The organism is Methylobacterium sp. 1A, from assembly GCF_058072805.1.
Genome location: NZ_JBYQVE010000002.1, coordinates 2,044,828 through 2,100,567, shown reverse-complemented (window position 1 = coordinate 2,100,567; position 55,740 = coordinate 2,044,828). Strand labels below are relative to the sequence as shown.

General features: G+C 72.1%; 53 protein-coding genes (2 of these 53 cut by a window edge). 29 read left to right on the top strand and 24 right to left on the bottom strand.

Translation table 11 applies throughout. The features are described 5' to 3' along the window. A protein-coding gene (locus ACX9MN_RS29945; protein WP_489726197.1) for a hypothetical protein crosses the window boundary here: on the bottom strand, positions 1-209 show its 5' portion. It extends 187 nt beyond the left edge of the window; the window shows 209 of its 396 coding nt (coding positions 1-209); its start codon is at positions 207-209; the stop codon falls past the left edge of the window. 188 nt (positions 210-397) lie between these two features. Between ACX9MN_RS29945 and ACX9MN_RS29940 the strand changes: the two genes are divergently transcribed. The 4 genes from ACX9MN_RS29940 to ACX9MN_RS29925 are packed head-to-tail and all read left to right on the top strand — an operon-like array spanning position 398 to position 3,171. Continuing rightward, positions 398-844 (top strand): DUF2948 family protein, encoded by a 447-nt coding sequence (locus ACX9MN_RS29940; protein ID WP_020092505.1) that lies wholly within the window; start codon positions 398-400, stop codon positions 842-844. A gap of 21 nt (positions 845-865) precedes the next feature. Further along, on the top strand, positions 866-2,161 hold the full coding sequence (hisD, locus tag ACX9MN_RS29935) for a histidinol dehydrogenase (protein WP_091981844.1): 1,296 nt from the start codon (positions 866-868) through the stop codon (positions 2,159-2,161). 10 nt (positions 2,162-2,171) lie between these two features. Then, the gene (locus ACX9MN_RS29930; protein ID WP_020092507.1) at positions 2,172-2,654 is read left to right on the top strand and encodes a UPF0262 family protein; all 483 of its coding nucleotides are present in this window, start codon (positions 2,172-2,174) and stop codon (positions 2,652-2,654) included. Positions 2,655-2,676: 22 nt separating this feature from the next. Continuing rightward, positions 2,677-3,171 carry an arsenate-mycothiol transferase ArsC gene (locus ACX9MN_RS29925; protein WP_056526915.1) on the top strand — a complete coding sequence of 165 codons (495 nt, stop codon included), beginning with the start codon at positions 2,677-2,679 and terminating at the stop codon, positions 3,169-3,171. Between the two features lie 92 nt (positions 3,172-3,263). Here ACX9MN_RS29925 and ACX9MN_RS29920 read toward each other — a convergent pair whose 3' ends face one another. Further along, positions 3,264-3,590 carry a hypothetical protein gene (locus tag ACX9MN_RS29920; RefSeq protein ID WP_020092509.1) on the bottom strand — a complete coding sequence of 109 codons (327 nt, stop codon included), beginning with the start codon at positions 3,588-3,590 and terminating at the stop codon, positions 3,264-3,266. Between the two features lie 103 nt (positions 3,591-3,693). Then, positions 3,694-4,368 carry a transglutaminase-like cysteine peptidase gene (locus ACX9MN_RS29915; protein ID WP_170862927.1) on the bottom strand — a complete coding sequence of 225 codons (675 nt, stop codon included), beginning with the start codon at positions 4,366-4,368 and terminating at the stop codon, positions 3,694-3,696. Between the two features lie 250 nt (positions 4,369-4,618). Here ACX9MN_RS29915 and ACX9MN_RS29910 point away from each other — a divergent pair, with 250 nt between their 5' ends. The 5 genes from ACX9MN_RS29910 (at position 4,619) to ACX9MN_RS29890 (ending at position 10,408) form a co-directional block, all read left to right on the top strand. Continuing rightward, on the top strand, positions 4,619-5,188 hold the full coding sequence (locus ACX9MN_RS29910; RefSeq protein WP_091679369.1) for a c-type cytochrome, methanol metabolism-related: 570 nt from the start codon (positions 4,619-4,621) through the stop codon (positions 5,186-5,188). Positions 5,189-5,347: 159 nt separating this feature from the next. Next, positions 5,348-6,550 carry an FIST signal transduction protein gene (locus tag ACX9MN_RS29905; protein WP_489726196.1) on the top strand — a complete coding sequence of 401 codons (1,203 nt, stop codon included), beginning with the start codon at positions 5,348-5,350 and terminating at the stop codon, positions 6,548-6,550. Further along, complete coding sequence (locus ACX9MN_RS29900; protein WP_056526969.1) at positions 6,547-7,893, top strand: ATP-binding response regulator; 1,347 nt, start codon at positions 6,547-6,549, stop codon at positions 7,891-7,893. Before ACX9MN_RS29905 ends, ACX9MN_RS29900 begins: the two co-directional genes overlap by 4 nt. 221 nt (positions 7,894-8,114) lie before the next feature. Then, positions 8,115-9,542, top strand: coding sequence for an MFS transporter (locus tag ACX9MN_RS29895; protein ID WP_489726195.1), 1,428 nt, complete (start codon positions 8,115-8,117; stop codon positions 9,540-9,542). A 68-nt stretch (positions 9,543-9,610) separates the two neighbouring features. Continuing rightward, the gene (locus tag ACX9MN_RS29890; RefSeq protein ID WP_489726194.1) at positions 9,611-10,408 is read left to right on the top strand and encodes an SDR family NAD(P)-dependent oxidoreductase; all 798 of its coding nucleotides are present in this window, start codon (positions 9,611-9,613) and stop codon (positions 10,406-10,408) included. A gap of 355 nt (positions 10,409-10,763) precedes the next feature. On the opposite strand, the gene ACX9MN_RS29885 is transcribed toward ACX9MN_RS29890, so the two are convergent. Next, positions 10,764-11,123: an SWIB/MDM2 domain-containing protein gene (locus ACX9MN_RS29885; RefSeq protein ID WP_012320460.1), complete on the bottom strand. Its 360-nt coding sequence runs from the start codon at positions 11,121-11,123 to the stop codon at positions 10,764-10,766. 243 nt (positions 11,124-11,366) lie between these two features. Here ACX9MN_RS29885 and ACX9MN_RS29880 point away from each other — a divergent pair, with 243 nt between their 5' ends. The 3 genes from ACX9MN_RS29880 to ACX9MN_RS29870 all read left to right on the top strand — a co-directional run bounded on the left by ACX9MN_RS29880 (position 11,367) and on the right by ACX9MN_RS29870 (position 12,508). Next, positions 11,367-11,489 (top strand): hypothetical protein, encoded by a 123-nt coding sequence (locus tag ACX9MN_RS29880; protein ID WP_020092516.1) that lies wholly within the window; start codon positions 11,367-11,369, stop codon positions 11,487-11,489. Between the two features lie 49 nt (positions 11,490-11,538). After that, complete coding sequence (locus ACX9MN_RS29875) at positions 11,539-12,024, top strand: DUF2721 domain-containing protein (protein WP_042669689.1); 486 nt, start codon at positions 11,539-11,541, stop codon at positions 12,022-12,024. A 118-nt stretch (positions 12,025-12,142) separates the two neighbouring features. Further along, positions 12,143-12,508 (top strand): PRC-barrel domain-containing protein, encoded by a 366-nt coding sequence (locus ACX9MN_RS29870; protein ID WP_042669685.1) that lies wholly within the window; start codon positions 12,143-12,145, stop codon positions 12,506-12,508. A 99-nt stretch (positions 12,509-12,607) separates the two neighbouring features. Here ACX9MN_RS29870 and ACX9MN_RS29865 read toward each other — a convergent pair whose 3' ends face one another. Then, entirely contained in the window at positions 12,608-13,015 is a 408-nt protein-coding gene (locus tag ACX9MN_RS29865) for a hypothetical protein (RefSeq protein WP_026604823.1), read from the bottom strand. A gap of 339 nt (positions 13,016-13,354) precedes the next feature. Here ACX9MN_RS29865 and ACX9MN_RS29860 point away from each other — a divergent pair, with 339 nt between their 5' ends. The 7 genes from ACX9MN_RS29860 (at position 13,355) to ACX9MN_RS29830 (ending at position 21,916) form a co-directional block, all read left to right on the top strand. Next, a complete protein-coding gene (locus ACX9MN_RS29860; RefSeq protein ID WP_489726372.1) occupies positions 13,355-14,134 on the top strand; it encodes a PRC-barrel domain-containing protein in 780 nt (259 codons plus the stop codon). Beyond that, the gene (locus tag ACX9MN_RS29855; RefSeq protein WP_489726193.1) at positions 14,131-15,501 is read left to right on the top strand and encodes an MFS transporter; all 1,371 of its coding nucleotides are present in this window, start codon (positions 14,131-14,133) and stop codon (positions 15,499-15,501) included. The genes ACX9MN_RS29860 and ACX9MN_RS29855 overlap by 4 nt, the downstream gene beginning before the upstream one ends. A 204-nt stretch (positions 15,502-15,705) precedes the next feature. Then, positions 15,706-17,475 carry an ABC transporter ATP-binding protein gene (locus ACX9MN_RS29850; RefSeq protein WP_026604824.1) on the top strand — a complete coding sequence of 590 codons (1,770 nt, stop codon included), beginning with the start codon at positions 15,706-15,708 and terminating at the stop codon, positions 17,473-17,475. Between the two features lie 308 nt (positions 17,476-17,783). After that, a complete protein-coding gene (locus ACX9MN_RS29845; protein ID WP_056526903.1) occupies positions 17,784-18,713 on the top strand; it encodes a glutaminase in 930 nt (309 codons plus the stop codon). Positions 18,714-18,812: 99 nt separating this feature from the next. Beyond that, a complete protein-coding gene (locus ACX9MN_RS29840) occupies positions 18,813-20,222 on the top strand; it encodes an MFS transporter (protein ID WP_489726192.1) in 1,410 nt (469 codons plus the stop codon). A gap of 76 nt (positions 20,223-20,298) precedes the next feature. Beyond that, positions 20,299-20,850 (top strand): Uma2 family endonuclease, encoded by a 552-nt coding sequence (locus ACX9MN_RS29835; protein ID WP_244491937.1) that lies wholly within the window; start codon positions 20,299-20,301, stop codon positions 20,848-20,850. A 52-nt stretch (positions 20,851-20,902) separates the two neighbouring features. Further along, a complete protein-coding gene (locus ACX9MN_RS29830; protein ID WP_489726191.1) occupies positions 20,903-21,916 on the top strand; it encodes an adenosine kinase in 1,014 nt (337 codons plus the stop codon). 54 nt (positions 21,917-21,970) lie between these two features. Here ACX9MN_RS29830 and ACX9MN_RS29825 read toward each other — a convergent pair whose 3' ends face one another. The 9 genes from ACX9MN_RS29825 to ACX9MN_RS29785 form a co-directional block, all read right to left on the bottom strand. Next, positions 21,971-23,653, bottom strand: coding sequence for a methyl-accepting chemotaxis protein (locus ACX9MN_RS29825; protein ID WP_489726190.1), 1,683 nt, complete (start codon positions 23,651-23,653; stop codon positions 21,971-21,973). A gap of 189 nt (positions 23,654-23,842) precedes the next feature. Further along, entirely contained in the window at positions 23,843-24,814 is a 972-nt protein-coding gene (locus ACX9MN_RS29820; protein ID WP_489726189.1) for an NADPH:quinone oxidoreductase family protein, read from the bottom strand. A 55-nt stretch (positions 24,815-24,869) separates the two neighbouring features. Further along, positions 24,870-26,957, bottom strand: coding sequence for a hybrid sensor histidine kinase/response regulator (locus ACX9MN_RS29815; RefSeq protein WP_489726188.1), 2,088 nt, complete (start codon positions 26,955-26,957; stop codon positions 24,870-24,872). 220 nt (positions 26,958-27,177) lie between these two features. Then, on the bottom strand, positions 27,178-30,336 hold the full coding sequence (gene polA, locus ACX9MN_RS29810; RefSeq protein ID WP_489726187.1) for a DNA polymerase I: 3,159 nt from the start codon (positions 30,334-30,336) through the stop codon (positions 27,178-27,180). A gap of 22 nt (positions 30,337-30,358) precedes the next feature. Beyond that, positions 30,359-30,718, bottom strand: coding sequence for a HepT-like ribonuclease domain-containing protein (locus tag ACX9MN_RS29805; RefSeq protein WP_091976873.1), 360 nt, complete (start codon positions 30,716-30,718; stop codon positions 30,359-30,361). Then, the gene (locus ACX9MN_RS29800; RefSeq protein ID WP_020092532.1) at positions 30,699-30,995 is read right to left on the bottom strand and encodes a nucleotidyltransferase family protein; all 297 of its coding nucleotides are present in this window, start codon (positions 30,993-30,995) and stop codon (positions 30,699-30,701) included. The genes ACX9MN_RS29805 and ACX9MN_RS29800 overlap by 20 nt, the downstream gene beginning before the upstream one ends. 60 nt (positions 30,996-31,055) lie before the next feature. Continuing rightward, the gene (locus ACX9MN_RS29795) at positions 31,056-32,537 is read right to left on the bottom strand and encodes a UdgX family uracil-DNA binding protein (protein WP_489726186.1); all 1,482 of its coding nucleotides are present in this window, start codon (positions 32,535-32,537) and stop codon (positions 31,056-31,058) included. Next, positions 32,537-33,748, bottom strand: coding sequence for a putative DNA modification/repair radical SAM protein (locus tag ACX9MN_RS29790; RefSeq protein WP_489726185.1), 1,212 nt, complete (start codon positions 33,746-33,748; stop codon positions 32,537-32,539). The genes ACX9MN_RS29795 and ACX9MN_RS29790 overlap by 1 nt, the downstream gene beginning before the upstream one ends. A gap of 76 nt (positions 33,749-33,824) precedes the next feature. Beyond that, entirely contained in the window at positions 33,825-34,370 is a 546-nt protein-coding gene (locus ACX9MN_RS29785; RefSeq protein WP_489726184.1) for a regulatory protein RecX, read from the bottom strand. Positions 34,371-34,594: 224 nt separating this feature from the next. On the opposite strand from ACX9MN_RS29785, the gene ACX9MN_RS29780 reads away from it, so the two are divergent. From ACX9MN_RS29780 to grpE, 3 genes are all read left to right on the top strand, one after another. Continuing rightward, positions 34,595-36,013, top strand: a complete 1,419-nt coding sequence (locus tag ACX9MN_RS29780) for a TAXI family TRAP transporter solute-binding subunit (RefSeq protein ID WP_091679401.1) — start codon at positions 34,595-34,597, stop codon at positions 36,011-36,013. A gap of 51 nt (positions 36,014-36,064) precedes the next feature. After that, on the top strand, positions 36,065-38,857 hold the full coding sequence (locus ACX9MN_RS29775) for a [protein-PII] uridylyltransferase (RefSeq protein WP_489726371.1): 2,793 nt from the start codon (positions 36,065-36,067) through the stop codon (positions 38,855-38,857). A 103-nt stretch (positions 38,858-38,960) separates the two neighbouring features. Beyond that, positions 38,961-39,575, top strand: coding sequence for a nucleotide exchange factor GrpE (gene grpE / locus ACX9MN_RS29770; RefSeq protein ID WP_026604829.1), 615 nt, complete (start codon positions 38,961-38,963; stop codon positions 39,573-39,575). Positions 39,576-39,593: 18 nt separating this feature from the next. On the opposite strand, the gene ACX9MN_RS29765 is transcribed toward grpE, so the two are convergent. The 3 genes from ACX9MN_RS29765 to ACX9MN_RS29755 all read right to left on the bottom strand — a co-directional run bounded on the left by ACX9MN_RS29765 (position 39,594) and on the right by ACX9MN_RS29755 (position 41,052). After that, on the bottom strand, positions 39,594-39,965 hold the full coding sequence (locus ACX9MN_RS29765; protein ID WP_056526870.1) for a phospholipase A2 family protein: 372 nt from the start codon (positions 39,963-39,965) through the stop codon (positions 39,594-39,596). A gap of 185 nt (positions 39,966-40,150) precedes the next feature. Next, positions 40,151-40,888 (bottom strand): outer membrane protein, encoded by a 738-nt coding sequence (locus ACX9MN_RS29760; RefSeq protein ID WP_489726183.1) that lies wholly within the window; start codon positions 40,886-40,888, stop codon positions 40,151-40,153. 35 nt (positions 40,889-40,923) lie between these two features. Beyond that, positions 40,924-41,052, bottom strand: coding sequence for a hypothetical protein (locus ACX9MN_RS29755; RefSeq protein ID WP_020092541.1), 129 nt, complete (start codon positions 41,050-41,052; stop codon positions 40,924-40,926). A 474-nt stretch (positions 41,053-41,526) separates the two neighbouring features. On the opposite strand from ACX9MN_RS29755, the gene ACX9MN_RS29750 reads away from it, so the two are divergent. After that, positions 41,527-42,372: a DUF6502 family protein gene (locus ACX9MN_RS29750; RefSeq protein ID WP_489726182.1), complete on the top strand. Its 846-nt coding sequence runs from the start codon at positions 41,527-41,529 to the stop codon at positions 42,370-42,372. Positions 42,373-42,383: 11 nt separating this feature from the next. Beyond that, positions 42,384-43,694, top strand: coding sequence for a DUF5666 domain-containing protein (locus ACX9MN_RS29745; protein WP_489726181.1), 1,311 nt, complete (start codon positions 42,384-42,386; stop codon positions 43,692-43,694). 192 nt (positions 43,695-43,886) lie between these two features. Here ACX9MN_RS29745 and ada read toward each other — a convergent pair whose 3' ends face one another. Beyond that, positions 43,887-44,951 carry a bifunctional DNA-binding transcriptional regulator/O6-methylguanine-DNA methyltransferase Ada gene (gene ada / locus ACX9MN_RS29740; RefSeq protein WP_489726370.1) on the bottom strand — a complete coding sequence of 355 codons (1,065 nt, stop codon included), beginning with the start codon at positions 44,949-44,951 and terminating at the stop codon, positions 43,887-43,889. A 177-nt stretch (positions 44,952-45,128) separates the two neighbouring features. Here ada and ACX9MN_RS29735 point away from each other — a divergent pair, with 177 nt between their 5' ends. Further along, on the top strand, positions 45,129-46,115 hold the full coding sequence (locus ACX9MN_RS29735; RefSeq protein ID WP_489726180.1) for an alginate O-acetyltransferase AlgX-related protein: 987 nt from the start codon (positions 45,129-45,131) through the stop codon (positions 46,113-46,115). A gap of 145 nt (positions 46,116-46,260) precedes the next feature. Here ACX9MN_RS29735 and ACX9MN_RS29730 read toward each other — a convergent pair whose 3' ends face one another. Beyond that, the gene (locus ACX9MN_RS29730) at positions 46,261-47,007 is read right to left on the bottom strand and encodes a YebC/PmpR family DNA-binding transcriptional regulator (RefSeq protein WP_056526849.1); all 747 of its coding nucleotides are present in this window, start codon (positions 47,005-47,007) and stop codon (positions 46,261-46,263) included. A gap of 229 nt (positions 47,008-47,236) precedes the next feature. Here ACX9MN_RS29730 and ACX9MN_RS29725 point away from each other — a divergent pair, with 229 nt between their 5' ends. Further along, positions 47,237-48,277, top strand: coding sequence for an SDR family oxidoreductase (locus tag ACX9MN_RS29725; protein WP_091679417.1), 1,041 nt, complete (start codon positions 47,237-47,239; stop codon positions 48,275-48,277). 34 nt (positions 48,278-48,311) lie between these two features. Then, positions 48,312-49,286 (top strand): MBL fold metallo-hydrolase, encoded by a 975-nt coding sequence (locus tag ACX9MN_RS29720; RefSeq protein WP_489726179.1) that lies wholly within the window; start codon positions 48,312-48,314, stop codon positions 49,284-49,286. On the opposite strand, the gene ACX9MN_RS29715 is transcribed toward ACX9MN_RS29720, so the two are convergent. The 4 genes from ACX9MN_RS29715 to ACX9MN_RS29700 are packed head-to-tail and all read right to left on the bottom strand — an operon-like array spanning position 49,247 to position 52,675. Then, positions 49,247-50,035, bottom strand: coding sequence for an HAD-IA family hydrolase (locus ACX9MN_RS29715; protein ID WP_489726178.1), 789 nt, complete (start codon positions 50,033-50,035; stop codon positions 49,247-49,249). The two genes, ACX9MN_RS29720 and ACX9MN_RS29715, sit on opposite strands and share 40 nt — an antisense overlap. Beyond that, a complete protein-coding gene (gene rpe, locus ACX9MN_RS29710) occupies positions 50,029-50,715 on the bottom strand; it encodes a ribulose-phosphate 3-epimerase (protein WP_020092550.1) in 687 nt (228 codons plus the stop codon). The genes ACX9MN_RS29715 and rpe overlap by 7 nt, the downstream gene beginning before the upstream one ends. Positions 50,716-50,735: 20 nt before the next feature. Next, a complete protein-coding gene (locus tag ACX9MN_RS29705) occupies positions 50,736-51,596 on the bottom strand; it encodes a phosphoribulokinase (protein ID WP_091926233.1) in 861 nt (286 codons plus the stop codon). A 23-nt stretch (positions 51,597-51,619) separates the two neighbouring features. Then, positions 51,620-52,675: a class 1 fructose-bisphosphatase gene (locus ACX9MN_RS29700; protein WP_091679427.1), complete on the bottom strand. Its 1,056-nt coding sequence runs from the start codon at positions 52,673-52,675 to the stop codon at positions 51,620-51,622. Between the two features lie 182 nt (positions 52,676-52,857). On the opposite strand from ACX9MN_RS29700, the gene ACX9MN_RS29695 reads away from it, so the two are divergent. Beyond that, entirely contained in the window at positions 52,858-53,805 is a 948-nt protein-coding gene (locus ACX9MN_RS29695) for a LysR family transcriptional regulator (protein WP_026604832.1), read from the top strand. Continuing rightward, positions 53,802-55,046 (top strand): NAD(P)/FAD-dependent oxidoreductase, encoded by a 1,245-nt coding sequence (locus ACX9MN_RS29690; RefSeq protein ID WP_489726177.1) that lies wholly within the window; start codon positions 53,802-53,804, stop codon positions 55,044-55,046. Before ACX9MN_RS29695 ends, ACX9MN_RS29690 begins: the two co-directional genes overlap by 4 nt. Before the next feature lie 336 nt (positions 55,047-55,382). On the opposite strand, the gene ACX9MN_RS29685 is transcribed toward ACX9MN_RS29690, so the two are convergent. Further along, on the bottom strand, positions 55,383-55,740 hold the final stretch of the coding sequence (locus ACX9MN_RS29685; protein WP_175556284.1) for an MFS transporter. 884 nt of this gene lie beyond the right edge of the window; the window shows 358 of its 1,242 coding nt (coding positions 885-1,242); its start codon lies beyond the right edge, outside the window; its stop codon occupies positions 55,383-55,385.

The following is a 55,740-nucleotide window of genomic DNA, read 5'->3' as shown; positions in this document are numbered from 1 at the left end:
GGGGGCGGATGCCAGCCATACCCGTCATCCGCGGGCGGAGGCGGCGGACGCCCGCCGGGCGGCGGCGGTGCGTAGAGATCCCGATCCGGCGCCGGACGACCGTAGATGTAGGGCCGCGCGTCCGGACCGACCTGCGCGACGGCGGGTCCGGCCGCCTGCAGCCCGACGGTCAGCACCGCCACAACCGCGCGCTCGGTGAGTGCCGCCATATGAGACCCTGCCCCGGCTCGACCGCCGGCGCGTCTAAACGGCGACGCTGGCCCGAGCCTGTGCCCGGCCGGGATCGCGATCCCCAGACCAGCCGTTGCCCGAACGGGGCCGCGCCGCTACCTACGCCGTGCCGCGGACCGGCCCTCGCCGCCCGACCCGCGCCCCGTATTCCCCGAGGACCCTCTGCATGGAGCTGCTCAGGCTCGCCGCCCTCGACACCGAGGACCTGACCGTGATCTCGGCCCATCTGCAGGACGCGATCCTGCGACCGCAGGACCTGACCTTCCTCGCCGGCGAGCACCGCTTCCTCATGGCGGTGCGCCGCTTCGACTGGACGCCGAGCGCCCCGCCGCGCCGGCGCCTCGCCGGCCTGCACATCGAGCGCGTGCTGGGCGTGAAGAGCCGCGGCCTGAAGCCGGACGACGCGACGCCGATGAGCCTGCTCGCCCTCACCTTCGAGCCGACGGACGCGCCCTCCGGGCACATCGACCTCGTCTTCTCCGGCGGCGCGGCCCTGCGGCTGGAGGTCGAGTGCATCGAGGTCCGGATGAAGGATCTCGGCCCGGTCTGGGAATCGGCGAACCGTCCCGGGCACGACATCGACACCGATACGGCCGCCGGCTCGGCGGCCTGACGCGAGACAGAAGGCTTCCCGATGGTCCGGCTCGACAGCAGCGATCCGAATTTTGCCGCCGCCTTCGCGCGCCTCCTCACGGTGAAGCGCGAGATCGCCGAGGATGTGGACGAGGCGGTGCGCGGCATCATCGCCGACGTCGTCGCCCGCGGGGACGAGGCGCTGGTCGATTTCACCCGGCGGTTCGACCGGCTCGGCGCCGATTTCTCCGCCGCGCAGCTGCGGGTCACGGACGCGGAGATCGAAGCGGCCGTCGCGGCCTGCCCGTCGGACTCGCTGGAGGCCCTGCGCCTCGCCGCCGAGCGGATCGAGAGCTTCCACCGGGCGCAGCGGCCCGCGGATCACCGGGCCACCGACGCCCTCGGCGTCACGGCCGGCTGGCGCTGGACCGCGCTGGAATCGGTCGGCCTCTACGTCCCGGGCGGCACCGCGAGCTATCCCTCCTCGGTGCTGATGAACGCGCTGCCGGCGCGCGTCGCCGGGGTGCCGCGCCTCGTGATGGTGGTGCCCACCCCGGACGGCCAGATGAACCCGCTGGTCCTGGCCGCCGCGCAGCTCTCCGGCGTCCACGAGGTCTACCGGGTGGGCGGCGCCCAGGCGGTCGCGGCCCTCGCCTACGGGACCGCCACGATCGCCCCCGTGGCCAAGGTCGTCGGGCCCGGCAACGCCTGGGTGGCGGCGGCCAAGCGCCGGGTCTTCGGCCAGGTCGGGATCGACATGATCGCCGGCCCCTCCGAGGTGCTGATCCTGGCGGACGGCCACGCCAACCCCGACTGGATCGCCGCCGACCTCCTGGCCCAGGCCGAGCACGACGTGGCCGCCCAGGCGATCCTGATCACCGACAGCGCCGAACTCGCCGGCGCCGTCGAGGCGGCGGTCGAGCGCGCCCTCACCACCCTGCCCCGTCAGGAGATCGCCCGGGCGAGCTGGCGCGATTACGGCGCCGTCATCCGGGTCCGCACCTTCGACGAGGCCGTGCCCCTGGTCGACCGCCTCGCCCCCGAACACCTGGAGATCGAGACGCAGGACGCGGAGGCGCTCGCCGCCAAGGTCCGCAATGCCGGCGCGATCTTCCTGGGCTCGCACACGCCGGAGGCGATCGGCGACTATGTCGGCGGCCCCAACCACGTGCTGCCGACCGCGCGCTCCGCCCGATTCTCGTCCGGGCTGGGCGTGCTCGACTTCATGAAGCGGACGACGATCCTCGCCTGCACGCCGGAGAGCTTGCGGGCGCTCGGCCCGGCGGCGATAAACCTCGGCCGGTCCGAGGGCCTGGAGGGGCATGCCCGCTCCGTCGCGATCCGGTTGAACCTGTGAGGTTTTGGGGATGGCGGAGAAGCAGCGCGGGCCGAACCGCCTCGCGAAGGTGAGCCTGGACGAAGGGTCCATCGCCCGCGGCAATCCGGATCAGGAGCACGAGCGGGCGATCGCCCTGTTCGACATCCTGGAGGACAATTCCTTCACCATCCCCGGGCGGGAGGGCCCCTACGCGCTCACGCTCGGACTCGTCGAGAACAAGCTGTCCTTCGCCATCACCACGGTGGACGGTGAGCCGGTGATGACGCACCTCCTGTCGCTCACGCCGTTCCGGCGGGTGATCCGCGACTACGAGATGATCTGCGAGAGCTACTACAACGCGATCCGCACCGCCTCACCGTCGCAGATCGAGGCGATCGACATGGGTCGGCGGGGCCTGCACAACGAGGCGTCCGAGACGCTCAAGCAGCGGCTCGAGGGGAAGGTCGACCTCGACCACGACACGGCGCGCCGCCTGTTCACCCTGATCTTCGCGCTGCACTGGAAGGGTTAGGCGCCCTCCGCGCCGACCGGCGATGGCTGAGCCCGCTCCCGAGCCTCCTCCCGAGCCTTTTCCCGACGCGCCCCCGAAGAAGCGGCGGGTGCAGTCCGTCCTGTTCATGTGCAACTACAACGCCGTGCGCTCCGTGGCGGCGGAAGCGATCGCGCGCGCCTATTTCGGCAAGTCCACCTACGTGCAGTCGGCCGGGGTGCGCTCCGGCGAGCCCACCGACCCGTTCATGGTCGCGGCCCTCGACGAGGTCGGCATCGACGCGAGCCGGCACCGCCCGCGCACCGTGGAGGAGCTGGAGGACTGGGAGGGCCTGAACTTCGACCTGATCATCACCCTCGCGCCGGAGGCGCACCACCGGGCACTAGACCTGACGCACACCCTCGCGGCCGATGTCGAGTACTGGCCGACCCCCGACCCGACGCTGCTGCAGGACGCCTCGCGCGAGCAGCGCCTCGACGCCTACCGCGACGTCCGCGACGGGCTGACCCGGCGGATCAAGGCGCGCCTGAAGGCATAGGCGGCAGGCCTCCGCGACGCTGCCTTGCTGGCCGACCTCACGCGCTTGGCGGAAACGTCCTTTCCGATGGCCGCTGCCAGGAATCGCCGACGTCAACCGCGGTTGCCGACCAGCCAAGCGCGCATCCGGCCAGCGAGGAGCGGCCGGGCGCGCCCGACATCCTCGTCGTCGAGCAGCGGCGAGGCCGCGAGGGTCGCGAGATAGGCGTCCTCGGCGGTCCGGCAGGCCCGGAAGGCGGCGTCGGCGGCGAGATCCCGGTCCGTCAGTGCGGCCTGGATCCGGAAGTTGCGGCTAACGCAGTCGCGCCACGCGGCGTGGCGGGCTTCGGTCTCGCTCGCGGCCCGGGCGGTGCCGCAGGCGGCGGCGACGAGGACGACAGCCAGAAGCGGGACCGGCGTCACGTGGCGGGCTCGCGGCATCGTTAAGGCACTCCGTCACCCGACAGAGTGGCGCCGCAGGGTTAGCGATCCGTTAAGGAACGGCGCGTGCGGCCGAGGTTCCACTGCTCGCCGCGTGGCTTGTTCACCGGTTTGCGGTGGTGACCGGGGAGGTGACGCCGCCGAGGGAGACCCAGGCGACGGCGTCCTGGCTCTCGCGCTTGATGAACACGTAGCCGGTCTTGTGCCAGGGCAGGATCGCGCTGGTCTTGTTGTCGAGCACCAGGTCGCCGCGGTCGGTGATCAGGGTCAGCACGGCGTGGCCCTCGCCCTTCTCGTCGATCACCACGGTCATGCGCATCGCCCGCCGCGGCAGGCCGGCCTCGGCCAGCATGTGGCGCTTGAGCAGCTGGAAGTCCTCGCAGTCGCCGATGCCGTCCTCGGCCAGGTCCCAGCGGTCGGCCACGTGCAGGTGGTCCTGGTCGGTCATCGGCTCGATCGCCTTGTTGACCCGCCGGTTCACCGACACGATCGTCGCCCAGGTGGCGGGCGTCAGGCTGATCCGGGCCGGCTCGCCCCGGTCCAGCGCGCACTCCGCCGCGTAATTCTGACAGAACGTCACCCACGCCGCGATCGGCTTGGCATCGCCCTGCACCCGGGCGCCGGCCTCGGTGGGCAGGCTCGCCAGCGTCTGCGCCTGGGCCGGGGCGGCGAGCCCCGCGACGGCGAGGGCAGCCAGGGCCGCCCGGCGGCTCCGGGAGAGCCGACGCGAGGCGGGTCCCTTGACCAGGCCCTGCATCATGGAAACCGCGAACCGCATCGCCGGGACCCAACCGTTAAGCTCTCGTTAACGAAAGCTCTCACGCCGGCGGGCCGGCGGCAATCCGCCGATTAACAAAAGGTTAATGCTGTGCGCAACGCGGATAAGCGCACTCTCGGCCGGTCATCGTGACGCTCACCGGCCGTGCGCGAAAACGTGAAGGCGCCTCAAGGTGTTCTCGGACGAGATCCGCCGTTATCCCGGCACCGCGCCACCAAGAAGAAGCCTGTGGGCGGCAGGAGGAAGACGTATGCGGTGCGTTGCAGACAGAGTGGCCGGCCTCGTCCTGGCCGGGCTCGCAGCGGGAACCCTGGGGATGCTGCCGGCCTCCGCCGCGGCTCCGACCGCCGCCCCGCCCGCGACCGACCTGAAGAGCGAGGGGCCGACGCAGCCGGCCAAGGTCCAAGACGGTCAGTACACCGACAAGAACGGTAACCCGACCTACCACGTCACGGACGGCGGCAAGATGGTCGACTGGTACACCATGTCCGGCTACGTCCGGTACAGCGCGAACTGCATGGCCTGCCACGGCCCCGACGGGCTGGGATCGACCTACGCGCCGTCGCTGGTCGACGCCCTCAAGGGCATGGACTACGCGCAGTTCGCCGGCATCGTCGTGGGCGGCAAGAGGGACGTGAACGCCTCGCAGGAGCTGGTGATGCCCGCCTTCGGCGAGAACAAGAACGTCACCTGCTACCTGCCGGACATTTACACCTATCTCCGCGCCCGCTCCGACGGGGCGCTCGGCCGCAATCGGCCGTCCGAGCACGAACCCAAGCCCGCGGCCTTCGAGAAGGCCGAGGATGCCTGCATGAAGTGAGGCCGCCCCGGTCCGGCTTCCCGCGCGAACCGGACCGGGTCGACACGCCCCGTTGCACCGCTCGATTGCGCACGACATACTCCGCCCAAGACGCTGAAGAGCGGGCGCCAAGCCTGCCGAGGGGGTCGCAGGGGGTGGAACGTGGCTCAAGGATCGGGAGTGCGCCGCCATCTGTGCGGCATCTGGACGGCCTGGACGGACGCGGCCGGGGCCGCCGACGCGGCCGCGGAGGTCGCGCGCGCGGTCGGTGACACCGCCCTGTCGCAGGTCGTCGCGTTCTTCTCCGCCGATTACGATGCCGAGATCCTGGCCCGTGCCCTGGAGACCCGGTTCCCCGGCGTGCCGGTGGCCGGCTGCTCGATGTCGGGCGGCATCGCCCCGGCCGGCGGCCTCGACCGCGGGCTCGTCGTCATCGCGTTCCCGGCCGAGCGGTTCCGGATCGTCTCGACCGTCCTCGACGCCATCGACCACCTCGACGTGGAGCGGACCGCCTCGGCGGTCCGGGCGCTGCGCCGGACCCTGGACCCGCTGGACCGGTGCCGCGATGTCGACGCGGCCGGCACGGGCCACCGCTTCGCCCTGTCGCTGATCGACGGGCTCGCCAACGCCGAGGAGACCGTGGTCTCGGCGATCGCCTGGGCGCTCGACGGCATCCCGATCGTCGGCGGCTCGGCCGGCGACGACCTGCGCTTCCGGGACGCCGTCATGCTCCACGGCGGGAAGATCCACCGCAAGGCGGCGGTCCTGGTGCTCGTCGAGACCGACTTCTCGGTGGAGATCTTCAAGAGCGACAATTTCGAGCCGACGCGGACCAAGTTCGTGGTCACCGCCTCGGACGGCGAGCGCCGCACCGTGCACGAGCTCAACGCCGAGCCGGCGGCCCGGGAATACGCGATGGCGATCGGCCTCGACCCCGAGGGCCTGTCGCCGATGAGCTTCGCCGCCTACCCGCTCGCCGTGAAGGTCGGCGGCGAGTATTTCTGCCGCTCGATCCGGCGGATGAACGAGGACGGCTCGCTCAGCTTCTTCTGCGCGGTGGATGAGGGCGTGGTGCTGACCCTCGCCGAGCCGCGCGACATCGTCGCCTCGACCCGGGCGGAGCTGGCGCGCCTCGACGCCGTGCTCGGCGGCGTCGACCTGATCATCGGCTTCGAGTGCGTGCTCCGCCGCCTCGACGCCGAGAGCCGGCAGGTCCGGCACGGGATCGCCGACCTCTACCGCCGCTACAACGTCGTCGGCTTCGAGACCTTCGGCGAGCAGTACCGGGCGATGCACCTGAACCAGACCTTCACGGGCATCGCCATCGGCAAGACCCTCGCCCCGGGCGCGCCGGCCGCGGCCCCCGCCCCGGCCGCGTCGTGACCCTGCACCCGAACGGCCTCGAGACCGACGCGTCCCTGCACCGGCGGATCGAGAAGCTCGAGCGGATCAACGCCGCGCTGATGTCCCATGTCGAGCGCTCCATGGACCAGCGGGGCAGCGCCTACTCGCTGTTCCAGACGGCGATCATGCTCGAGGGCCGGGTCCGCACCCGCACCGAGGAGCTGACCGGGCTGATGCACCGGCTGGAGCGCTCCAACGAGGCGCTGGCCGCGGCCAAGGAGGAGGCCGAGACCGCCAACCGCTCGAAGACGCGGTTCCTGGCGGCGGCGAGCCACGACCTGCTGCAGCCGGTCAACGCCGCCCGCCTCTCGATCTCGGCGCTCGCCGACCTCGACGTGCCGCCGGAGGCGCGCACCATCGCCGGACAGGTGGAGCGGGGCCTGCAGACCATCGAGGACCTGATCAAGACGCTGCTCGACATCTCGAAGCTCGATGCCGGGATCGTCCGGCCGCAGGTCCAGCCCGTCTTCCTGCCCGACCTGCTGGCGGGGATCGCGGAGAGCTTCGAACCCTTCGCACAGCGCAAGGGCCTGCGCCTGTCGGTCCACTGCCCGGACCTGACCGTCACCAGCGACGTGGTGCTCCTGCAGCGGATCCTCCAGAACCTCGTCTCCAACGCCGTCCGCTACACCCGCACCGGCGGGATCGTCCTGGCGGCCCGGCGCCGGTCCGGCGGCGTCCGGATCGAAGTGACCGACACGGGCTGCGGCATCGCCGCCGAGGAATGCGAGCTCGTCTTCGACGAGTTCTTCCGGGGCGGCGACCGGCCGAGCAGCGGCGAGGAGCCTGGCCTCGGCCTCGGCCTGTCGATCGTCCGCCGCATGGCCCTCGCCCTCGATCATCCCCTGCGGCTGCGCTCCCGGGTCGGCCACGGCACCCGGGTGTCGCTGACGCTGCCCCTGAGCGCGGTCCCGGCCGCCGCCGCGCCGCCCGCCCCGGTGGCGACCCGGCTCTCGGGAGCCCACGTCCTCGTCGTGGAGAACGACGCCTCCACGGCCGACGCCCTCGCGCGCCTCCTCCAGAACTGGGATGCAAGGGTCTCGACCTTCCGCGACCTCGCGGGGGTGAAGGCCGCCGTCGCGGCGGGCGCCGGGGCGCCGGACATCCTGGTGCTCGACTACCATCTCGACGACGGCGCCTGCGGCCTCGACGTGGCCGCCTATCTCCGGGCGCTGCATACCGGGCCGCTCCCGGTCATCGTCACCACCGCCGACCATACCGGCGCGGTCGAGGAGCGCGTCACCGCCGCCGGCGCGGAGCTCGTGCACAAGCCGATCAAGCCGGCCCAGCTCCGCTCCCTGCTCACCTACATGCTGGCCTGAACCCGATCGGGCGCCGCGACGCGCCGGCTCGCGCCGGATCCGAGCCGCGGGCGTCCGCGGCGAACACTCCCGTCCGCGCCGTGACATAGGACACACGGCACCCCTCGACGGGCCTCCCCGCCTGCGCGACAGGGAGTAGCATCCGCGGCGCGTCCCGTGCCCGGATGTCCCCCCGCCATCGACGTCACGGACCCGCCGGGACGCCGCAGGAGCGCGCACCCATGGCGCAGGTCCCGCACGGTCCGACAGGCAGCCCGCCGGGTCATCCTCAGGGCACCGCGCAGGGGTCCGTCCAGGACGGCCTGCCGCCGCGCGAGCGCGTCCTCGCCATGGCGGCGATCGGGCTCGCCATGACCATGGCGGTCCTCGACGGGGCCATCGTCAACGTGGCGCTGCCCGTCATGGCCAAGGACCTCGCGGTCCGGCCGGCCGACGCGATCTTCGTGGTCAACGCCTACCAGGTCGCCGTCACGGCGAGCCTCCTGCCGTTCGCGGCCCTCGGCGACATCTTCGGCTTCCGGAAAGTCTACCTGCCGGGGCTCGCGCTGTTCGTCGCCGCGTCGCTCGCCTGCGCGGTCGCGCCGAACCTGCCGATGCTGATCGCGGCGCGCATCGTCCAGGGCCTCGGTGGCGCGGCGATCATGAGCGTGAATATCGGCTTCGTGCGCTTCATCTACCCGCACCGGATGATCGGCCAGGGGGTCGCCAACGTCGCGCTGGTGGTGGCGGTGGCCTCGGCCGCCGGCCCGACCGTGGCGGCGGCGATCCTGTCGGTGGCGACCTGGCCCTGGCTGTTCCTCGTGAACATCCCCGTGGGCCTGCTGGCCCTGGCGGTGGCGTCCCGGACCCTGCCGGTCACACCGGCGAGCGGCCGCCCCTTCGACCTCGCGAGCGCGGTGCTCAATGCGCTGACCTTCGGCCTGCTGATCATCGGGATCGACGGTCTCGGCGATCCGGAGGCGCGCAGCGTCGCGATCGTCGAGCTCGCCGCCGCCCTGGTCATCGGCGCGGTGTTCGTCCGGCGCCAGATCCGGCTGCCCGCCCCGCTCCTGCCGGTCGACCTGCTGCGGATCCCCGCCTTCGCCCTGTCGATGGCGACGTCCGTCGCCTCGTTCTGCGCCCAGATGGTCTCCTACGTGGCGCTGCCCTTCTACTTCCAGGACGTGCTGCACCTCTCCAGCACCCAGACCGGCTTCCTGCTCACCCCCTGGCCGATCGCGGTCGCCGCGATGGCGCCGATCTCCGGCCGCCTCGCGGACCGCTACCCGCCCGGCATCCTCGGCGGCGTCGGGCTGGCCATGATGGCCGCCGGGCTCGTCAGCGTGACGCTCCTGCCCGCGGCCCCCGCCACCCTCGACATCGTCTGGAGGCTCACCCTGTGCGGCCTCGGCTTCGGCCTGTTCCAGTCGCCCAACAACAAGGTCATCGTCACCTCGGCGCCGCGCGAGCGGGCCGGCGGGGCGAGCGGGATGCAGTCGACGGCGCGGCTCACCGGGCAGTCGCTCGGCGCGGCCCTGGTGGCGGTGATCTTCGGCCTGACGCACGGGCTCGGGGCCGAGCGGGCCGTCACCATCTCGCTCTCCTGCGCTGTGGCGCTCTCGGTGATCGGCGGCTGCGCCAGCGTCCTGCGGCGGAGTCGGAGCGGCTAGACCGACCCCGTATGCCACCGCGGGCGCGGGACCGCGTTGACGCGACGAGTCACGTGCAGGAGCGTCCCATGGATCTCGATCTCACCGGCCGGAAGGCCCTGGTCACCGGCTCGACCGGCGGCATCGGCTACGCCATCGCCAAGGAACTCCTCGATCTTGGCGCCGAGGTCGGCATCAACGGCCGCACGCCCGAGCGCGTCGAGGCCGCGCTGGCGAGGCTGCGGGGCGAGGCGCGGGCCGGCCGCGCCTTCGCGGCGCCGGGGGATGTCGCGACCGCGGACGGCGTGTCCGCGCTCGTCCAGGGGCTGCCGGTCGTGGATATCCTGGTCAACAACACCGGGATCTTCGAGCCGAAGCCGTTCTTCGAGATCCCGGATGCCGACTGGCAGCGCTTCTTCGACGTCAACGTGATGAGCGGCGTGCGCCTGTCCCGGGCCTACACGCCCGGCATGGCGGAGCGCGGCTGGGGCCGGGTGATCTTCATCTCCAGCGAGTCCGGGATCAACACGCCGACCGAGATGGTCCATTACGGGATGACCAAGACCGCGCAGCTCGCGATTTCCCGCGGGCTCGCCCAGACGGTGGCCGGCAGCGGCGTGACGGTCAACAGCGTCCTGCCTGGCCCGACCCTGTCGGAGGGCGTCGCTGAGTTCATGACGCAGATGGCCGGCGGCGCGGCCGACGCCGACCTCGAGGCCATGGGCCGCCAGTTCGTCGCGGAGCACCGGCCCTCCTCGCTGATCCAGCGCCTCGCGCGGGTGGAGGAGGTGGCGAGCCTCGTCGCCTATCTCTGCAGCCCGGCCGCGAGCGCCACCACCGGCGCAGCTCTGCGGGTCGACGGCGGTGTCCTGCAGGGCCTCGCCTAGGATCAGGCAGGGCCCGAACCCGGGATCAGGACCGGTCCGAGCATCACCCGCCGGTCTCGGAAGCGGTGGCCCGGTCAACCAACCCGCGGGCGCGGAACCGCGATGCCCGGCGAGAGCGCGCGAGGAAGCCCGCGATCCAGACCCGTGGATCCGGACCTGTGGATCCGGACCTGTGGACGCGCCCCGCTCCGCGGATCGCCCGAGCCCGCCGGAGCGACCGGCGGCTCTGGATACCGGGCTTTCGCCCGCGGCGCGCCGCGCCATGTCGGCCGGTCGGCCGGCCCGACTGGAGCGTCGCGGAGGCACCTAGAGCCGTCGGCCCAGACGAGACGCCGGACTTGGCTCTAGGTCGTGATCAGGCCTTCAGGTGGGCGGCGAGATGCTTGTTCATCTCGAACATGGAGCACTTGTCCTTGCCGAAGACCTTCTTGAGCTTGTCGTCGGCAACGATCTCGCGCTTGTTCTGCGGGTTCTGAAGATTGTTCTTCTTGATGTAGTCCCAAACCTTGCTGACCACCTCGCCGCGGGGCAGCGGGCTGGTGCCGACGATGGCGCCGAGCTCGGCCGACGGCTTCAGCGGCTGCTGCAGAGCGTTGGGCTTGGTGCCGGCCGACTTGGCGGCAGCCGGCTTCGCAGCCTTCGCCGGGGCGGCCTTCTCCGCAGTCTTGGTGGTCTTGGCCGCCTTCGGCGCAGCCTTCTCGGTCTTTGTGGCCATAAACTTCCTCCGGTTCTCGGGCCGCAGGCCGGGGCATGATCGCCCCACGGCCGAGCCAGCATAGCAGCAACTAAGCGGTGCCGCCGCCGTTCCAAGGGGAAATTGCCTTTGCAGCCCCCTCATCCACAAGGCACGCACGAGAATCCCCTGTGGGATCGCCCGATCGACGCCGTGGTGAAGATTATTCGGTCCGATGCCGGGCGCGAAACCTGCTCTTAACAATCCTGCGCGCGAAGTACAGACATGTTCGCCCCGGCCCTCACGCTCGCGCTCCTGCTCGCCACCGGACTGGTCACCGGTCTCGGGTTGGTGATCCGCGCGGAGACGACGGCCTCCGGCACCGCGCCGGGGCGCGGACTGATCTGAGCGACCCGGGATTGCCGCGCCGGTCCGCCGGGTGCATCAGCCCGACCGCATGACCGACCCGATCACCCTCGCGAGCCTGGAAGGGACTGCCCACGTCGTCCAGGTGGCGCTCAGCCCCGTCTTCCTGCTGTCGGGCATCGCGACGCTCCTCAACGTCTTCGGGGCCCGCCTCGCGCGCGTGGCGGACCAGGCCGACCACGTCTCCGGATTGCTGGCGGGGGCCGGCGACGCCGAGCGCGTCCGCCTCGGGCAGCGCCTGGACCGCCTTCACCGGCGCTCCCTCGCGCTCGACGCCGCGGTGTTCCTGGCCGCGCTCGGCGGCGTGGCGACCTGCGGCTCGGTGCTGACGCTGTTCGTGGGCGCGCTGCGCGACAGCACGGTCGCGACCCTGCTGTTCGGCCTGTTCGGCGCGGCGATCCTGTGCACGCTGTGCGCCCTCGTGGCCTTCGGCTTCGAGATGCTGCTGGCGAACCGCTCGGTCCGCGACCGGATCAACCAGCGGCGGGCGAGCGCCGGCATGCCGCCCGACCGCTGAGCGCTCGGTGCGGGTCCGGACCCCGCGCCCCGCCGGCGGAACCGGTCCCGACCGGCGCGCTTAGTGAGCCGAGGGACCGCCGCGCGGGCACGACCCCGCGCGCGAACCGGGAGAGATCATGCCGACGGACCTGCCCAACGAGCGCACCCTGAGAAAGCCCGGCACGCTGGAGCTCGACCCCGCCGCCGGCGAAGGCGTCGCCATCGACGAGACGCCGCGTCTGATCGCGTCCAACAGGGTCGAGGGCACCGCCGTCTACGACCGCAGCGGCCGCCACCTCGGCGCCATCCACAATTTCATGGTGGACAAGATCTCCGGACAGGTCGCCTACGCGGTTCTGGCCTTCGGGGGCTTCCTCGGGCTCGGCGAGACCCACCACCCGCTGCCCTGGAAGGCGCTGAGCTACAGCACCGAACTCGGCGGCTACGTGGTCGATCTCGAGCCCGGCGTGCTCGCGGAGGCGCCGAGCCAGGCGGCCGGTTAGGCCCGGCTCGTCGACCCGGGCTGTCGGGCGCGGATCATCCCGCGTCGCGGCGCGCGGATGCCCCGCTGCGGAGCGGTGCGGGCCCCGGGACGTGCCGGCTCAGAACTTCCCGCCGAGGCCGACGCTGCCGCCCGGCGACAGCATCGGGCCCATCGAGCCGCTGCCGCCGCTGCCGCCGACGGCCGCGTTGCCGCCGTCGAGATCCTCGCGCCGGATGCGGCGCTCGCCGCTGTCGGCCGTCCGCGTGGCGCCGCCGGCGGTCTTGGGAATCGCGAGCTGCCTCGTCGGCGCCGTCTGGAGAGGCTGACCGTCGGCATCGACCGCGGCGTTGCGCGGCTCGCGGTTCGGCAGCGAACCGCGCAGCGACGGCGGCAGCCCGACCTCCGTCGCCGGCATCACGCCTCCGCCTCCGCCGAGCGCCTGACAGCCGGCCACGAGACCGGACAGGGCGGCACCGAGCGCGAGGCCGCGCGCTGCCGCGCATCGCGACGTGGTGAGGGTCGACATCGTGTAGTCCTCGACAGTGGCCGCGGTGCCATCCGCGGCTCGCGTGGGTTTATGCGCGGTTGTCTACGCTGGGGATGCGGCGAAAACCAGACAGCGCCGCGGGACGCCGGGGGATGACGCCGCCCCCTCGGACCGTGCGGGCGCCCCGCGCGGCCCGAGCCTTGCTGCGAGGCCGCCGCGGTCCATAACTTCGCCCAGGTCCTGCGGCACGACGCCATCCGCGGGCGGGATCCTGCCGGCGGCGGACCCGGAACCGGCCGAATGCGGTCGTGGACGCGCCGGCACGCCGGCGCGGCCCGGCCTTTCCTCAGAGGACGAAGCGTGTTCAGAACCAACCGGATGATCGCGGCCGTGACGCTCGCCCTCTGGGCGTCGGGGGCCGCGGCGCAGGCCCAGGTGAGCGGCAGCGAGGGTCCTGCCGGTCAGGCCGCGCCGCAGAGTCCGGCCGCGCCGCCATCCGCACCGCCGGCCCAGACGCCGGCCCCGGTACCGGCCCCGACGCCACCGCCCGCGGCGACCCCGGCCGCCCCGCCCGCCAGCCCGCCGGCTGCCGCGGGCGCGCCGCCCTCCGCGGCCCAGGCCCAGCAGCAGGGGACACCCGCCACCGTCCTCGACACGCAGGATTACGAGAGCCTGCTCGGCCGCAGCGTGCGCAGCGCCGGCGGCGACGAGCTCGGGCGCGTCATCGACATCATCATCGACAAGGAGGGCCATCCCCGCGCCGCCATCATCGATTTCGGCGGCTTCCTCGGTGTGGGAACCCGCAAGATCGCCGTGGACTGGCGCGCCCTGCGCTTCACGCCGGACGGCGGGAAGGAGCGCAAGCTGTCGGTCGCGCTGACCCGCAATCAGGTCCGCGTCTCCCCGGAATACAAGGCCGGCGAGCCGATCGTGGTCCTGGGCCCCGCCAGCCCGGCCGCGCCCGCGGCCGAGGGCGAGCAGGCGGCCGCGCCGACGGCGGGCTCCGCGACGCCGCCGCAGTCGGCCCCAGCCGCGCCGGCGCCCGGCAACGCGGCCTCGGGCGCCGCGGCGCCGGCCGCCGCGACCCCGCCGACCCCTGCCGCGCCTGTGCCCGCGCCCGCCCCCGCCCCGCCCCCGGAGAAGGCACCGGATAAGTGACGGTGGCCCGGTTGAAGGTCAGAACCGCCGCCGCCCCCCGCGAGCGCGACGTGCCCCGGCAGGACATCCGTTCCCGTCCGACCCGCCTGAAGGATCAGGCGGCCGAGGCCGCGCGCGCACCGGCAGGCTCGGCGGTCCACGGCGAACGCGCGATCTCGTCGGCGAGCCGCTACGGCCTCGACGCCTTCGCGTTCTTCGTCGCGAACCTGCAGACCGGGTTCGGCCCGTTCCTGGCGGTCTACTTCTCCCAGGCCAAGTGGACCCAGTCCGACATCGGCTTCGCCCTGACGGTGGGCAGCCTCGTGGCGCTCCTCGGCCAGGTGCCGGGGGGCGCCTTCGTCGACGTCGTGCGCTCGAAGCGCTTCGCCGCCGCCGTGGCGGTCATCGGGATCGCCGGCAGCGCCTTCGCGCTGGCGGTCTGGCCGAGCTTCCTGATCGTGCTCCTGGCGATGGCTCTCCACTCGGCCGCGAGCTGCGTGCTGACGCCGGCCATCGCGGCGATCAGCATCGGCCTGGTCGGGCGCGCCCGGGCCGGCGAGCGCCTCGGCCGGAACGCGAGCTTCGCCGCCCTCGGCAACGCCCTCGGCGCGGCCGGCATGGGCGCCATCGGCTACTACCTGTCGAACGGCGCCGTCTTCTACCTCACCGCCGCCCTCGGGATCCCGACGGTGATCGCGCTGGCGCGCATCCGCGCCCAGGACATCGATCCGGGCGTGTTCAAGGAGCCGGCCCAGGCGGCGGCGGCCTCGACGGCGCCCGCGTCCGGCCAGGACGGCATCCGCGCGCTCCTGACCAACCGCGGCCTCCTGTGCTTCGCGGCCTGCATGGTGCTGTTCTTCCTCGCCAACGCCGCGATGCTGCCCCTCGTCGGCAGCGTCCTGACCCTGCGGGCGAGCGAGACCGCGACCGCGCTGGTGGCGGCCTGCATCATGGTCCCGCAGGCCGTCCTCGCGGTCAGCGCCCCGGCGGTCGGCCGGGCCGCCGAGCGTTTCGGCCGCTACCCGGTGCTGCTGTTCGGCTTCGGCGCCCTCCCGGTCCGCGGCCTGCTGCTCGCCTACACGACCAACCCCTACGGCCTCGTCGCCATCCAGGTGCTCGACGGGATCTCGGCCTCGGTGCTGGGCGTGATGGTGCCGCTGATCGTGTCGGACCTCACCCGCGGCACCGGCCGCTTCAACCTCGCCCTCGGTGCGGTCGGGACCGCCATGGGCATCGGCGCGGCCCTCTCGACCTCGCTCGCCGGCATCATGGCCGACCATCTCGGCAGCCACAGCGCCTTCCTGGGGCTCGCGGTCGTCGGCTTCGCGGCCTTCATGCTGGTGGCGCTGATCATGCCGGAGACGCGCCAGCCGGAGCGCGCGGCCTGACCCGGCGCGGCATCGGATTCGCTTGGGTGTTTCCGAGCCGCTCAAGCGGCGTTCAGGTTCTGCGGATAAAAGCGCGGCGAAGGTGCGAGCCGGTGAAACATATGGCAACGCTCTCGCGTTGCCGCTGCGGGTCAGACTGCGCCCGCGCTGCACTCCGCCTCAGCCCGTAAGCCAAAGCCGCGTGAATACGGAATGGTCACCGCGATGGAAGAGCTGCACCGATACGCCGACAGGCCCTTCGCCTTCGTCGGACGGTATCTCCGGCGCCGCTGGCTGCCGCACCTGGTCATCCTGATCTCGGTGCTCGGCGCCGTCGGCTTCTCGGTCTCCACCGACTACGCCCTGAAGGGCGTGGTCGACGCGCTGACGAAGGGTCCCGGCCCCGACAACACCGTGATCTGGGGCGCCCTGGCGGTCCTGATCGCCTTCATCGCCGCCGACAACATGCTCTGGCGCGTGGCCGCGCTGACCGGCGCCTTCACCTTCGTGGGCATCACGGGCGACATCCGGCGCGACCTGTTCCGGCACCTGACCGGCCACTCCCCGACCTTCTTCTCCGACCGCCAGCCGGGCACCCTGGCGTCGCGGATCACGGCGACCTCGAACGCGATCTTCACGGTCGAGAACATGTTCGTGTTCAACGTGATGCCGCCGACGGTCGCGGCCTTCGGGTCGATCGCCTACATCGCCACCGTCAACCTCACCATGGCGGGCATCCTGGCGGGCGTGTTCGCCGCCGTCGTCGTGCTGATGTTCAAGATGGCCGCGGCCGGCAAGCCGCTGCACCACGACTTCGCCGCCAAGGCCGCCTCCGTCGACGGCGAGATGGTCGACCTCGTCGGCAACATGTCGCTCGTGCGCGCTTTCTCGGCGTTCAAGCGCGAGGGCCAGCGCTTCGAGGGCACCGTCGCCACCGAGATGCGCGCCCGCCGCTCGTCCCTGCTCTATCTTGAGAAGCTGCGGATCGTGCACGCGGTGCTCACCGTGCTCGCCGTGTTCGGCCTGCTCTACTGGGCGATCCAGATGTGGGAGGCCGGCCAGGCGACGAACGGTCAGGTGGTCCTCGTCTGCACGCTCGGCATCCGCATCCTCGCCGCGACCCGCGACCTCGCGGTGGCGCTGGTCGACGCGACCCAGCACACCGCCCGCCTCTCCGAGGCGCTGCACACCCTGCTCCAGCCCCACGACCTCGTGGACCATCCGGAGGCGCAGCCGCTCAGCGGCCAGGGCGCCAAGATCGAGTTCGAGCACGTCGCGTTCAGCTATCCGGACGGGCGCCCCGTCTTCACCGACTTCGACCTCGTCATCGAGCCCGGCCAGCGCGTCGGCCTCGTGGGCAGGTCGGGCGGCGGCAAGTCGACCCTGTTCTCGCTGATCCAGCGCTTCTACGACGTGCAGAGCGGCGCGATCCGCATCAACGGGCAGAACATCGAGCGCGTCACGCAGGAATCCCTGCGCGAGGCCATCACGGTCGTGCCGCAGGACGTCTCGATGTTCCACCGCTCCCTGCGTGAGAACATCCGCTACGGCCGGCCCGAGGCGACCGACGAGGAGGTCTGGCAGGCGGCCGAGGCGGCGCACTGCACCGACTTCATCAAGGCCCTGCCGGAAGGCTTCGACACGATCGTGGGCGATCGCGGCGTGAAGCTCTCGGGCGGCCAGCGCCAGCGCATCGCCATCGCCCGGGCGATCCTGAAGAACTCGCCGATCCTGCTGCTCGACGAGGCGACCTCGGCGCTCGACGCCGAATCCGAGCAGGCGATCCGTCACGCCCTCGCCAACCTGATGAAGGGCCGGACCGTCATCGCGATCGCGCACCGTCTCTCGACGCTGCAGGATTTCGACCGGATCGTCGTGCTCGACGGCGGCCGCATCGCGCAGGACGGCTCGCCCGACAAGCTGACCCATCTCGACGGCTTCTTCCGGGAGCTGATGAAGAAGGAATCCATGGCGATGGCGCTCGCCGCCGCGTGATGAACCTTCTCGCCGAGCGGACGCACCGCAGCCGTCTTTGCGAGCGCAGCGAAGCAATCCAGTGAGGCACGCGATGCCCGAGCGTGGCGCATCCCTGGGTCGCTGCGCTGCGCTCGCGATGACGGTGCGGATCGAGTGACGGCCCGGCGGCCGGCGCTCGCCGGCCGATCGTCGCGCGGGCACGGCCGCTCCGGTTCCCACGCCCGCCCGGCACTGCTAGATCACCGCGCGGCCGGACCGGACCTTGCATCGCCTGAGACGTCGCGAACCGGCCCGGTTCCGAAGCAACGCGACGCCCGAGCCCGACCGTGCCCGACCTTGCCCACGTCATCCGGGAGATCTCCGAGGAGATGGCCCAGCGCCCCGACCGGGGCGCGGTCGCGGACTACATCCCGGAGCTGGCCCGGGTCGATCCCGGCCATTTCGGCCTGGCGGTGATCGACGCCGAGGGGCAGGTCTTTACCGGCGGCGACAGCGAGACGCCGTTCTCGATCCAGAGCGTGTCGAAGGTGTTCACGCTCACCCTCGCCCTCGGCATGGTCGGCGACCGCCTCTGGAAACGGGTCGGCCGCGAGCCCTCGGGCAATCCGTTCAATTCCATCGTGCAGCTGGAGCGGGAGCGCGGCGTGCCGCGCAATCCCTTCATCAACGCGGGCGCGATCGCGGTCACCGACGTGATCCTCTCGGGCCACGAGCCCCGCGAGGCGCTGGGCGAGATCCTGCGCTTCATGCAGTTCCTGGCCCAGGATTCCAGCATCACCATCGACGAGACGGTGGCGGCTTCGGAGAAGCGCACGGGCTTCCGCAACACCGCGCTGGCCAACTACATGAAGTCGTTCGGCGTCCTCGACAATCCGGTCGACTACACGCTCGGCGTCTACTTCCACCACTGCGCCATCGCGATGAACTGCCGCCAGCTCGCGCGGGCCGGACGGTTCCTGGCGCATAACGGCGTCAACCCGTCGACCGGCCACTCGGTGGTCTCGGCCGAGCGCGCGCGCCGCATCAACGCGATCATGCTGACCTGCGGCCACTACGACGGGTCGGGCGAGTTCGCCTACCGCGTCGGCCTGCCGGGCAAGAGCGGGGTCGGCGGCAGCATCCTGGCGATCGCGCCCGGCAAGGCGTCCATCGCCGTCTGGTCGCCCGGCCTCGACGCGGCGGGCAATTCCCATCTCGGCCGCATCGCCCTGGAGCGGCTGACGCAGCGCATGGGCTGGTCCGTCTTCGGCGCCTGAGGGGAGCGCCGCGCCCCGCGTCGCACCCTCTTGCGCGGCGCCCGCTTCCGCGGCACTGCGCCGGCGGGGCGCCGCGGCGCCGAGACGGGGCGCACCGGCATGGCGACGCGTACGGCAGTCCGGGCTGCCGAGGAAGGTCTCGATCCCGGCGCCATCCTGGCCCGCCTCGACCGGCTCCCGGCGACGCCGACGGTCTGGCGCCTCGTGGTGCTGCTCGGCCTCGGCTTCTTCTTCGAGCTCTACGACCTGCTGTTCACCGGCTACGTCGCGCCGGGCCTCGTCAAGGCCGGGATCCTCACGCCGACGACCCCGGGCCTGTTCGGCGCCAGCGGCATCGCGAGCTTCGTGGCGGCCCTCTTCACCGGCCTGTTCATCGGCACCATCGCCTGCGGCTGGCTCGCCGACCGGTTCGGCCGGCGGGCGATCTTCACGTGGTCGCTGCTGTCCTACACCGCCGCCAACGTGGTGATGGCCTGCCAGAGCGACGCCTTCGGCCTCAATCTCTGGCGCCTGATCGCGGGGATCGGCCTCGGCCTGGAGATGGTGACGATCGGCAGCTACCTGTCCGAGCTGGTGCCGAAGGCGATCCGGGGCCGGGCCTTCGCCCTGTGCCAGGGCATCGGCTTCACCGCCGTGCCGGTCGTGGCGTTCCTGTCCTACCTGCTGATCCCGGCGGCGCCCCTCGGCATCGACGGGTGGCGCTGGGTGGTGCTGATCGGCGCCTCGGCGGCGATCGTGGTCTGGTGGATGCGGGCGGGCCTGCCGGAGAGCCCGCGCTGGCTCGTCGAGCACGGCCGTCTGGCGGAGGCCGAGGCGGTCCTGCGGCGGCTGGAGGCGCGGATCGCGGCCGAGCACGGCGGCGCGCTTCCCGCACCGGCCGCGCCGGAGCCGGTGCAGCCGCGCGGCGCGTTCCGCGACATGTGGGTCCAGCCCTACCGGCGCCGCGCCCTGATGATGGCGGGGTTCAACGTCTTCCAGACGGTCGGCTTCTACGGCTTCGCCAACTGGGTGCCGACCCTCCTGGTGGCCCAGGGCATCACGGTGACGTCGAGCCTCGCCTACACGGCGCTGATCGCGCTGGCCGCCCCGGTCGGGCCCCTGATCGGCCTCGCCATCGCCGACCGGTTCGAGCGCAAGCACGTCATCGTGGCCGCCGCCCTCCTCTACATCGCCTGCGGCCTGGCCTTCGCGCAGACGCGGGACGTCACCGTCATCGTGGCGCTCGGCATCGGCCTGACGCTGGCCTCGAACGTGATGTCGTACAGCTTCCACGCCTATCAGGCCGAGCTGTTCCCCACGGGCATCCGGGCCCGGGCGGTCGGCTTCGTCTATTCCTGGAGCCGCTTCTCGGCGATCTTCACCGGCTTCGTCATCGCGTTCGTGCTGCGGGAGGCCGGGACGCCGGGCGTGTTCCTGTTCATCTCGGCGGCGATGCTGGCCGCGGGCCTGCTCGTCGGGCTGCTGGGTCCCCGGACGCGGGACGTCGCGCTGGAGAAGATCGCGGGGTGAGGCCCGTGAGGAGCACAGCTCCCGGCAAGCCGAATCCGTGCTAACCTCGGGCATGGTCGCTCAGCCGAGATCCCGGATGACGGTCGACGAGTTTCTCGCCTGGGCCGAGGGGCAGCCGGGGCGATTCGAGCTGGTCGATGGCGAGGTGTTCGCGATGTCGCCGGAGCGCGTTCGGCATGCCGAGGTCAAGGCGGCCACCTATCTGGCGCTCCGGTCCGCACTGAAGCAAGCGGGGAGCGCCTGCTACGCGCTGCCGGATGGCATCAGTGTTCGCGTCGATCGGGATACGGTCTTCGAGCCCGACGCCCTCGTTTACTGCGGGATGCGCGCTGACCCCGATGCGACCGAGATCACCGATCCCGTCATCGTCGTCGAGGTTCAGTCGCCGGGCACACGCGCGGTGGACTCGGGCCTGAAATTGACCCGCTACTTCGGTCTGGAGAGCGTCATCCACTATCTGATCGTGGATCCGGTGAAGCGTCTCGTCATCCATCACCGCCGCGCGCAGGGCGGCCTGATCGAGACCCGCATCGCGACCCGGGAGACGCTGGACCTGACGCCGCCCGGCCTGCGCCTGCCCGTGCCGGAGCTGTTCGCCGACCTCGCGCCCGCCGACGACGGCGCTTGATCCGATCCGAGGCGGATGCCACAGCGGCGCGAACGCGAATCAGGACGCCCGGATGACTGCACCCCTCGATCTCCTCGTGCTCGGCAACGCGATCGTCGACGTGATCGCCCGCACGGACGACGCCTTCCTGTCGGCGCAGGGCGTCACCAAGGGCGCGATGCAGCTCATCGACGAGCCGCGGGCCGAGGCGCTGTTCCAGGCGATGGGACCGGCGACGATCGTGTCGGGCGGCTCGGGCGCCAACACCGCGGTCGGCGCGGCGCTCCTCGGGGCCAAGACCGGCTTCGTCGGCAAGGTCCGGAACGACGAGCTCGGCGGCCTGTTCAGCCACGACCTCAAGGCGACCGGCGTCGACTTCGCCGTCCCGGCCGCCGCCGAGGGGCCGGCCACCGCCCGGTGCTTCGTGCTCGTGACGCCGGACGGCGAGCGCACGATGAACACCTATCTCGGCGCCTGCCAGGGCCTGTCGCCCGACGACGTCGACAAGGCGCTCGTGAGCTCGGCCCGCGTCGTCTATCTCGAGGGCTACCTGTGGGATCCGCCGGCCGCCAAGGACGCGTTCCGCAAGGCCGCGCAGCTCGCCCATCAGGCGGGCAACGCCGTCGCGCTGACCCTCTCGGACGCGTTCTGCGTGGGCCGCTACCGCGACGAGTTCCTCGGCCTCGTGCGGGACGGCAGCATCGACATCCTGTTCGCCAACATGGCCGAGCTGCAGAGCCTCTACGAGACCGAGGATCCCGATGCCGCCGTGGCGGCCCTGCGCGACGAGCGCAACGCCCGCGGCCGGCACCTGCTCGGCCTCGTCACGCGCTCGGCCGACGGCGCCCTGGTGGTTCAGGGCGGCGAGATCCGGGCCGTCGAGGCGAGCCCGGTCCAGACCGTGGTCGACACGACCGGCGCGGGCGACCTGTTCGCCGCCGGCTTCCTGGCCGGGCACGCCCGCGGGCTCGACAACGTCGCCAGCGCCCGCCTGGGCACGCTCGCGGCCGCCGAGGTCATCCAGCACATCGGCGCCCGCCCGCAGGCGGACCTGGTCGGCCTGGCCAAGGCGCGCGGGCTCCTCTGAGCCGGCGCGCCGGGCGCGCGGCCGGAGGTCCGCGTTTGCGCCGATCCCGCGCGCTCAGGCCGCGCGGACGGTCGCGAGGAAGCGCGTCACCTCGTCCCTGAGGTGGCCGGACCGGTTCGACAGCTCCGAGGCTGCCGTGAGAACCTGATCGGCCGCCGCTCCGGTCCCCTTCGCCGCGTCGGCGACGCCCGTGATGGTACTGGTGACGTCCGCTGCCCCCTGGGCGGCCTGGGAGACGTTGCGGACGATCTCCTGCGTCGCGGCGCCCTGCTGCTCCACGGCGCTGGCGATCCGCGTCGCCACCGCGCTGAGTTCCTGAACCCGACCGCCGATGCGTCCGATCGCCGTGACGGCGTCGCCGGTGGAAGACTGGATCCGGGCGACGTGGCCGCCGATCTCGTCGGTTGCCCGCGCGGTCTGACCGGCCAGTTCCTTCACCTCCGCGGCCACGACGGCGAAGCCGCGGCCCGCCGCGCCGGCCCGCGCCGCCTCGATCGTGGCGTTCAGCGCGAGGAGATTCGTCTGCTCGGCGATGGTCGAGATCAGGGTCACGACATGACCGATCTGGATCGCCGCCCCGTTCAGCTCTTGGACCAGATGCGCGGTCGCCTCCGCGTCCGCGACCGCCGACTGTGTCAGTTCCGTCGAACCCGCGACCTGGCGGCCGATCTCCTGGACGGAGGCGCCGAGTTCCTCGGCCGCCGCCGCCGCGACGCTGACGGTGCTGGCGGCGCGTTCGGCCGCGCTCGCCACCCGGATGGAGCGATCGGCGGTGTCGGCGGCCGCCTCGTTCATGGCCGAGGCCGTGTCCTGCAGCGCGGCGACGGCGGCCGAGACCGTGCCGATGATGCCGCCGACCGTGCCCTCGAAGGCGTCGGCGATCCGGTGCATGCCGCTCCGCCGCTCCGCCTCGGCCGTGGCGCGGGCCTGCGCGGCGTCGTGCTCGAGCGTGCGCGCCCGGATCAGGCCGTCCTTGAAGACCTGGACGGACGCCGCCATGACGCCGATCTCGTCCCCGCGCTCGGAACCGCCGACGGCCGCGTCGAGGTCGTCGGCCGCGAGCCGGCCCATGGTTCCGGCCAGGGACCGGATCGGGCGGGCGACCCGGTGCCAGACCCACCAGACCGCCGCGCCGGTCATGAGCAACCCGATGACCGCGAGCGCGACGGTGACGGACCACGCCGTCCGGAACGCGTCCTCGGAGCGCTGGACCGAGACGTTCGTGCCCTCGGCGGTGACCTGGGCGAGATCCGCCAGGGCATCGAAGGCGGCCACGAGCGGCGGGCGGGCGGGCGCGATGGCGTCGCGGGCCGCGTTTCGGTCGCCGCGCCGGAGCGGCGCGAGGATCGCCTCCTGGGCGGTGCGATAGACCTTCCACCGCCCCTCGAACGCGTCCCAGAGCGCGCGCTCCCGGGGCGTCGTCGCGCGCGCGCGATAGCTCTGGAAGGCCTCGGGGATGGACCGATCCATCTCGACGAACTCGGCATCGAGGTCCCGGTTCTCACCGTCGTCGACGGCGACCACCTTGCGGATCGTCGTCGTGTGGTACCGCAGCATCAGGAATCGAATCGTATGGAGATCGTTGTCCTTGCGCACCCAGACGTCGCGGGTCTCCACGGCGGCGGCGTTGATGGCCTGTATCTGCATCAAACCGACGGCCGAGCTTGCCAGGAAAAGCAGAAAGCCGACAATCGAGGGCAGTATCAGCTTCGATACGATACTTCTTCGCAGTCTCATCTCGGGCACCACAGAGGACGACACCGTCGCGTCGGGATGCATGAAGATGAAAGACAGATTTTTCCGCAACCTCTACTGCGGCAGCGATCTGCGCCGCAGATCGGCGCGGAACGCATAGCGCGTCGCCCGCCGACGCCGCGCCGCGGGTCGCGCGCCGATCCGGGCTGAGGCGGGCGGCCGCGCCCCGGGTCAGGGCCGCAGCAGCACCTTGCCCACCGCCGCGCGGCGGGTCAGGAGGCCGAAGGCCTCCGGGTACTCCGCCAGCGGGTAGACGCCGTGGACCTGCGCGGTGAGCCTGCCCGCGGCGACCCAGTCGAGGAGCCGGCGCTGATCGGCCCGGTGCGCCTCCGGCTCCCGGTCCAGGAAGGCACCCCAGTGGACGCCCTGCACGTCGAGTTCCTTGAGGAGCATCAGGTTCAGCGGCAGCCGCGGGATGGCGCCGGCGGCGAAGCCGATCACGAGGAAGCGCCCGCGCCAGCCGAGCGCCCGCAGGGCCGGCTCCGCGTAGGCGTCGCCGACCGCGTCGTAGACCACGTCGATCCCGCCGCCCGAGATCCGGCGCAGCTCGTCCTTGAGCGTCGCCGGGTCGTAGACGACGCCCGCCTCGGCGCCGTGGGCGCGGGCGACCGATAGCTTCTCCTCCGAGGAGGCGCAGGCGATCACCCGGGCGCCCATCAGCCGGCCGAGCTCGACGGCGGCGAGGCCGACGCCCCCGGAAGCGCCGAGGACCGCCAGCCACTCGCCGGGCCGCAGGCGCGCGCGGTTCGCCAGGGCGTGCAGCGAGGTGCCGTAGGTGATGGTCAGCCCGGCCGCCTGCTCGTCTGGCACGGCGTCCGGCACCGGCGTGAGCCGGGCGGCGTCGAGGGCGATCAGTTCCGCGCAGCAGCCGTGCCCGGCATGGACGATCACCCGGTCGCCCACGGACACGCCCGCGGCGCCCTCGCCCAGCGCCTCGACCACGCCGACCCCCTCGCCGCCCGGCGAGAACGGCAGGGTCGGCTTCACTTGGTAGCGCCCGGCGGTGATCAGCGTGTCGAAGAAGTTCAGGGCCGCCAGCCGCATCCGCACCAGCGCCTGCCCGGGGCCCGGCACCGGGTCGGGCCGCTCGACGATCTCCAGATGCTCCGGCCCGTCGAGCCTCGTGCACAGCAGCGCCCGCATGGCGTCCCTCCTCCCCGGCGTCTCCTGGCCGATCAGGCCCGAACCGACCGTGCGGTCAAGCCGTTCCGATCATCTCGCGGATGCGGGCGCCCAGCACCTCCACCACGAACGGCTTGGTGATGACCTGCATCCCGGCCTCGAGGGGCCCGTTGCCGAAGACCGCGCTCTCGGCGTAGCCGGTGACGAACAGGACCTTGAGGCCCGGGCGCGTGAGCCGCCCGGCCTCGGCCATCTGGCGCCCGTTCATGCCCCCCGGCAATCCGATGTCGGACACCAGCAGGTCGATGCGCACGTCGGATTGCAGCACTTTGAGGCCGGCCGCGCTGTCGGCGGCCTCGATCGCCGTGTAGCCGAGATCCTCCAGCACCTCGGTGACCAGCATGCGCACGGTCGGCTCGTCGTCGACCACCAGCACGGTCTCGCCCGGCGCGGCCCGCGGCGGCGCGCCGACGGCGGCGTGCGCGTCCTCCTCGGCGACCGCGCCGCGGTGGCGGGGCAGGTACAGGCAGACCGTCGTGCCCCTGCCGACCTCCGAGTGGATCCGCACCTGGCCGCCCGATTGATGCGCGAAGCCGTAGATCATCGACAGGCCGAGGCCGGTGCCCTGCCCCAGGGGCTTCGTGGTGAAGAACGGCTCGAACACCTTGCCGACGATCTCCGGCGCCATGCCGCTGCCGGTGTCGGTGACGCACAGCGACAGGTACTGGCCCGGCGGCATGTCGTGGCGCCGGGCGGCGCGCTCGTCGAGCCACGCATTGGCGGTCTCGATCGTGATGCGGCCGCCCTCCGGCATCGCGTCCCGGGCGTTGATGCACAGGTTGAGCAGCGCGTTCTCGAGCTGCGGCGGGTCGACCAGGGCCGGCCAGAGGCCGGGCGGCGCCACGACCTCGACCACCACGGCGGGGCCCACGGTGCGGCGGATCAGCTCCTCCATGCCGGCCACCAGCCGGTTCACGTCGGTGGGCTTCGGGTCGAGGGTCTGGCGACGCGAGAAGGCGAGCAGCCGGTGGGTCAGCGCCGCGGCCCGTTTCGAGGCCCCCTGCGCGGCGTTGATGTAGCGGTCGACGTCCATGACGCGGCCCTGGCCGAGCCGGGTCTGGATCAGCTCCAGCGAGCCGGAGATGCCGGCGAGCAGGTTGTTGAAGTCGTGGGCGATGCCGCCGGTCAGCTGGCCGACCGCCTCCATCTTCTGCGACTGGCGCAGGGCCTCCTCGGCGGCGGCCAGGGCGTCGGCGCGCTCGCGCTCCGCGGTGAAGTCGCGGCCGACGGCGTTGATGACGCCCTCCCCCGGCCGGGCCGCCCAGCTGATCCAGCGATAGCCGCCGTCCCGGTGGCGGTAGCGGTTGTCGAAGCGCGCGAGGCTCGACCCCGCGGCGAGCTGCCGCGCGCCCTCGGCGGTGCGGTCGAGATCGTCCGGGTGGACGAAGGCGATGAGCTTGGTTCCGACCAGCTCGTCCGGACGCCAGCCCAGCACCTCGGTCCAGGCCGGGTTCACCGCGGTGATGGTCCCGTCGAACAGGCAGCGCAGCATCATGTCGGACGAGAGCGTCCACAGGGCGTTGCGGTCGGCCGTGCGCTCCTCGACCTGGTGCGCCAGCGTGGCGTTGAGTTCGCGCAGCTCGGCCAGAGCCGCCTCCAGCCGGCCCTGGCTCTCCTTGAGGGCGGCGTCCGCCAGGACCCGGCCGGTGGTCTCGTTGGTGAGGATGAACAGGCCGGCGACCCGGCCCTCGGCGTCGAGAACCCGCGAGTACGAGAAGGTCCACCACGTCTCCCGGGCGCCGCGGTCGGTGTCGAGCTGCCACGGCAGGTCGACGAAGCGCTCCGGACGGCCGGCCATGGCGGCGTCGATGATCGGCCTGGCCTGATCCCAGGCATCGGCCCAGACCACGTCGAACCGCTCGCCCATCGCCCAGGGCAGCCGGGGGCCGAGCAGCGGGAAGTAGGTGTCGTTGAAGAAGAAGTGGAGGTCGGGCCCCCAGGCCAGGATCATCGATTCCGGCGAGTTGAGGACGAGCGACAGGGCCGCGCGGAACTCCGCCGGCCACGTCTCCGGAGAACCCAGGGGATGACCGGACCAGTCGCGCGCGCGGATCATGCGCGCGGCCTCACCGCCGCCGGAGAGGAAGGGGAAGGGCTCGGTCACGGGCTCTGAGCGATGCAGGTCATACGCGTACGGCGTATGACCGTCTTCGGCGGCATCTCCAAGATGCCCGGTCGCGGTTCGACGACGTCGTCTCAGCGCGCCGCCGTCCTCGCGAGCGGAGCGAAGCGACCCAGGGCTACGGCATGTCGGCAAGCGCGGCGCCGACAGGATCGCCTCGCTCCGCTCGCGAAGAAGGCCGGCTGAGCCTCGGTCCGACCCGTCAATGCGCCTCCTGCCAGTTGCCCGCCGCGTTGGCCTCGACCACCAGCGGCACCTTCAGCGTCAGGGCCGGCGCCGGCGCCTCCTCCATGACGCCGCGGATGATCGGGATCGTCCGCTCCACCTCGTCCTCGGCCGCCTCGAACACCAGCTCGTCGTGCACCTGCAGCAGCATGCGCGCCCCGAGTTTCTTCGCGGCGAGGGCCGCCTCCATCCGGGTCATGGCCCGCCGGATGATGTCGGCGGCCGAGCCCTGGATCGGCGCGTTGATCGCCTGCCGCTCGACGCTGGCGCGCTCGGAGGGGTTGTTGGAGCGGATCTGCGGGTAGTGGCACACCCGGCCGAACAGGGTGGTGACGTAGCCCTTGTCGCGGCAGCTCTTCTTGGTGGTCTCGATGTAGTCCCGGATGCCCGGGAACTGCTCGAAATACTGCTTGATGAACGCCGAGGCCTCCTCCCGGCCGATGCCGAGCCGGTCGGCGAGGCCGAAGGCCGAGATGCCGTAGATGATGCCGAAGTTGATGGTCTTCGCCCGGCGCCGCAGGTCGGGCGTCATCGCCTTGAGCGGCACGCCGAACATCGCCGAGGCGGTCGCCGCGTGGATGTCGATCCCGTCCTCGAACGCCTTCCGGAGTTCCGGGATGTCGGCCATGTGGGCCAGCAGCCGCAGCTCGATCTGCGAGTAGTCGGCCGAGATCAGCCGGTTGCCCGGCGCCGCCACGAAGGCGCGGCGGATGCGCCGCCCCTCCTCGGTGCGGATCGGGATGTTCTGCAGGTTCGGCTCGGAGGAGGACAGCCGCCCCGTGGTGGTCGCCGCCAGCGAGAACGAGGTGTGGACCCGCGCCGTCTCGCGGTCGGCATGGGCCTGGAGCGCGTCCGTGTAGGTGGATTTCAGCTTCGAGAGCTGCCGCCACTCCAGGATCTTCTTGGGCAGCTCGTGGCCTGCCTGGGCCAGCTCCTCCAGCAAGGTCGCGGGCGTGGCCCACTGGCCCGACGGCGTCTTCTTGGCCCCCGGCAGACCCATCTTCCCGAACAGGATGTCGCCGATCTGCTTCGGCGAGCCGACCGAGAATTTCTCCCCGGCATCCTCCTGGATCTCCTCCTCCAGGCGGACGAGGATCTGCGAGAAATCTCCGGACAGGCGGCTCAGCATCTCCCGGTCGACGCGGATGCCGCGCTGCTCCATCCGGGCGATCACCGGCAGCAGGGGCCGCTCCAGGGTCTCGTAGACGGCGACCCGGTGCTCGGCCACGAGGCGCGGCTTCATCATCCGCCACAGGCGCAGGGTCACGTCCGCGTCCTCGGCCGCGTAGGCGGTGGCCTTGTCGATGGCGACGCGGTCGAACGTCACCTTGTTGCGGCCGGTGCCGGCCACGTCCGAGAAGGTGATCGGCTGGTGGCCGAGATGCCGGCGGGCCAGCTCGTCCATGCCGTGGCCGCCCTTGCCGGCGTCGAGCACGTACGAGATCAGCATCGTGTCGTCGAACGGCGCGACCTCGATGCCGTGGCGGGCGAGCACCACCCAGTCGTACTTGAGGTTCTGGCCGACCTTCAGGACGCCGGGGTGCTCGAGGAGCGGCTTCAGCCGGGCGACGGCCTCCTTCAGGGGGATCTGGCCCGGCACCGGCTCGACCACGTCGGAGGGCGCGGCGCCCTCACCGAACAGGTCGGTGGCGTCCGCCTGCACCTTGGCGGCCTGGACGTGGGCCAGCGGGATGTAGCAGGCCCGGCCGGTGGCGACCGCCAGCGAGACGCCGACGAGGCCGGCCCTGTGGGCATCGAGCGAGTCGGTCTCGGTATCGACCGCGATCACGCCGGCCTCCTGGCCTTCCGCGATCCAGGCGTCGAGCTGCTCCAGGGACGAGACCGTCTCGTAGGCGGCGGTGTCGAACGGCGCCACGGATTCCGCGGCTCGGGCCGCCACCACGTTGCCGGGCGTCGCCTCGACGGGCGCCCGGGGCTTGGCGGGCGCGTCCGGCAGGTCGAGATCGGCGAAGGGATCGATCTCGCCGCCCTCCGGCGGGGCGGCGCCCGGCGGTCGCTCGGCCCCGGCGGCCGCGGTCTCGGGATCCGGCGGCACGGAATCGCCGAAGAACGGCACCGCGTCGCTGCCCCCGGCGGCGTTGCCGTAGCCGTGCGGCCGGGCGCCCGGCAGGAGGCGCGGATCGGGCTTCACCGCCTCGGGATCGACGTGCAGCATCTGGGCGATGCGGCGCGTCAGCGTGTTGAACTCCATCGCCTTCAGGAAGCCGACCAGCTTCTCGGGATTGGGCTGGGGCACGCCGAGGTCGTCCAGCGGCACCGGGACCGGTACGTCCTCCATCAGCGCCACGAGCCTGCGCGACAGCTTGGCCTGATCCACGTTGGCGAGCAGCGTCTCCCGCCGCTTGGGCTGCTTGATCTCGCCCGCCCGCTCCAGCAGGGCCTCGAGGCTGCCGAACTCCTTGATCAGCGCCGCGGCCGTCTTCAGGCCGATGCCGGGCACGCCCGGCACGTTGTCGGAGGTGTCGCCGATGAGCGCCAGCGCGTCGCCGATCTGGTTCGGCTGCAGGCCCTCCCACTTGGCGACGATCGCCTCGACGTCGAGGTTGCGCTCGGGCCGGTAGCCGGGCTTGCCCTTGGCACCCGACTCGAAATCGTAGAACCGCACCTGCGGCCCGACGAGCTGCATCAGGTCCTTGTCGGACGAGACGATGATGACGCCCGCGCCCCGCGCCTCGGCCTGGCGGGTGTAGGTGGCGATGAGATCGTCGGCCTCGTAGCGCTCCAGCTCCACCGCGTGCAGGCCGAAGGCGCGCACCGCGTCGCGCATCAGCGGCATCTGGCGCTTCAGGTCGTCGGGCGCGTCCGGGCGGTGGCCCTTGTAGTCGGGGAACATCTCCTTGCGGAACGAGCCCTCCGACTTGTCGAAGACGATCCCGAGATGGCTCGGCATGGTGCCGGCGGCGCCGTCCTGCAGGAACTGCGCGATCTTGGTGCAGAACAGCCGCACGGCGCCGGTGGGCAGCCCGTCGGAGGGGCGCGAATTGTACTTCTGGTCCTGGTTGATCGACTGGAAATAGGCCCGGAAGATGAAGGACGAGCCGTCGACCAGGATCACCTGATCGCCGGGTCCGACGGGCTTGGTCTCGGGGCTCGAGTCGGGCTTCGAGTCGGTCATGGGCTCAGGCGGCTCGGGGCGATCAGGAGTCGGGCGCGCGGGCGATTTCGGCGCGGCAGGCCGCGACGAGAACGGGCAATTCGTGGTGGACGGTGAGCCAGACGATGTCCAGCGTCACCCGATGATAGCTGTGGCGATAAAAGTTCCCCGCATCCGCGATCTGACGCCACGGCACGTCGGGATATCGGGCTCTCGTCTCGGCGCTCAATCGGCGGCTCGCCTCCGAGATGATCTCCAGGCAGCGCACGACCGCGAAGTGGGTGCGTTCGTCTGCCTCGAACGTCTCGAGCGTGAATCCCGCCACGAAGCGGGCAACGCGCTCCGCGTTGGCGATCATGTCGGCGCAGGCGGCCCGCTCGCGTTCAGAAGGCGGAAATGGCATCGCGCTCCGCGTGCGTGCGAACCCGATCCTTCAGGGCCGCCCGATCCGCCACGTCGACCCGGATCGGAAAGAGATCATCGATGAAGTGGCACAGGCCGACATAGCCGAAGAGACCGCCCACGACGGACACATCGATCTCGATCATCACGTCGAGATCGCTGTCGGCCCGCGCCTCCCCCCGGGCAACCGAACCGAACAAGGCCGCGTGCAGCACGCCGCGGCGGCGCAGTTCCGCCTCGTTGGCGCGCAGGATGTCGAGGGCGGCGAGCTTGTCCATGGCGGCGGGACCGGAGGGAATCGGCGGCCGTCAGCATAGCAGAAGCGCGGCAGAGGAGGATCAGGCCGCCAGCTCGCGCCCGAGCGCCTCCACCCGGCGCAGGTCGTCCACGAAGGCCGCGTAGGCCTCCGCCTTCGCCTCGTCCGGCAACCGGAGCAGGTAGGACGGGTGGACCGTGATGAAGCCCTGGAATCGGTTGTCGTGCCGGTCGAAGCGGAACGGGCCGCGCGCCCGGGTGATCGGGATCGCCTTGCCGGTCAGCGCCAGCACGGCGGTCGCGCCGAGCGCCACGACGAGCTTCGGGCCGACGAATTCGAGCTCCCGGTCGAGCCACCACCGGTAATGGCTGACCTCGCCGGCTGTCGGCTTCTGGTGGATGCGGCGCTTGCCGCGCTCCTCGAACTTGAAGTGCTTGACCGCGTTCGTCAGGTAGCTCGCGCCCCGGTCGATCCCGGCCTCCGCCATGGCGCGGGAGAGCAGCTGGCCGGCGGGCCCGACGAAGGGCCGGCCCTGCCGGTCCTCCTGGTCGCCGGGCTGCTCGCCCACGAAGGCCACCGTCGCCCCGACCGACCCCTCGCCGAGCACGGCCTGGGTGGCCCCCGGAACCAGCGGCTCGGTCCGGCGGATGATCGCGTTCAGCTCGTCGAGGCTCTTGGGATCCTGGTCGGCCATGGCGGCGACGGCCCGGGCGGGTTCGCGGCGTGTGGGCAAGGTCGGCTCCCTCTCGATCATGGCTTCGGTGCGCCCGGCCGCCGCCCGGACCAGGGCCGGGATCGCGGCCGTCTCGGGCATGTTGTGCCAGTACTTCTTCGGCATCTCCGCCCGCATCGCCTTCAGGTTGGTGCGGGCCGGGTTGAACGTGCTCTCGTAATAGGTCTGCCAGCCGGCCTCGAAGCCGTCGCCCTCCGGAAGTTGGGCACGGTCGCCGGGCGGCCCGAAAGTCAGGGTCTCGGTGTCCCAGTGGGCCGAGCCCTCGGGCGTCAGGATCGACCAGCGCATCCCGCGGAAGCGATCGACGAAGAACGGTGCCGCCGCCTCGAGGATGTGGTGGTCCGGCTCGAACCACGCGACGTAGCGCTCGCCGTCCGGTCCCTCCGCCCGGCGGAAACGCAGGAAGGCGTGCATCTTGTGGAGGTCGCGCCCGATCGCCTTCGCCATCCGGTGCAGGCGGTGGACCAGCGGGTCGCTGCCGACCTCCATCAGGTGCCGCTCGCCGCGGCAGACCCGCCAGATCAGCGCGTAGAGCAGGCCGTAGCGCTCCGGATCGCGGTGGGGAATGACTTGCGGGATCAGGCCGGCGACGGCCTTCGGCAGGACGAGCGGCGTGCCGCTCGCCGGCTCGGCGTCGCTGCCGAACAGGCCGGGCGCGTCCGTCACCGACCACGTCACGGCCTCGGGGGCGACGCCCTGCGCGACGAGGCTCCGGGCGGCTTTGCGGAAACCGTCGAGATCGGCGCCGGGGCGCAGCGCGACGGAGCGCGGCGACCGCGCATCCCCCCTTCCCACGGAGGCAGACGGAAACGGCGCGTACCCCGCCCCCATCAGAACAGGCTCAGCTGCGCCGCGGGCTCGACCAGCCGCGCCCGCAGGTCGAGCCGGTCGGTGAGCCCGACCGGCCGATGGTCGGCGGCGACGAGGAACGGCCGCGCCCGCTTCAGGCCGGAGGTCAGCCGGGCGACGTCGTCGAGGCGCAAGGTCGCGTGGCGGCGCGCCCTGACGATCTTGTCGACCGCCCGCGCCCCGAGCCCCGGAACCCGCAGCAGCCATTCCCGGTCGGCGCGGTTCACGTCCACCGGGAACTTGTCCCGGTGCTTCAGCGCCCAGGCGAGCTTCGGGTCGATGTCGAGGGCGAGCATCCCGCCCTCCGACGCATCGGCCACCTCGTCGGGGGTGAATTCGTAGTACCGGAGCAGCCAGTCGGCCTGGTACAGCCGGTGCTCGCGCTGGAGCGGCGGCGGCTTCGGCGGCAGGATCGCCGATCCGTCCGGGATCGGACTGTAGGCAGAGTAGTAGACCCGCTTCAGGCCGACGCTGCCGTAGAGCATTGCGCTCTTGCGGATCAGGGCCTCGTCGGTGGTGGCGTCCGCGCCGACGATCACCTGCGTCGAGTGGCCGGCCGGCGAGAAGCGGCGCTTCTCGGCCCTGGCCTGCACGATGCGCTCGCCGATCTGCGCCATCGCCCCCTGGATCGCGGCGCCGTCCTTCTCGGGCGCGAGCCGCTCCAGGCTCGCCTCGGTCGGCAGCTCGACGTTGATCGAGAGCCGGTCGGCGTAGAGGCCCGCCTCCTCGATCAGCCAGGGGCTCGCCTCCGGGATCGACTTGAGATGGATGTAGCCGGCAAAACCGTGGTCGCGCCGGAGCGACTTCGCCACGCGGGTCAGCAGCTCCATCGTGTGGTCGGGCGACTTGATGATGCCGGAGGAGAGGAACAGCCCCTCGATGTAGTTGCGCCGGTAGAAGTTCAGGGTGAGGTTCACGACCTCCTCCACGGTGAACTTCGCCCGCCGCACGTTCGAGGAGCGCCGGTTCACGCAGTACGCGCAGTCGAACAGGCACCAGTTCGTCAGCAGGATCTTGAGGAGCGAGACGCACCGCCCGTCGGGCGTGTAGGCGTGGCAGATCCCGGCCCCGGTGGTCGATCCGAGCCCGTCCTTGCCGGCCGCCCGCTTCGGCGCGGCCGAGGAGGCGCAGGAGGCGTCGTACTTGGCGGCGTCCGCGAGGATGCGCAGCTTCTTGGCCAGGGTCTCGTCCATCGAACAGACAATGAACAACGCGGCCGAAGGTGCAAGGCCGGCGCGGCGTTCACCCCGGGCCGCGATGCCGCACCCGTCACGCAGGCGCGTCGGGCTCGCCGGATTCGTCGGGCTCCCGGTCGACCACACGGCGGGCGAGGCCGTAGGCGAAGCCGGCCCGGGTCAGGGCGGCGAGGTCGCGGTCGCGGTGCGTCGCCCGCTGGTCCGGTCGGCGATACGGTCCCAGGCGTCGCCGCTTGGCGTAGGCCTGGGCGGCCTGCTCCTCGATCGCGTCCGCCTCCCCGTCCGGCAGGGCGTCGCGCTCCGCCAGCATGGCGGCCTCCACGACGTCGCGCGGGACCCCCTTGGCGGCGAGCTTGGCCGAGACGCCGCGGGTCGAGGTGCCGCGACGCCGCAGGGTGGCGAGGCGGGTGTCGGCGAAGCGCGCGTCGTCCACGAGGCCGGCCGACACCGCCCGCGCGACGGTCGCCGTCACGAGGTCGGCGAAGCGTTCGGGATCCTCGCCCCGGGCCCGCGCGCGCTTCTGGACGCGGCGCGCGAGCGTCCGGCGCAGCATCTCGGTCGAGGCGCTGTAGCGCTCCAGATAGTGGAGCGCCGCACGCTCCAGCCAGGCCGGGCTCACGGGGCCGGGCGGCTTGATCTCGCGGTCGCGACCTTCTGGCGCGGATCCTGCAACGAATGGAGATTTCACCGGTTCTTCACGATCTCGACAGGTTTGCGTTCCATGACTCGGGTATGGAACGCGCGCAACGCGACAGGCTCGGCCATGGCCCGAACCACCGTTCTTCGCCCGGCACTCCGCAGGGCCGATGGCGCCTGCGGCTGCACGGCGCGGCGGCCGTACTGATGCGGCGCGAGTGGCTCCTGGTCCTCGTGGCCCTGGGGCTCGCCGCGGCCGCGGCCGCGATCGTCTACCTGTCGCGCCCGAACACCCTGACGGTGGCGGTCGGCCCCCAGGACGGGCCCGAGGCCGCGCTGATCGAGGCCTATGCCGGCGCCCTCGACCGGGCCCGGGAGGACGTCCGTCTCAAGGTGGTGCGCTACGGCGACGTGCGCGACAGCGCCCTGGCACTCCAGCGCAACAAGGCCGACCTCGCGGTGGTGCGGCCGGACGTTTTCCTGCCCGAGAACGGGCTGACCCTGGCGATCCTGCACGACGAGGCGCTGGTCATCGCGGCGCCGGAGGCGGCCGATCTCGACGACGTGCCGGCCCTGGCGCGCAAGCGGCTCGGCATCGTGGTCCGCCACAGCGCCGACCTGTCGTTCCTCACGAACCTGCTCTCCTTCTACGACCTCGTGCCGGACATCGTGGGCGAGGACGCGCCGGAGGCCGGCCACGCCGCCGAGGCGGAGCCCGGCCACGTGGTCGTGGTGCCACTGAAGGTCGGCGACGTCACGGCCGCACTCACCGAGAAGCGGGTCGACGCGGTGGCGGTGATCGCGAGCCCGGCCTCCAAGCCGGCGGCCGCGGTCGTCCGCGCCGTCGAACTGGGCGCGCCGGACCGCAAGATCGGCTTCGTCTCGATCCCGGACGGCGACGCGATCCTGCAGCGCTTCCCCGAGCTGCAGGCGGTGACGATCCCGGCCGGCACCTTCGGCGGCCGCCCGAAGCGGCCCGACGAGGAGGTCAAGACCGTCGGCGCCTCCTATCGCCTGATGGCCCGCGGCACGGTCAGCCGCGTCGCGGTCGCCTCTGCGACGCAGCACCTGTTCGAGTGGCGCTCGCGGCTCGCCTCGACCGCGCCGGTGGCCAAGCTGATGAAGGCGCCGGACTTCGACACGACGGTGGCGGCGACCTCGGCGCGCCTGCCGAACCACCCTGGCGCCGTCGACTATTTCGAGCGCGAGCAGCAGACCTTCCTCGACCGCTACGAGGATTACATCTACCTGTTCGCCTTCTTCGGCGGCACGATCGGCTCCGGCTTCGCGTGGCTCGGCCAGCGCCTCGCCCGCAAGCGCCGGGAGCGGGTCGATTTCGTCCTCGACCGGCTCCTCGACATCATGCGCGAGGTGCGCGCGGCGACCAGCGCCGCCGAACTCGACGCGATCGCGATCGAGACCGACGGACTGGTGGCGGACGTGGTCTGCTACGCCCGCGAGCGCAGCATCGACGCGCGCACGGTCAGCGCGCTGATCCTGGCGGTCGACGGCGTCCACGCGGCCATCGCCGACGCGCGGCGGCAGACGAGCGAGACCGAGCCGCGGGCGGCGACCCGCAACCGCACGGCCCGGCTGCTCGCCCTCGATCTGCCGGCCGCGGAGTAGCGGCGGGCGCCGCATGGCTGGCGGCTTAGGGATATCATGCTAACGGGAACCATGTTCGATCCCGTCGCCGCCCTCGATACGGTTCTCGAGAACCTCGACCGCGAGGCCCGCGAGCCCACGAAGCTCCGGGCCGCGCTGGTGCCGCAGCTGCGCCGGGTGATCGAGGAGGGCCACCGGGCCGCCGAGGCGCAGCTCCTCGAGGACCGCAACGGGCTGCTGTGCGCGCAGACCCTGTCGAATCTCACCGACGCGGTGGTCCGGGCGATCCACGACGCCGTGGTCTGGCGGCTCTATCCCAACGACAACCCGTCGACCGGCGAGCAGCTCGCGGTGGTCGCCACCGGCGGCTACGGCCGGGGCACGATGGCGCCGGGATCGGACATCGATCTGCTGTTCCTGCTGCCCTACAAGCAGACCGCGTGGTCCGAAAGCGTCGTCGAGGGAATGCTCTACGTCCTGTGGGACCTGAAACTGAAGGTCGGCCACGCCACCCGCTCGGTCGAGGAGTGCCTGCGCGAGGCGCGGGCCGACATGACGATCCGGACGGCCCTCTTGGAGGCGCGGTACCTGTTCGGCACCCGGGTGCTCTACGAGGAGCTCGTGACGCGCTTCGACGCCGAGCTGGTGGTCGGGTCCGCCGCCGAGTTCGTCGAGGCGAAGCTGCGCGAGCGCGACCTGCGCGTCTCCAAGGCCGGCACCTCGCGCTACCTCGTCGAGCCCAACGTCAAGGACGGCAAGGGCGGCCTGCGCGACCTCAACACGCTGTTCTGGATCGCCAAGTACACCTACCGGGTCCGCGACCAGATCGAGCTCGTCAGCGCCGGCCTGTTCACCCCGGAAGAGTACGCGCTGTTCGAGCGCTGCGAGGAGTTCCTGTGGCGGGTGCGCTGCCACATGCACTTCGCCACGAAGCGCGCCGAGGAGCGCCTGTCCTTCGGTCTGCAGCCGCGCATCGCCGAGCGCTTCGGCTACGAGGCCCGGGGCGGCCTCTCCGGCGTCGAGCGCTTCATGAAGGCCTATTTCCGCATCGCCAAGGATGTGGGCGATCTCACCGCCATCGTCTGCGCCGAGCTGGAGGCGCGCCACGCCAAGCGCACGCCGGTTCTCGACCGCTGGATCGGCCGGTTCCGCGACCGGTTCCGGGCGACCGCCATGGAGGCGGAGGATTTCTGGATCGACCACGGCCGGGTGAACCTGCGCGCGGAGGACGCCTTCGAGCGCGACCCGGTCAACCTCATCCGGCTGTTCTGGCTCGCCGACCGGCACAACCTCGCGATCCATCCGGACGCCAAGCGGCTGGCCAACCGGTCCCTGCGCCTCGTCAACCCGTCGCTGCGCGTGGACCCCGAGGCGAACCGGCTGTTCGTCGAGATCCTGACCTCGCGGAACGCGCCGGAGGAGGCGCTGCGCGAGATGAACGAGGCGGGCGTGCTCGGCCGCTTCATCCCGGATTTCGGCCGCATCGTCGCGATGATGCAGTTCAACATGTACCACCACTTCACGGTGGACGAGCACCTGCTGCGCACGGTCGGCGTGCTGGCGGACATCGAATCGGGCCGGGCCCAGGAGACCTACCCGCTGGTCTCGCGCCTCGTGCACTCGATCCACAACCGCACCGCGCTCTACGTCGCGATCCTGCTGCACGACATCGCCAAGGGCCGCCCGGAGGACCACTCGATCGCCGGCGCCGCCATCGCCGAGAAGCTCTGCCCGCGCTTCGGCCTGAACCAGGCCGAGACCGAGACGGTGCGCTGGCTCGTAGAGCACCACCTGCTGATGTCGATGACCGCGCAGAGCCGCGACCTCTCGGATGCCAAGACGATCGAGCGCTTCGCCGCGAGCGTGCAGAGCCTGGAGCGGCTGAAGCTCCTGACCATCCTGACGGTGGCCGACATCACCGCCGTCGGCCCCGGCGTCTGGACCGCCTGGAAGGGCACCCTGGTCCGCACCCTGTACGACGAGACCGAGGTCTACCTCTCGGGCGGCCATTCCGAGATCGCCCGCACCGACCGGGTGCGCCTCGTGCAGATGGGCCTGCGGGAACAGCTGCCCGGCTGGGGCTCGGAGGAGTTCGACGCCTACGCGGCCCGCCACAGCCAGGCCTACTGGCTCAAGGTCGACGGCACGCGCCAGCTCAAGAACGCGATCTTCCTGCGCGACGTCGTGCGCGACGGGCGGACCAGCGCGACCGACGTCGCCCTCGATCCCGTCCGGGGCGTGACCGAGATCACGGTCTACTCGCCGGACCATCCCCGCCTGCTCGCCATCGTCACCGGCGCCTGCGCGGCGGCCGGCAGCAACATCGTCGACGCGCAGATCTTCACCACCACGGACGGGTTCGCCCTCGACACGATCTTCATCTCGCGCGCCTTCGAGCGGGACGACGACGAGCTGCGTCGGACCAAGCGCATCACCGCGGCGATCGAGCGGGCGCTGAAGGGCGAGATCAAGATCGCCGACCTCGTGGCCGACAAGCACCCGCCGACCAGCACCCGCGCCAAGACCTTCCCGGTGCCGCCGGACGTCATCATCGACAACGCCCTGTCGAGCCGGGAGACCGTGGTGGAGATCACCGGCCTCGACCGGCCGGGCCTGCTCTACGAGTTCACTACGGCCTTCAGCCGGCTGTCGCTCAACATCACGTCGGCGCATGTGGCGACGTTCGGCGAGCGCGCCGTGGACGTCTTCTACGTCACCGACCTCACCGGCACGCGGGTGACGCAGCCTGACCGGCAGGCCGCGATCCGGGCCGCCGTGATGGACGTGTTCGCCCACGACGTCGCGACGCTGAAGGCCGAGGGTCTGGAGGCGCTGGTGGCGGCGCCGCCGCCGCGCGAGGCGTGAGCGTACGGGTTGATTTCGCGGCCCCGTGGCCAGATATCAGCGCCGATTCCACCATCCCTCACCGATTCCCGCCCACGACTGAAACGTGATGACGAGCAACGACATGCCCCAGGATGACCAGCGCCAGACCACGGTCGAAGCCGGTGCCGGCGCGGCCCAGGATCCCGCGCCCGCGGGTCAGGGCAGCGAGTCGGCCACCGTCGATCCGGTCGCGGAGGCCCTGGCCCTGCTGACCGCCGAGCGCGACGAGCTCAAGGACCGGACGCTGCGCACCCTCGCCGAGATGGAGAACCTGCGCCGCCGGACGGAGCGCGAGGTCGCCGACGCGCGCGCCTACGCGGTGACCAACTTCGCCCGGGACGTGCTCAACGTCGCCGACAACATCCGCCGCGCCCTCGACAGCGTCCCGGCCGACGCGAAGGCCACGGCCGACGGCGCCCTGAAGGGGCTGATCGACGGGATCGAGCTCACCGAGCGCGACCTCGGCAAGACCCTCGAGCGCCACGGCGTGAAGATCGTCGAGCCGCAGGGCCAGAAATTCGACCCGAACCGCCATCAGGCGATGTTCGAGGTGCCGAACGCGGAGGTTCCGGCCGGCACCGTCGTGCAGGTCGTGCAGGCGGGCTACGTCATCGGCGAGCGCGTGCTGCGCCCGGCCCTGGTGGGCGTCGCCAAGGGCGGCCCGAAGGCAGCCGCCAACCCGGCCGACGCCGCCTGAGCGGTCCCGTGGCGCGCCCTACTGGCAGGGCAGCGCCGCGGCGAAATCCGAGATGAACTGCGCGGTCTGGCGGGTCTGGGCCGGCGCGGCCGGATCGCGGGCGACGAGCCCCGCCTCGACGCGGAGGCGGCCGTTGCAGGCGCAGGTCGGCAGCGTTCCCGCGGCCGGCTCGGGCGAGCACGCGTCGTGGTGCGCGCAGGCGAGATCCAGCGCGTCGATCGGCGGGTAGCCGGGCCCGCGGCTGCCGGGGCCGCAGAAATTCCCGTAGATCAGGATGGCGCCGCGCCCGTCGGGCCCGGGTGGCACGATCTCCTGCGCCCGCGCCGGGACGGTGCAGGCCGCGAGCGCGACGGCGAGCAGCATTGTCGTGAGGGAGGTCGAGCTGGGCATGCTCACGGCCGATCCTGTCGGAGAGAATCCGCGGTCCCGCGGGGCTGCACCCGCGCGGTATCCGGCCTCACCGACATCCCTCGGCCGTGGACAGGCTCGCGCGGCCGACAGATTCGCGAAGCCGAATGCAGGGCATTGCGACCCAGCTTGACCGCTCCGTCAAGCTATCGTCCAACGAATATTGCTCAGAATCGGTAATTCACACCGGCCCGAACCACCGCAAAACCGGAGTCCTGTTTGCCGGCACCATAAAACGCCGGAACACTGGCGTTGTAGTACGTGGCGGCGGTCGTTCCGCGGCCGAGATGGAGGTAGAGCGCCTCCACCTTGGCGGAGAGCTTCTCGGTGAAGGCGTACTCGATGCCGCCGCCGGCCGCGTATCCGGTCCGGTCGGTCGACGGCAGGGTGTAGGGGTAGGCGCCCGCGTCGGTCGCGCGCGCCCCGCCGCCGTAAGCGAAACCGCCGGTCCCGTAGACGAGGACCCGGTCGAACGCGTAGCCGAGCCGGGCGCGGACCGTGCCGAAATAGTCGAGGCTCGGTCGGACACTGTAATACGGCGTGGTGCCGAGATAGGCGGGGTCCGCCTTGGCGAAGGCCGCGCCCTGGATGTCGGCCTCGACGCCGACGACGACTCCGGAGCCCGGCGTGAATTGGTAATTGTAGCCGATCTGGCCGCCGCCGGCGAAGCCGCCTGACCGCCCGCCGCCCGTGACGGTGCCGTAGGTCGGGTCGGTGAAGCCGCCGCTCCCGGTCGGGAACGCGTATCCCGCATTCACGCCGGCATAGAAGCCCGTCCAGGTGAAGACCGGGAGCGACGGCAGTGGCGGCGGCGGCGCGCGGCGCGGCAGGTCGGCCGCCTGGGCGGCGAGGGCCAGGCAGCCGCATGCGGCGCCCGCGAGGGCTGCGGAGGTTCGTGCGTTCATGGAAATCTCGTTCGGCGCGCGGCGGAGCCGCGGGATCAGAGGGCCAGGAGGAGCAGCCCGACGACGGTCACAGACAGGATCAGGCAGAGAGCGAGATCGAGAATGGCCGCTCCACCGCAGGTCGGCGCGGTTCGTGCGCGGTCGATACCGGAGAGGGCGATCAAGAGCGGACCTCGCGGTTCTCTTCCGTGCGTGCCGCGACCCTCACGGTTCTCGCGGCGCGTCGGGGCCCGACGGCGCCCGAGGGTGCCGCCGCCCCGCCTGAGGGGGTGGCGGGAGCGGCGGCCTGCGGCGCCCTCGGTGAACCGGCGCGGTGGACCGTTTCCGCGACGGCGACCCCGAGGACGGGCAGTGTGAGCGCGGCGACGACGCAGACGAGGCGTCGGAGCCGCGGAAGGGGATCACTCAGGCTTGCCCGTCGCGCCTGGGCGGTGGGAAGCGTGAGCGGCGGCAGGGGCATCGCCACGAGCGTTCGCGTATCAATCGTCATCGGCCGGCCCCGCATTTCGTGGGAAATTTGACCACGAAGCGGTTTTACGTGTGCAAAAATCCCACGTCAACGCGAAATCGAGGGACCAGCGTGCGCCTTCGCACGCGGTGGGATTGTGTCCCACGGGATGAGCCGTCACGATGCGGCCATGTCTGATACTGCCGATACACCGCGGGAGGGCGCCAGCCTGCACGCGCCGCTGGCGCGGCTGCTGCGCCCCCTCGTGCGCCTGCTCGTCGCCCGCGGCATCACCTTCCCGGCGCTCACCGACCTGCTGCGCGAGCTCTACGTGAACGTCGCCGAGTACGACTTCGCCCTCGCCGGAAAGGAGCAGACCGACAGCCGCGTCTCCCTGCTCACCGGCATCCACCGCAAGGAGGTCCGGCGCCTGCGGGGCGCCGGTGCTCCGGTCAGCGCCGTCCCGGCGGTCGTCTCCCGCACCAGCCGGATCATCGCTCGCTGGATCGCCGACCCGGCCTTCACCGACGCGCAGGGCCAGCCCCTGAAACTTCCGCGCACGGCCGAGGGCGGCGCACCCTCGTTCGAGTCGCTGGTCGCGGGCGTGACGCGGGACCTGCGGCCGCGCGCCGTCCTCGACGAGTGGCTCGATCGCGGGCTGGCCTTCACCGATGCGCAGGACCGGATCGTGCTGGCCGAGGCCGCCTACGTGCCCCGCGGCGACGGCGCCGAGGGGCCCCAGCTCTACTATTTCGGCCGCAACCTGCACGACCACATCGCCGCGGCCGTCGCCAACATCTTCGGAGACGCGCCGCGCTTCCTCGAGCGGGCGGTCCACTACGACGGGCTGTCCAAGGACCTCGCGACCCGGCTCGAGGCGCGCGCCCGCGAGATCGCCATGGAGGCGCTGCAGCAGGCCAACCGGGAAGCGCACGCCGCCTGCCAGACCGATCCCGGCGGCACGCATCGCTGGAACTTCGGCCTGTACGTCTACACCGAAGCGGCGCCGCCGGCGCGGCGAGCGGACGAGCGGTGAGAGGCCGGCCGGTGCGCGCCACGCTCAACCGCCGGTTCGTCCTGCGCCTCCTCGCGGGCGCCGCGACCGTGCTGCCCGGCACCGTCCGGTCGCAGGAATCCCCGCGCGATCAGGGCATCGGCGGGACCGGCATGATGCGGACCGACGCGCCGAAGAGCGGGCCCCTCGGCGAGGGCGACCGCGGCATCGGCGGCACCGGCGTGATCGGCACGATCCGACGCTTCGGCTCGATCGTCGTCAACGACCTGCGCATCGCCTATCCGCCCGAGGTGGAGGTGCATATCGACGGCACGGTCGCGAAGGCCGCCGACCTGAAGATCGGTCAGGTCGTCCACGTGGTGGCGCGGCCCGAGGGCGGCGGACTCGCCACGGGGCGGATCGACGTCACGAGCGAAGTGGTCGGGACGGTGGAATCGGTCGCGCCCGGGCGGCTCGTGGTGCTCGGCCAGCGGGTCTCGACCACGGGTCTCAGCGGCGCGTGGCAGCCGGGCGCGCGGGTCGCGGTGAGCGGGCTGCGCCGGCCCGACGGCGTGATCGTGGCGAGCCTGATCGAGCCGCGGGACACCGGGCCCGACCGCGTCGCCGGCCCGGTGCGGCGGGTCGCGGGCGGCCTCGGGATCGGCGGCCTCCGCCTCGCGGGCGCCGACGCCCTGCCGCCGGGCCGGCGCGCCCTGGTGACGGGCCGTGCGGCGAACGGCGTGCTCACCGTGACCAACGCCGCGCAGGTCGGCCTGCCCTTCCCGCCGGGTCTGAAACAGGTCTCGATCGAGGCCTATATCGGCCGGGATAGCGGCAGGCTCGACGTCGGCGCGGGCTACGCCGTCGCGGGTCGTCCGGGCGCGCAGGTTCCGCGCACCGGGAGCGTGCGGGCGGTGCTGACCGCTGCGATCGCGCGGGACGGGGACCTGACGGTGGAGCGGCTGCGGATCGAGGACCGCATCGCGCCCGAGCCGCAGCGGCCGGACGCCCCGCGGTTCGAGCGGGAGCGCGACCGGCTCGACCTCCGCAACCTCCCCGACGAGGCGCCCGGCCGCTTCGGCGCCGAGCCCGGAGGCCGCCAGGGCGGCCTGGGCGGCATCGGCGAACCACGCGGCCCCGCGATCGACACCCGGCCGGGGGGCGTGGTCGTCCCCGGATCGGAGGGCACCGGCGGATTCGGAGCGCCGCGCGGCGGCTTCGGCGGCACGCCGCCGGCAGGCCCCGGGGCTTTCCCGGGCGGCCCCGGGGGCTTCGGCGGTCCGCCCGGGGGCCCCGGCCCGGGCCCGGGCGGGGGCGGTTTCGGCGGCGGCGGTTTCGGCGGCCCTGGCGGCGGTCGACGCTAGCGCCGCCCCCGGCCACGTCGGGACAGTGACGATCGCCGAGCCCGTCTTGAGCGAGGCGCGGTTCCCCTCTCCCGCACGGGAGCGGGGCAAGTCGCGGCTGTCTCGACCGGAGGCACTTTTCCTCCGGACCGTCGCACTACGAAAGGGAACGGCCCTGGGGCAGACCGCACGGAGCACCGGAGGCGCGGGACTTCAGGCCTCCGCCTCCCGGTCGAGCAGCGCGCGCTTGCGCGCGACGCCCCAGCGATAGCCCGACAGGGCACCGTCCGAGCGCACGACGCGGTGGCAGGGGATGGCCACCGCGACCGGGTTCGCCCCGCAGGCCTGCGCGACCGCGCGCGTCGCCGTCGGCAGGCCGATCGCCCGGGCGATCTCCGCGTAGGTCGCGGTGGATCCCACCGGGATCTTGCGCAGCGCCGTCCAGACCCGCTGCTGGAACGCCGTGCCGCGGATGTCGAGGGGCAGGTCGAGGCCGCTGCCCGGCGCCTCCACGAGCCCGATGACCCGCGCCATCCAGCCCTCGAAGGCCGGGTCGCCGCCCTCGATCTCCGCGGCGGGGAAGCGGTCCTGGAGATCGTGCAGGAGCGGCTCGGGCGCGTCCCCGAGGAGGATCGCGCAGACGCCCGCCTCGGTGGCGGCGACGAGGATCGCGCCGAGGCTGCAGGCGCCGATGCCGAACCGGATGCGCAGGCCCGCGCCACCCGTCCGGTAGGCGGCGGGCGCCATGCCGAGGCGCGGCGCGCCCGCCGCGTAGAACCGGCTCGCGGCGCCGTAGCCGGCCTCATACAGGGCCTCCGTCACCGAGGCGGCCCCGGGCAGCCGCCGCGCCACGGCGGCGGCACGGTGGGCGGCCGCGTAGGCTCTGGGGGTCACGCCGGTGGCGTCCTTGAACACCCGGTGGAAGTGGTAGGCGCTCAGGCCGGCGGAGCGGGCGAGCGCGGCGAGGGACGGAACCGTCTCCGCCGTCTCGATCAGGCGGCAGGCGCGGGCGACCGCCTCGGCCCGGCGCTCGGCGAGGGCGGGCTCGTCCGGGCGGCAGCGGCGGCACGGCCGGAAGCCGGCAGCCTCGGCCTCGGCGCAGGTCCGGTGGAAGCTGACATTCTCGGGCCGCGCCGCGCGCGCGGCGCAGCTCGGGCGGCAGTACACGCCCGTGGTGCGGACCGCGTACACGAAGGTGCCGTCGGCCCGCGGGTCGCGGGCGGCGAGGGCGGCCCAGCGCTCGGCATCGCCGGGGTCTGTCGCGGGAACGGGGCTCATGGCAGCCGTACTATGCGGCTTGGCGCGGGCCTTGAGGAGGGGCATGACGGGGCCTGCCGGGTGGTGGATGACGCGTGCGGCACTCTGCCGGTCCGCCGCCGCTCCGGCATCCCGCGCCTTGCGGCCGAATTCGACATCGGCGGCCGCCGGAAGGGCGACCCGCCTCACGAGTGCGCCATGGCTTCGAGCACGCCCGATCACATCCATGTCGGCCAGGACGGCTGGCTGTTCCTGAAGACGGGTACGAACGACGTGCTCGGCCAGTACGAGCGGCCGGAGGAGACGACCGAGCTGATCTGGCAGTGGCGCAGCCTCGTGACGACGCGGGAGCGGCGCCTGCGCGCCCAGGGGATCCTGTACCGCCACGTCGTCGCCCCGGAGAAGCTGATGATCTACGATCACCGGCTCGACGGGCTCACCATCCGGCCGAGCGCGTCGCCGGCCTACCGCCTCCTCCACAGCGAGCCCCCGGCGGGTCGCTTCCCGGGTCCGGTCGGGCTGTACGCGGCCTGGCGCCGGCGGAAGCGCTGGCGGCAGACCTGCATCGACCTGGTGACGCCGATGCGGGCGCAGCGCGACGCGGCCGACCTGTACTGCCGGACCGACACCCACTGGTCCGCCGACGGCTGCTATCTCGCCTACGCGGAGATCTGCCGGGCGCTGGGCGCCGAGCCGCGGCAGGACCTGAGGGAGCGGCCGTCCTTCGAGACCGACCACGACGGCGATCTGGGGAGCGCCTTCGATCCACCCCGGCGGGCGCGCTCGCGCACCGTCCTGATGCAGCAGGACGCGGTCCGGACCTACGGCAGCCCGATCGTCGAGGCCCGGGAGAAGGCCGGCCTGCTGCACACGCTGCATGTCGGTGCGCACGTGATCTACGGGAACGCCAAGGCCACCGAACCGCGCCGGCTGGTCTTGTTCGGCGATTCCTTCTCGCACGTCATGCCGTACATGCTGACGATCATGCTGGCCGAGACGTTCCGCGAGGTGCACTTCGTCTGGAGCACCTCGCTGGACTGGCCGTATATCGAGCGCGTCCGGCCCGACATCGTGCTGACCGAGGTGGCCGAGCGCTTCATGGTGCAGCTGCCCGACGACACCTTCTCGGTGGAGCGCTACGCGCAGGACCGCTTCGGGGCCGAACTCGCGGCCGCGGGCGCCTGACGGGCGAGCCCGGAACTCCGGAGGGCGAACACGCCGCCACCCCCGACTTCGCCAGTCTGGGATTGCCGAGCGGGATCCGGAGCGCAAGCGCGCCCGGCATGGCTGCGACCGGAACCGTCCGTTCCCGGCTCGCCGGCCGTGCCCCTCACGCCTGCAGCTTGGCCACCAGCGCGTCCGACAGGGCAAAGTTCACGTAGACGTTCTGGACGTCGTCCTGATCCTCGATCACCTCGACGAGGCGGATGAGCTTCTCGCCGGTCTCGTCGTCGACATTGATGGTGTTCTGCGCCTTCCAGATCAGGCCCGTGCGCGCGGGCTCGCCGAAGCGCGCCTCGAGGGCCTTGGTGACCTCGCCGTAGGAATCCTGGGCGCAGATGACCTCGTGTCCGTCCTCGCCGGAGCTGACGTCGTCGGCGCCGGCCTCGATCGCCGCCTCCAGCATCGTGTCGGCGTCGGCCACGGAGGCCGGGTAGGCGATCACGCCGACGCGGTCGAACATGAAGGCGACGGCCCCGGTCTCGGCGAGGCTGCCGCCGGACTTGGTGAAGGCCGAGCGCACGTCCGAGGCGGTGCGGTTGCGGTTGTCGGTCTGTGCCTCGACGATCAGCGCGGCGCCGCCGGGCCCGTAGCCCTCGTAGCGGATGTCCTCGTAGTTCTCGCCGTCGGCGCCGGCGGCCTTCTTGATGGCGCGCTCGATATTGTCCTTGGGCATGTTCTCGGCGCGGGCCGCCAGGATCGCGGCGCGCAGGCGCGGGTTCATCGCCGGGTCGGGCGTGCCGAGCTTGGCCGCCACCGTGATCTCGCGGGCGAGCTTGCCGAACACCTTCGAGCGGACCGCGTCCACCCGGCCCTTCCGGTGCATGATGTTCTTGAACTGCGAATGGCCTGCCATGACGGTTCGGACTTTTGTTCGTTGGCGCGGGCGGGCGTGCGGGACCCCGCCGTCGCGGCTGTGAGGTCGCGCCGTATATAGGCCGCCGCCTTCGGACGAAGCAACGCGGCCGGTGCCGGTCGGCGCGACACGGGCCGACACGGCCCCGCGGGCTTCGCAATCCCGTGACCGCGGAAAAAGTCGCCGTCTCGGGCGTTGGCGCTGGACTTCACGCGCAGCTGGGAACCCGATGTCGAGCCGGAACGGACGCAGCACGGTCATGGTCACGGGCGCGAGCGCCGGCGTCGGCCGGGCTGTCGCCCACGAATTCGCCCGGCACGGCTGGAACGTGGGGCTGATCGCGCGCGGCCCGGCGGGGCTGAGGGGCACGATCCGCGATGTCGAGCGGGCCGGCGGCCGGGCCCTGGCCTTTGCGGCCGACGTCGCCGACGCGGAGGCCGTCGCCCAGGCCGCCGACGCGCTGGCCGAGGCGTTCGGCGGCATCGACGTCTGGGTCAACAACGCGATGGTGACGGTCTACGCGCCCGTTCAGGAGACGAGCCCGGACGAGTTCCACCGCGCCACCGCGGTGACCTATCTGGGGCAGGTGCACGGCACGCTGGCGGCCCTCCGCCACATGGTCCCGCGCGACCGGGGCACGATCGTGCATGTCGGCTCGGCGCTCGCCTACCGGTCGATCCCGCTCCAGGCGAGCTACTGCGCCGCCAAGGCCGCCGTGCGGGGCTTCGTCGATTCCCTGCGCAGCGAGTTGCTCCACGACCGCAGCCGAGTCCGCCTGACGATGGTACAGCTTCCGGCCGTGAACACGCCGCAATTCGACTGGGCGCGCTCGCGGCTGCCGCGCAAGCTCGAGCCGGTGCCGCCGATCTACCAGCCGGAGGCCATCGCCCGGCACGTCTTCCGGGCGGCGCACGACGCGCCCCGGGAAATGTGGATCGGGGCCTCGGCCTGGAAGGCGATCATCGGAAACATGCTGATCCCGGGCTGGATCGACGGCTACCTCGCCCGGCACGGCTATCGCGGGGAGATGACCGGCGTGCAGGCGCAGAAGAACCGACCCGACAACCTCTACGACCCGGTGGACACCGATCCCGGCGCCCACGGCCGCTTCGACTCCCGCGCGACCAGCGACGTCGCGGCGGCCGACCCGCGCTGGCTCAAGTTCGGGATCGCGGCCGCGCTCGGCCTCGTGGCCGGGACGATGCTGTTCGCCACCGAGGCGCACGGGCGGGCGGACGCCCGCGCCGATCGCCGGCCGGGCAGACGCTAGGACACGGGCCAACGCGGGTTTCAAGGAGGATCCGATGCCGGGCACGAACCGTCGCGATCTGGTGCGGGCCGCGCTCGCCGGAGGGGCCGTCCTGGGTCTCGGCGGCCGCGCCCGCGCCACCGCACCCTTCGCCGAAGCGCAGGCGCCGGGCTTCTACCGGACGCGTGTCGGCAGCTGCGAGGTCACGATCCTCAACGACGGGGCGCGCAGCTTCGCGATGCCGGACCGCTTCGTGCGCAACGTTCCCCGGGACGAGGCGCTCGGCGCCGCGCGGGCGGCCTACATGCCCCCCGGCCAAGTGACGGTGCCGTTCAACCCGACGCTGATCAACACGGGCGCGAAGCTCGTCCTGATCGATACCGGCAACGGCCCGGTGCCGGGCGCGCCCGTCGGCCGCCTCGCGGCGAACCTCGCGGCGGCCGGGATCAGGCCCGAGGACATTGACCTCGTCCTGCTCTCGCACCTCCATCCCGACCACACGAACGGCCTCAAGCGGGCGGACGGGTCCCTCGCCTTCCCGAACGCCGAGATCCGGGCCGCCGCACCCGACTGGGCGTTCTGGATGAGCGACGCCAACATGGCCCGCGCCGCCGACCCGGTGACGCAGGGCTACTTCGCCAACACCCGCCGGGTGCTCGGCGACCTGAAGGACCGGATCGGCAGCTTCGCGTGGGACGAGGAGATCGTGCCCGGGATCACCGCCCTCGCCGCCCCCGGACACACGCCGGGCCACACGGCCTTCGCGGTCGCCTCGGGCGCGGACCGTCTGCTGATTCAGTCCGACGTGACCAACATCCCGGCCCTCTTCCTGCAGCACCCGGACTGGCACGTGATGTACGATCACGACGCCGATCAGGCGCAGGCGACGCGCCACCGCTTCTACGACACGGCCGCGTCCGAGAGGGCCCTCGTGGTCGGCTACCACTTCCCCTTCCCGTCGCTCGGCCACGTGGAACGGGACGGACCGGGCTACCGGCTCGTGCCCATCGCCTGGACCGGCGTGCTCTGACCGTCCTGAGATTCGTGCCACCGGATCAGGGAGGCCAGATCCACGACCCCGCCCGGCCATTCGACGCCCGCGAGGTGCCGGTGCGGCCGGTCCGGCTCGCCGAGATCCGAGACGGCGGAGAAAGCGCCGTCGAGCCGGTGGCTCTCGGTGTAGCGGCTCCGGGTCGCAAGGACCGGCAGCCCGGCGGCCCGGGCCGAGCTGATGCCGGCGGCCGAATCCTCGAAGGCCACCGCCTCGGAGGCCGGGATCTCCAGGCCGGCGAGCGCCAGCAGGAACACGTCGGGGGCGGGCTTCTTGCGGCTCGCCTCGTCGCCGGCCGCGATCACGTCGAAGGGCGCTGCGTCCGGCGGGAAATTGGCGGCGAGGAGCCGGTCGACGTTCGGGCGGCTCGTCGTGGTGGCCACCGCGAGCCGGATTCCCGCGGCCCGGGCCTCGGCGATCAGCCGGGCGATCCCGGGGCGCAGCGGCAGGCCGTTCCGCGCGACGAGGTCGCCGTAGGCGCGCGTCTTGATGGCGTGGATCTCCGGCGCGCGGGCGTGGAGCGCGGCGGCTTCCGCCGGGTGCTCGGTGTCGATGTAGTGAGCGAGCCGCTCCTTGCCGCCCATGACGGCCAGCAGGTCGGCGTAGAGCGCCTCGTCCCACCGCCAGGGCAGTCCGAGCTCCGCGAAGGCGCGGTTGAACGCCTGCCGGTGCAGGTCCTCGGTCTCGGCGAGGGTCCCGTCGACGTCGAAGATCAGCGCCTTCAGCACGACAGGTCGCGACCGGAGGCGCCCTCCGCGCCCTCGCGGATCGCCGCGATGCGCTCGGCGTAGGCGTCCGGGCCGCCGCTGAACACGGCGTTGCCGGCCACGAACGTGTCGGCGCCGGCGCGGCTCGCGACCTTGACCGTCTCGGGGTCGATCCCGCCGTCGACCTGGATGCGGATGTCCCGGCCCGCCACCATGGCGCGCACCCGCGCCACCGATTCCATGGCGCCCTTGATGAAGCTCTGGCCGCCGAAGCCGGGATTGACGGTCATCACCAGCACGAGATCCACGAGGTCGAGCACCGGCTCGACCATGGCGGCCGGCGTGCCCGGGTTGATCGCCACGCCGGCGCGCTTGCCGAGGTCGCGGATGGTCTGGAGCGAGCGGTGGATGTGCGGCCCGGCCTCGGCGTGGACCGTGATGCCGTCGGCCCCCGCCTGCGCGAAGGCCGCGAGGTACGGATCGGCCGGCGCGATCATCAGGTGCACGTCGAAGTACTTCTGCGTGTGCGGCCGGAGCGCTTTCACCACCGGCGGCCCGAACGTGATGTTGGGCACGAAATGCCCGTCCATCACGTCGAGATGGATCCAGTCGGCCCCGGCCGCGTCCACGGCGCGGGTCTCCTCGGCCAGCTTCGAGAAGTCGGCGGACAAGATCGACGGGGCGATGACGGGTGCGAGCATGGGAGGCTTTCGGGGTCGGCTCAGGCCAGCCGGCGGCGGCGCTCGACGAGCTGCATGATCATCGGCGTCAGGATCAGCTGCATCGCCAGGTCGAGCTTGCCGCCGGGGATCACGATGGAGTTGGCCCGGCTCATGAAACTGTCGTGAATCATGGAGACGAGATACGAGAAGTCGATCCCCTTCGGGTCCTTGAAGCGGATCACGACCATCGATTCGTCGGCGGTGGGAATCCAGCGGGCGATGAACGGGTTCGACGTGTCGACCGTCGGCACCCGCTGGAAGTTGATGTCGGTGAACGAGAATTGCGGGCAGATGGTCTGCACGTAGTCGGGCATGCGCCGCAGGATCACGTCGGTCACCGCCTCGGTGGAGTAGCCGCGGAACGAGCGGTCCCGGTGCAGCTTCTGGATCCATTCGAGGTTGATCACCGGCACGACGCCGATCTTCAGGTCGGCGTAGCGGGCGATGTCGACGTCCGGGTCGGCCACGCAGCCGTGCAGGCCCTCGTAGAACAGGAGGTCGGAATCGGGCGGGAACGTCTCCCAGTCCGAGAAGCTGCCCTCCGGGATGCCGTAGGCCTGCGCGTCGTGCTGGTCGTGGGCGTAGTGACGGGTCCGGCCGGTGCCGGACTCGGCGTAGCTGCGGAACACCGCCTCCAGCTCGGGCAGGAGGTTGGCCCGCGGCGCGAAGTGGGACAGCGTCGGCTCGTTCGCCATCATCGCCCGCATCGTGTCGCGGTCGAAGGCGTGGAAGCCGTCACCCTCGATGAAGACCGCCCGCACGTCCTCGCGGCGGAAGATCTGCTCGAAGGTGTTGCGCACCGAGGTGGTCCCGGCCCCGGAGGAGCCGGTCACAGAGATGATGGGGTGCCGCGCCGACATGCCTTTACGACTTCACGGTGCGGCTATGACCGCATCAGGCCGCGCTGGCCGAAGAGCGGCGAGCGGCCGGCATCGGGCTTGCCGCCGGCATAGTAGGTGGCGACGCACGCCACTTCCTCGGTGGAGCCGCAGACCAGCGGCGCCCGCTCGTGGATCCCGGTGGCCACGAGGTCGAGGATCCGCGTCTGGCCGTCGGTCGCCGCGCCGCCGGCCTGCTCGACCAGCATGGCCACGGGCGCGACCTCGTAGAGCAGCCGCAGGCGGCCGCGGGCGTAGTTCTTCCGGGCGTCACCCGGGTAGAGGAACACACCGCCGCGGGTCAGCACGCGCTGGATGTCGGCCACCAGCGAGGCGAGCCAGCGCATGTTGTAGTCCTTGTCGCGCGGCCCCTCGGTGCCGCGCTGGCAATCCTCGATATAGGCTTTCACCGGCGCGTCCCAGTGCCGAGCGTTGGAGGCGTTGATGGCGAATTCCTTGGTGGAGGCCGGCACCGACATCGCCGGGCTCGTCAGCTTGAACCGGCCCTCGGCGCGGTCGAGCACGTAGGACTGGGTGCCCTCGCCCAGTGTCAGGATCAGCGCCGTGGCCGGGCCGTAGGTGACGAAGCCCGCGGCGATCTGCGTCGAGCCGGGGGTGGTGAACGAGGCCAGCGGGTTCGCCGGATCCTTGATCGACGGCCGGATGCCGAAGATCATGCCGACGGCCATGTTCACGCCGATGTTGGAGGAGCCGTCGAGGGGGTCGATGGCGACGGCGAGCGGGGCGTCCGGGTTCAGACGCATCACCTCTTCGGCCTCCTCGGAGGCGACCTCGGCGACCGGAGCGCCCCGCAGCGCCGCGGTCACGCTCTCGTGAGCGATGACGTCGAGGGCCTTCTGGACGTCGCCGTCGCTGTTGTGATCGCCGGCCGCCGCGAGGTCGCCGCCGAGCGCGCCGCGCCCGATCCGCTCGCTGATCTCCACCGCCGACCGCGCCACGGCCGCGACCACCGCGGCGGCGTCCTTCAGCGCCGGATTGGCGTCCACGGCCTGCGCCAGGCAGGTCTCGAGGGGCGTCCCGATCGCCGCTGAAATTGCCATCGGCCTACTCCTCCTGCTCGGATCCCGTCCGCGGGGATCGCGCGTTCCGCGCCGGCTCTGTAGCGGCCGCTTGGCTGCCAAGATAGCGGTCTCTGTCTCCGGATCGACAGGAACCCGCGGCGGGGCCTTCAAGATTTCTGTGCGATCTTGTGCCATAGGACGAAAAAAACGAGATGTCCGCCATGCGCAACCTCTCCCTCAAGCAGCTTCAGGCGGTCGCTGCCGTGGCCCGCCTCGGCACCATGACCCGGGCTGCGCAGGAGCTGAACGTCACCTCCGCCGCCCTCTACGCGCGCATCCGCCAGCTGGAGGAGGAGGCCGGGCTGCTGCTGTTCGACCGGACGCCGGGGGGCCTCAAGCCGACGGATGCCGGCCGCGAGATGCTCTGGGCGATCGACAGCATCAACACGGTGCTGGAGACCTGCACCGACCGCCTGCGCACCCTGCGCGGCGCGGAGGGCGGGCGCGTGGCGCTCGGCGTCGTCTCCACCGCCAAGTACTTCGCCCCGCAGGTGATCGCGGGCTTCGTCAAGAAGCATCCCGGCGTCGAGATCAGCCTGTCGGTGCGCAACCGCGGCCAGACCGTGGAGGCGCTGCGCGGCTACGAGATCGACTTCGCCCTGATGGGCCGCCCGCCCCGGGACTTCCCGATCGAGGCCGCCACCTTCGGGCCGCACCCGATCGTGCTGATCGCGCCGCCCGGCCACCCGCTGGCGGGCCGGACCGACCTGAACCGCGAGGACCTCGCGGACCAGCCGTTCTTCCTCCGCGAAGAGGGCTCGGGCACCCGCATGGTCTTCGAGGAGTTCATGAGCGGCGTCCTGGTCAAGCGGGCGCCGCTGGACATCGACACCGGGTCGAACGAGACCATCAAGCAGGCGGTGATGGCCGGGCTCGGGATCGCGCTGCTCTCGGTGCACTCCGTGGCGGCCGAGCTGGAGAGCGGGCGCCTCGTCCTCCTCAACGTCAGGGGCCTGCCGATCCGGCGCGACTGGTACGCGGTCCGGCGCGCCGACAAGGTGCTGGGTCCGGCCGCCTCCGCGGTCTGGTCCTACCTGATGTCGGAGGGCGCGCGCTGCCTGCCGGGCGTCGCCCAGAGCGGTCTGGTGCTAGCGGGAGCCAAGGCGTGAGCGCCGCTGCCGGCGTCGTCGTGGCCGGGGCCGGGCAGGCCGGCTTCCAGCTCGCCGCGTCCCTGCGGGACGGCGGGTTCCGCGACCCGATCACCCTGGTGGGCGACGAGACCGCCCTGCCCTACCAGCGGCCGCCGCTCTCGAAGGCCTACCTCGCCGGGAAGACCGATCGGGAGGGCCTGTTCCTGCGCCCGCCCGGCTTCTTCGCCGAGCACGCCATCGCGCACCGCCCGGGGCTCCGCGCCGTCGCGGTCGACCGGGACGCGCGCCGCCTGCAGCTCTCGGACGGCACCGACCTCCCCTACGACCACCTCGTGCTCGCCACCGGCGCGCGCAACCGTCCCCTGCCGGTCCCGGGCGCCGAACTCGCGGGCGTGCGCCAGCTGCGCGGCCTCGCCGATGCCGACGCCCTGAAGGCGGCAGTCGCCGAGGCCCGGGCGATCGTGGTCATCGGGGCCGGCTTCATCGGGCTCGAATTCGCCGCCGTCGCGGCCGCGCGCGGCCTGCCGGTGACGGTGATCGAGGCGGCCGAGCGGCCCATGGCCCGGGCGGTCTCGTCCGAGATGGGCGAATTCTTCCGCCGCGCCCACGCCGCGATGGGCGTGCGCTTCGCCTTCGGGGCCGGCGTGACGGCGATCGTCGGGCGGGACGGCCGCGCCACCGGCGTCGCCCTGGCGGACGGAAGCGAACGCGCGGCCGACCTGATCCTCGTCGGGATCGGCGTCCTGCCGAACCGGGAACTCGCCGCGGAGGCCGGCCTGCCGGCCGAGGACGGCGTGCGGGTCGACGCGTTCCTGGCGACGCCCGACCCGGCCATCTCGGCGATCGGCGACTGCGCCCGCTTCCCGATCCCCTTCGCCCACGGGGTGACGCCGGACGGGACGGTGCGGATCGAGTCCGTGCAGAACGCCATCGACCAGGGCCGCTGCCTCGCGGCCCGCCTCACCGGCAAGCCCGCCGCCTACGGCGCGCTGCCGTGGTTCTGGAGCGACCAGGGTCCGCACAAGCTGCAGATCGCGGGCCTGTCGGGACCCGGCGATGCCGGCGTCGTCCGCGGGACCGGCGACGCCTTCTCGGTCTTCCGCTTCCGCGACGGGCGCCTGAGCGCGGTGGAATCCGTCGACCGCGCGGGCGACCACATGATCGCGCGGCGCCTGCTCGCGGCCGGGACGCCGCTGACGCCCGACCAGGCGGAAGATCTGGGCTTCGACCTCAAGGCGCTGGCGATGGGGCGGGTCTGAGAGCTGCTCCGCGTCATCGCGAGCGTAGCGAAGCGACCCAGAGCAGCGCGACATCGGGAGGCGTGGCGCGACACTGGATTGCTTCGCTGCGCTCGCAAGGACGACCTCGCGCGGTTCAGACCAACTCTCGGAAAACCATGGAACGGCTGGACGCCGCTCTGAATCGTCCGAGCACCGTGCCCTTTCCCGGGCGCCTGGAGCACCAGCGGAATGCGACCCGGGATCCAGCGCGAAACGTCGCGAAGCGTCGATATGCGGTGCCGCTTTCGCGGCGCTTCGTGTGCTGGTTCCCGGATCGCCTTCCACTGCGTTGCGGGCGTCCGGGAAAAGGCGCGCTCAGCCGGTAAACGGGACTGGTCCCGGCTTCTGCCGCAGGGCGATGGCGGTGGCGATCCCGAGCGCCAGGATGGTGACGGCGCATCCCAGTAGCGCCCCGAGCTGCCCGAACCGGAGCAGCGCCTGCCCGATCACCGCGACGCCGAGCGCCTGGCCGCAGAAGAACGAGAAGGCGTGCAGCGCCACCGCGGAGGCGCGGGCCTTGGGCGCGACCTCGGTGACCTGCGTCTGGTAGGTGTTGTGCAGCATGTAGAAGCCGAGGCCCATGGCGGTGAGCGCGGCGCAGTCGACCTGCCAGGAGCCCGCGAGCCCGACTACGGTGAGCGACGCGCCGCAGATCAGGCCGCCGCCGATCAGC

Bases quoted from the DNA above. Each gene is read 5' to 3' on its own strand.
- ACX9MN_RS29790 (WP_489726185.1), bottom strand. From the start codon at position 33,748: ATGGACGAGACCCTGGCCAAGAAGCTGCGCATCCTCGCGGACGCCGCC.
- ACX9MN_RS29850 (WP_026604824.1), top strand. From the start codon at position 15,706: ATGGAAGAGCTGCACCGATACGCCGACAGGCCCTTCGCCTTCGTCGGA.
- ACX9MN_RS29760 (WP_489726183.1), bottom strand. From the start codon at position 40,888: ATGAACGCACGAACCTCCGCAGCCCTCGCGGGCGCCGCATGCGGCTGC.
- ACX9MN_RS29825 (WP_489726190.1), bottom strand. From the start codon at position 23,653: ATGAGACTGCGAAGAAGTATCGTATCGAAGCTGATACTGCCCTCGATT.
- ACX9MN_RS29880 (WP_020092516.1), top strand. From the start codon at position 11,367: ATGTTCGCCCCGGCCCTCACGCTCGCGCTCCTGCTCGCCACCGGACTG.
- rpe (WP_020092550.1), bottom strand. From the start codon at position 50,715: ATGCTCGCACCCGTCATCGCCCCGTCGATCTTGTCCGCCGACTTCTCG.
- ACX9MN_RS29860 (WP_489726372.1), top strand. From the start codon at position 13,355: ATGATCGCGGCCGTGACGCTCGCCCTCTGGGCGTCGGGGGCCGCGGCG.
- grpE (WP_026604829.1), top strand. From the start codon at position 38,961: ATGCCCCAGGATGACCAGCGCCAGACCACGGTCGAAGCCGGTGCCGGC.
- ACX9MN_RS29885 (WP_012320460.1), bottom strand. From the start codon at position 11,123: ATGGCCACAAAGACCGAGAAGGCTGCGCCGAAGGCGGCCAAGACCACC.
- ACX9MN_RS29930 (WP_020092507.1), top strand. From the start codon at position 2,172: ATGGCGGAGAAGCAGCGCGGGCCGAACCGCCTCGCGAAGGTGAGCCTG.
- ACX9MN_RS29820 (WP_489726189.1), bottom strand. From the start codon at position 24,814: ATGCGGGCGCTGCTGTGCACGAGGCTCGACGGGCCGGAGCATCTGGAG.
- ACX9MN_RS29730 (WP_056526849.1), bottom strand. From the start codon at position 47,007: ATGGCAGGCCATTCGCAGTTCAAGAACATCATGCACCGGAAGGGCCGG.
- ACX9MN_RS29700 (WP_091679427.1), bottom strand. From the start codon at position 52,675: ATGGCAATTTCAGCGGCGATCGGGACGCCCCTCGAGACCTGCCTGGCG.
- ACX9MN_RS29705 (WP_091926233.1), bottom strand. From the start codon at position 51,596: ATGTCGGCGCGGCACCCCATCATCTCTGTGACCGGCTCCTCCGGGGCC.
- ACX9MN_RS29835 (WP_244491937.1), top strand. From the start codon at position 20,299: ATGACGGTCGACGAGTTTCTCGCCTGGGCCGAGGGGCAGCCGGGGCGA.
- ACX9MN_RS29890 (WP_489726194.1), top strand. From the start codon at position 9,611: ATGGATCTCGATCTCACCGGCCGGAAGGCCCTGGTCACCGGCTCGACC.
- ACX9MN_RS29775 (WP_489726371.1), top strand. From the start codon at position 36,065: ATGTTCGATCCCGTCGCCGCCCTCGATACGGTTCTCGAGAACCTCGAC.
- polA (WP_489726187.1), bottom strand. From the start codon at position 30,336: ATGACCGACTCGAAGCCCGACTCGAGCCCCGAGACCAAGCCCGTCGGA.
- ACX9MN_RS29800 (WP_020092532.1), bottom strand. From the start codon at position 30,995: ATGGACAAGCTCGCCGCCCTCGACATCCTGCGCGCCAACGAGGCGGAA.
- ACX9MN_RS29780 (WP_091679401.1), top strand. From the start codon at position 34,595: ATGCGGCGCGAGTGGCTCCTGGTCCTCGTGGCCCTGGGGCTCGCCGCG.
- ACX9MN_RS29840 (WP_489726192.1), top strand. From the start codon at position 18,813: ATGGCGACGCGTACGGCAGTCCGGGCTGCCGAGGAAGGTCTCGATCCC.
- ACX9MN_RS29925 (WP_056526915.1), top strand. From the start codon at position 2,677: ATGGCTGAGCCCGCTCCCGAGCCTCCTCCCGAGCCTTTTCCCGACGCG.
- ACX9MN_RS29920 (WP_020092509.1), bottom strand. From the start codon at position 3,590: ATGCCGCGAGCCCGCCACGTGACGCCGGTCCCGCTTCTGGCTGTCGTC.
- ACX9MN_RS29735 (WP_489726180.1), top strand. From the start codon at position 45,129: ATGGCTTCGAGCACGCCCGATCACATCCATGTCGGCCAGGACGGCTGG.
- ACX9MN_RS29765 (WP_056526870.1), bottom strand. From the start codon at position 39,965: ATGCCCAGCTCGACCTCCCTCACGACAATGCTGCTCGCCGTCGCGCTC.
- ACX9MN_RS29750 (WP_489726182.1), top strand. From the start codon at position 41,527: ATGTCTGATACTGCCGATACACCGCGGGAGGGCGCCAGCCTGCACGCG.
- ACX9MN_RS29865 (WP_026604823.1), bottom strand. From the start codon at position 13,015: ATGTCGACCCTCACCACGTCGCGATGCGCGGCAGCGCGCGGCCTCGCG.
- ACX9MN_RS29830 (WP_489726191.1), top strand. From the start codon at position 20,903: ATGACTGCACCCCTCGATCTCCTCGTGCTCGGCAACGCGATCGTCGAC.
- ACX9MN_RS29725 (WP_091679417.1), top strand. From the start codon at position 47,237: ATGTCGAGCCGGAACGGACGCAGCACGGTCATGGTCACGGGCGCGAGC.
- ACX9MN_RS29870 (WP_042669685.1), top strand. From the start codon at position 12,143: ATGCCGACGGACCTGCCCAACGAGCGCACCCTGAGAAAGCCCGGCACG.
- ACX9MN_RS29695 (WP_026604832.1), top strand. From the start codon at position 52,858: ATGCGCAACCTCTCCCTCAAGCAGCTTCAGGCGGTCGCTGCCGTGGCC.
- hisD (WP_091981844.1), top strand. From the start codon at position 866: ATGGTCCGGCTCGACAGCAGCGATCCGAATTTTGCCGCCGCCTTCGCG.
- ada (WP_489726370.1), bottom strand. From the start codon at position 44,951: ATGAGCCCCGTTCCCGCGACAGACCCCGGCGATGCCGAGCGCTGGGCC.
- ACX9MN_RS29795 (WP_489726186.1), bottom strand. From the start codon at position 32,537: ATGGGGGCGGGGTACGCGCCGTTTCCGTCTGCCTCCGTGGGAAGGGGG.
- ACX9MN_RS29940 (WP_020092505.1), top strand. From the start codon at position 398: ATGGAGCTGCTCAGGCTCGCCGCCCTCGACACCGAGGACCTGACCGTG.
- ACX9MN_RS29895 (WP_489726195.1), top strand. From the start codon at position 8,115: ATGGCGCAGGTCCCGCACGGTCCGACAGGCAGCCCGCCGGGTCATCCT.
- ACX9MN_RS29805 (WP_091976873.1), bottom strand. From the start codon at position 30,718: ATGCCATTTCCGCCTTCTGAACGCGAGCGGGCCGCCTGCGCCGACATG.
- ACX9MN_RS29910 (WP_091679369.1), top strand. From the start codon at position 4,619: ATGCGGTGCGTTGCAGACAGAGTGGCCGGCCTCGTCCTGGCCGGGCTC.
- ACX9MN_RS29915 (WP_170862927.1), bottom strand. From the start codon at position 4,368: ATGCGGTTCGCGGTTTCCATGATGCAGGGCCTGGTCAAGGGACCCGCC.
- ACX9MN_RS29875 (WP_042669689.1), top strand. From the start codon at position 11,539: ATGACCGACCCGATCACCCTCGCGAGCCTGGAAGGGACTGCCCACGTC.
- ACX9MN_RS29720 (WP_489726179.1), top strand. From the start codon at position 48,312: ATGCCGGGCACGAACCGTCGCGATCTGGTGCGGGCCGCGCTCGCCGGA.